The 57285-nt window shown below is 59.5% G+C and carries 52 protein-coding genes and 1 riboswitch (2 of these 53 running past the window's edge); of the genes, 35 read left to right on the forward strand and 17 right to left on the reverse strand.

Annotated elements, in window-relative coordinates:
• On the reverse strand, positions 1-90 hold the beginning of the coding sequence (gene apaG, locus H7H48_RS17915) for a Co2+/Mg2+ efflux protein ApaG (protein ID WP_229450426.1). The gene continues 303 nt to the left of window position 1, outside the view; 90 of the gene's 393 nt are visible here — the first part of the coding sequence; its start codon is at positions 88-90; its stop codon lies beyond the left edge, outside the window.
• Between the two features lie 191 nt (positions 91-281).
• On the opposite strand from apaG, the gene H7H48_RS17920 reads away from it, so the two are divergent.
• A complete protein-coding gene (locus tag H7H48_RS17920) occupies positions 282-887 on the forward strand; it encodes a CDP-alcohol phosphatidyltransferase family protein (RefSeq protein ID WP_229450427.1) in 606 nt (201 codons plus the stop codon).
• Positions 888-895: 8 nt separating this feature from the next.
• On the opposite strand, the gene H7H48_RS17925 is transcribed toward H7H48_RS17920, so the two are convergent.
• Entirely contained in the window at positions 896-2086 is a 1191-nt protein-coding gene (locus H7H48_RS17925) for an O-succinylhomoserine sulfhydrylase (protein ID WP_229450429.1), read from the reverse strand.
• 49 nt (positions 2087-2135) lie between these two features.
• Positions 2136-2213: riboswitch (SAM riboswitch) on the reverse strand.
• An 83-nt stretch (positions 2214-2296) separates the two neighbouring features.
• Between H7H48_RS17925 and H7H48_RS17930 the strand changes: the two genes are divergently transcribed.
• A complete protein-coding gene (locus H7H48_RS17930) occupies positions 2297-3388 on the forward strand; it encodes a 2'-deoxycytidine 5'-triphosphate deaminase (RefSeq protein WP_229450430.1) in 1092 nt (363 codons plus the stop codon).
• Positions 3389-3396: 8 nt separating this feature from the next.
• On the opposite strand, the gene H7H48_RS17935 is transcribed toward H7H48_RS17930, so the two are convergent.
• The 3 genes from H7H48_RS17935 to H7H48_RS17945 all read right to left on the reverse strand — a co-directional run bounded on the left by H7H48_RS17935 (position 3397) and on the right by H7H48_RS17945 (position 8455).
• A complete protein-coding gene (locus tag H7H48_RS17935; RefSeq protein ID WP_229450431.1) occupies positions 3397-4194 on the reverse strand; it encodes an ion transporter in 798 nt (265 codons plus the stop codon).
• 207 nt (positions 4195-4401) lie between these two features.
• Positions 4402-6282: a PhoX family phosphatase gene (locus tag H7H48_RS17940; RefSeq protein ID WP_229450433.1), complete on the reverse strand. Its 1881-nt coding sequence runs from the start codon at positions 6280-6282 to the stop codon at positions 4402-4404.
• Between the two features lie 193 nt (positions 6283-6475).
• Positions 6476-8455, reverse strand: a complete 1980-nt coding sequence (locus H7H48_RS17945) for a TonB-dependent receptor domain-containing protein (RefSeq protein WP_229450435.1) — start codon at positions 8453-8455, stop codon at positions 6476-6478.
• A 480-nt stretch (positions 8456-8935) separates the two neighbouring features.
• Between H7H48_RS17945 and H7H48_RS17950 the strand changes: the two genes are divergently transcribed.
• Positions 8936-9757 carry a helix-turn-helix transcriptional regulator gene (locus H7H48_RS17950; protein ID WP_370633424.1) on the forward strand — a complete coding sequence of 274 codons (822 nt, stop codon included), beginning with the start codon at positions 8936-8938 and terminating at the stop codon, positions 9755-9757.
• Here the strand turns inward: H7H48_RS17950 and H7H48_RS17955 are convergent.
• Entirely contained in the window at positions 9684-10586 is a 903-nt protein-coding gene (locus tag H7H48_RS17955) for a LysR family transcriptional regulator (protein WP_255664068.1), read from the reverse strand. The two genes, H7H48_RS17950 and H7H48_RS17955, sit on opposite strands and share 74 nt — an antisense overlap.
• A gap of 110 nt (positions 10587-10696) precedes the next feature.
• On the opposite strand from H7H48_RS17955, the gene H7H48_RS17960 reads away from it, so the two are divergent.
• From H7H48_RS17960 to H7H48_RS17990, 7 genes are all read left to right on the forward strand, one after another.
• Positions 10697-12007, forward strand: a complete 1311-nt coding sequence (locus H7H48_RS17960) for an FAD-binding oxidoreductase (RefSeq protein ID WP_229450438.1) — start codon at positions 10697-10699, stop codon at positions 12005-12007.
• A complete protein-coding gene (locus tag H7H48_RS17965) occupies positions 12004-13170 on the forward strand; it encodes an FAD-binding oxidoreductase (RefSeq protein WP_229450439.1) in 1167 nt (388 codons plus the stop codon). The genes H7H48_RS17960 and H7H48_RS17965 overlap by 4 nt, the downstream gene beginning before the upstream one ends.
• A 26-nt stretch (positions 13171-13196) precedes the next feature.
• The gene (locus H7H48_RS17970) at positions 13197-13910 is read left to right on the forward strand and encodes an SDR family NAD(P)-dependent oxidoreductase (RefSeq protein ID WP_229450440.1); all 714 of its coding nucleotides are present in this window, start codon (positions 13197-13199) and stop codon (positions 13908-13910) included.
• A 42-nt stretch (positions 13911-13952) separates the two neighbouring features.
• Complete coding sequence (locus tag H7H48_RS17975; RefSeq protein WP_229450441.1) at positions 13953-15494, forward strand: ABC transporter substrate-binding protein; 1542 nt, start codon at positions 13953-13955, stop codon at positions 15492-15494.
• Between the two features lie 106 nt (positions 15495-15600).
• Positions 15601-16542 (forward strand): ABC transporter permease, encoded by a 942-nt coding sequence (locus tag H7H48_RS17980; RefSeq protein ID WP_229450442.1) that lies wholly within the window; start codon positions 15601-15603, stop codon positions 16540-16542.
• The gene (locus H7H48_RS17985; protein ID WP_229450443.1) at positions 16539-17441 is read left to right on the forward strand and encodes an ABC transporter permease; all 903 of its coding nucleotides are present in this window, start codon (positions 16539-16541) and stop codon (positions 17439-17441) included. The genes H7H48_RS17980 and H7H48_RS17985 overlap by 4 nt, the downstream gene beginning before the upstream one ends.
• On the forward strand, positions 17438-19234 hold the full coding sequence (locus H7H48_RS17990) for an ABC transporter ATP-binding protein (RefSeq protein WP_229450444.1): 1797 nt from the start codon (positions 17438-17440) through the stop codon (positions 19232-19234). Before H7H48_RS17985 ends, H7H48_RS17990 begins: the two co-directional genes overlap by 4 nt.
• A gap of 48 nt (positions 19235-19282) precedes the next feature.
• On the opposite strand, the gene H7H48_RS17995 is transcribed toward H7H48_RS17990, so the two are convergent.
• From H7H48_RS17995 to H7H48_RS18020, 6 genes are read right to left on the reverse strand one after another with little or no spacing between them, the layout of a single operon-like run.
• The gene (locus H7H48_RS17995; protein ID WP_229450446.1) at positions 19283-20611 is read right to left on the reverse strand and encodes an aspartate aminotransferase family protein; all 1329 of its coding nucleotides are present in this window, start codon (positions 20609-20611) and stop codon (positions 19283-19285) included.
• A 13-nt stretch (positions 20612-20624) separates the two neighbouring features.
• Positions 20625-21500 carry a MurR/RpiR family transcriptional regulator gene (locus H7H48_RS18000; RefSeq protein ID WP_229450447.1) on the reverse strand — a complete coding sequence of 292 codons (876 nt, stop codon included), beginning with the start codon at positions 21498-21500 and terminating at the stop codon, positions 20625-20627.
• 13 nt (positions 21501-21513) lie between these two features.
• On the reverse strand, positions 21514-22818 hold the full coding sequence (locus H7H48_RS18005) for a TRAP transporter large permease (protein WP_229450448.1): 1305 nt from the start codon (positions 22816-22818) through the stop codon (positions 21514-21516).
• Positions 22819-22828: 10 nt separating this feature from the next.
• Positions 22829-23344 (reverse strand): TRAP transporter small permease subunit, encoded by a 516-nt coding sequence (locus H7H48_RS18010; protein WP_229450449.1) that lies wholly within the window; start codon positions 23342-23344, stop codon positions 22829-22831.
• 60 nt (positions 23345-23404) lie between these two features.
• The gene (locus tag H7H48_RS18015; RefSeq protein WP_229450451.1) at positions 23405-24520 is read right to left on the reverse strand and encodes a C4-dicarboxylate TRAP transporter substrate-binding protein; all 1116 of its coding nucleotides are present in this window, start codon (positions 24518-24520) and stop codon (positions 23405-23407) included.
• On the reverse strand, positions 24517-26004 hold the full coding sequence (locus H7H48_RS18020; protein ID WP_229450453.1) for a M81 family metallopeptidase: 1488 nt from the start codon (positions 26002-26004) through the stop codon (positions 24517-24519). Before H7H48_RS18020 ends, H7H48_RS18015 begins: the two co-directional genes overlap by 4 nt.
• 272 nt (positions 26005-26276) lie before the next feature.
• Between H7H48_RS18020 and H7H48_RS18025 the strand changes: the two genes are divergently transcribed.
• A complete protein-coding gene (locus tag H7H48_RS18025) occupies positions 26277-28913 on the forward strand; it encodes an ATP-binding protein (protein WP_229450455.1) in 2637 nt (878 codons plus the stop codon).
• Positions 28910-30109 carry a sensor histidine kinase gene (locus H7H48_RS18030; protein ID WP_229450456.1) on the forward strand — a complete coding sequence of 400 codons (1200 nt, stop codon included), beginning with the start codon at positions 28910-28912 and terminating at the stop codon, positions 30107-30109. Before H7H48_RS18025 ends, H7H48_RS18030 begins: the two co-directional genes overlap by 4 nt.
• On the opposite strand, the gene H7H48_RS18035 is transcribed toward H7H48_RS18030, so the two are convergent.
• Positions 30094-30831 (reverse strand): response regulator, encoded by a 738-nt coding sequence (locus H7H48_RS18035; RefSeq protein WP_229450457.1) that lies wholly within the window; start codon positions 30829-30831, stop codon positions 30094-30096. The genes H7H48_RS18030 and H7H48_RS18035 overlap by 16 nt on opposite strands.
• A 379-nt stretch (positions 30832-31210) precedes the next feature.
• On the opposite strand from H7H48_RS18035, the gene fmdA reads away from it, so the two are divergent.
• The 9 genes from fmdA to H7H48_RS18080 all read left to right on the forward strand — a co-directional run bounded on the left by fmdA (position 31211) and on the right by H7H48_RS18080 (position 39436).
• Positions 31211-32437 carry a formamidase gene (gene fmdA / locus H7H48_RS18040; protein ID WP_229450458.1) on the forward strand — a complete coding sequence of 409 codons (1227 nt, stop codon included), beginning with the start codon at positions 31211-31213 and terminating at the stop codon, positions 32435-32437.
• Positions 32438-32522: 85 nt separating this feature from the next.
• A complete protein-coding gene (locus H7H48_RS18045) occupies positions 32523-33035 on the forward strand; it encodes an AmiS/UreI family transporter (protein WP_229450459.1) in 513 nt (170 codons plus the stop codon).
• A 61-nt stretch (positions 33036-33096) separates the two neighbouring features.
• Complete coding sequence (locus H7H48_RS18050; protein ID WP_229450461.1) at positions 33097-33402, forward strand: FmdB family zinc ribbon protein; 306 nt, start codon at positions 33097-33099, stop codon at positions 33400-33402.
• An 805-nt stretch (positions 33403-34207) separates the two neighbouring features.
• Complete coding sequence (locus H7H48_RS18055; RefSeq protein ID WP_229450462.1) at positions 34208-34951, forward strand: ABC transporter ATP-binding protein; 744 nt, start codon at positions 34208-34210, stop codon at positions 34949-34951.
• Positions 34948-35718, forward strand: coding sequence for an ABC transporter permease (locus tag H7H48_RS18060; RefSeq protein ID WP_229450463.1), 771 nt, complete (start codon positions 34948-34950; stop codon positions 35716-35718). The genes H7H48_RS18055 and H7H48_RS18060 overlap by 4 nt, the downstream gene beginning before the upstream one ends.
• Positions 35708-36496 (forward strand): nucleoside phosphorylase, encoded by a 789-nt coding sequence (locus H7H48_RS18065; protein WP_229450464.1) that lies wholly within the window; start codon positions 35708-35710, stop codon positions 36494-36496. Before H7H48_RS18060 ends, H7H48_RS18065 begins: the two co-directional genes overlap by 11 nt.
• 9 nt (positions 36497-36505) lie before the next feature.
• Positions 36506-37495, forward strand: coding sequence for an ABC transporter substrate-binding protein (locus H7H48_RS18070; RefSeq protein ID WP_229450465.1), 990 nt, complete (start codon positions 36506-36508; stop codon positions 37493-37495).
• A 3-nt stretch (positions 37496-37498) separates the two neighbouring features.
• A complete protein-coding gene (locus H7H48_RS18075) occupies positions 37499-38242 on the forward strand; it encodes an ABC transporter permease (RefSeq protein ID WP_229450466.1) in 744 nt (247 codons plus the stop codon).
• A gap of 3 nt (positions 38243-38245) precedes the next feature.
• Positions 38246-39436 (forward strand): phosphopentomutase, encoded by a 1191-nt coding sequence (locus tag H7H48_RS18080; protein WP_229450467.1) that lies wholly within the window; start codon positions 38246-38248, stop codon positions 39434-39436.
• Between the two features lie 126 nt (positions 39437-39562).
• Here H7H48_RS18080 and H7H48_RS18085 read toward each other — a convergent pair whose 3' ends face one another.
• Positions 39563-40753 (reverse strand): MORN repeat-containing protein, encoded by a 1191-nt coding sequence (locus tag H7H48_RS18085; protein ID WP_229450469.1) that lies wholly within the window; start codon positions 40751-40753, stop codon positions 39563-39565.
• 228 nt (positions 40754-40981) lie between these two features.
• On the reverse strand, positions 40982-42001 hold the full coding sequence (locus H7H48_RS18090; RefSeq protein ID WP_229450471.1) for a GlxA family transcriptional regulator: 1020 nt from the start codon (positions 41999-42001) through the stop codon (positions 40982-40984).
• A 199-nt stretch (positions 42002-42200) separates the two neighbouring features.
• On the opposite strand from H7H48_RS18090, the gene H7H48_RS18095 reads away from it, so the two are divergent.
• Genes H7H48_RS18095 through H7H48_RS18110 form a run of 4 tightly spaced genes read left to right on the forward strand, consistent with a single transcriptional unit; the run spans position 42201 to position 46047 of the window.
• Complete coding sequence (locus tag H7H48_RS18095; RefSeq protein WP_229450473.1) at positions 42201-43184, forward strand: TRAP transporter substrate-binding protein; 984 nt, start codon at positions 42201-42203, stop codon at positions 43182-43184.
• A 17-nt stretch (positions 43185-43201) separates the two neighbouring features.
• Positions 43202-43702, forward strand: coding sequence for a TRAP transporter small permease (locus H7H48_RS18100; RefSeq protein WP_229450474.1), 501 nt, complete (start codon positions 43202-43204; stop codon positions 43700-43702).
• An 8-nt stretch (positions 43703-43710) separates the two neighbouring features.
• Complete coding sequence (locus H7H48_RS18105; RefSeq protein WP_229450475.1) at positions 43711-44991, forward strand: TRAP transporter large permease; 1281 nt, start codon at positions 43711-43713, stop codon at positions 44989-44991.
• Positions 44992-45033: 42 nt separating this feature from the next.
• Positions 45034-46047, forward strand: coding sequence for a proline racemase family protein (locus H7H48_RS18110; protein ID WP_229450476.1), 1014 nt, complete (start codon positions 45034-45036; stop codon positions 46045-46047).
• 281 nt (positions 46048-46328) lie between these two features.
• Here the strand turns inward: H7H48_RS18110 and H7H48_RS18115 are convergent, their stop codons facing one another.
• Complete coding sequence (locus H7H48_RS18115) at positions 46329-47159, reverse strand: YARHG domain-containing protein (protein ID WP_229450477.1); 831 nt, start codon at positions 47157-47159, stop codon at positions 46329-46331.
• A 227-nt stretch (positions 47160-47386) separates the two neighbouring features.
• Here H7H48_RS18115 and H7H48_RS18120 point away from each other — a divergent pair, with 227 nt between their 5' ends.
• Both H7H48_RS18120 and H7H48_RS18125 read left to right on the forward strand, forming a co-directional pair.
• A complete protein-coding gene (locus tag H7H48_RS18120) occupies positions 47387-47743 on the forward strand; it encodes a hypothetical protein (RefSeq protein WP_229450478.1) in 357 nt (118 codons plus the stop codon).
• 15 nt (positions 47744-47758) lie between these two features.
• Positions 47759-48241 (forward strand): DUF6636 domain-containing protein, encoded by a 483-nt coding sequence (locus H7H48_RS18125; RefSeq protein ID WP_229450479.1) that lies wholly within the window; start codon positions 47759-47761, stop codon positions 48239-48241.
• Here the strand turns inward: H7H48_RS18125 and H7H48_RS18130 are convergent.
• A complete protein-coding gene (locus H7H48_RS18130; RefSeq protein ID WP_229450480.1) occupies positions 48221-48421 on the reverse strand; it encodes a hypothetical protein in 201 nt (66 codons plus the stop codon). The two genes, H7H48_RS18125 and H7H48_RS18130, sit on opposite strands and share 21 nt — an antisense overlap.
• Before the next feature lie 99 nt (positions 48422-48520).
• Between H7H48_RS18130 and H7H48_RS18135 the strand changes: the two genes are divergently transcribed.
• The 8 genes from H7H48_RS18135 to H7H48_RS18170 form a co-directional block, all read left to right on the forward strand.
• The gene (locus H7H48_RS18135) at positions 48521-49657 is read left to right on the forward strand and encodes a hypothetical protein (protein ID WP_229450482.1); all 1137 of its coding nucleotides are present in this window, start codon (positions 48521-48523) and stop codon (positions 49655-49657) included.
• Between the two features lie 601 nt (positions 49658-50258).
• Positions 50259-50897, forward strand: a complete 639-nt coding sequence (locus H7H48_RS18140; RefSeq protein ID WP_229450483.1) for a GntR family transcriptional regulator — start codon at positions 50259-50261, stop codon at positions 50895-50897.
• Positions 50898-50900: 3 nt separating this feature from the next.
• Entirely contained in the window at positions 50901-51842 is a 942-nt protein-coding gene (locus H7H48_RS18145) for a dihydrodipicolinate synthase family protein (protein ID WP_229450484.1), read from the forward strand.
• Between the two features lie 5 nt (positions 51843-51847).
• Positions 51848-52591: a type 1 glutamine amidotransferase gene (locus H7H48_RS18150; RefSeq protein WP_229450486.1), complete on the forward strand. Its 744-nt coding sequence runs from the start codon at positions 51848-51850 to the stop codon at positions 52589-52591.
• A 19-nt stretch (positions 52592-52610) separates the two neighbouring features.
• Entirely contained in the window at positions 52611-53645 is a 1035-nt protein-coding gene (locus H7H48_RS18155) for an ABC transporter substrate-binding protein (RefSeq protein ID WP_229450487.1), read from the forward strand.
• Positions 53646-53713: 68 nt separating this feature from the next.
• Complete coding sequence (locus H7H48_RS18160; RefSeq protein WP_229450488.1) at positions 53714-54844, forward strand: Xaa-Pro peptidase family protein; 1131 nt, start codon at positions 53714-53716, stop codon at positions 54842-54844.
• A 32-nt stretch (positions 54845-54876) separates the two neighbouring features.
• Positions 54877-56544, forward strand: coding sequence for an ABC transporter permease subunit (locus H7H48_RS18165; protein ID WP_229450489.1), 1668 nt, complete (start codon positions 54877-54879; stop codon positions 56542-56544).
• Positions 56544-57285 carry the 5' portion of an ABC transporter ATP-binding protein gene (locus H7H48_RS18170; protein WP_229450490.1) on the forward strand. 281 nt of this gene lie beyond the right edge of the window, so the window shows 742 of its 1023 coding nt (coding positions 1-742); it begins with the start codon at positions 56544-56546; its stop codon lies off the right edge, out of view. Before H7H48_RS18165 ends, H7H48_RS18170 begins: the two co-directional genes overlap by 1 nt.

Genomic DNA, 57285 nt, shown 5'->3' on the forward strand with positions numbered 1-57285 from the left:
TACAAAATGGCCGCTTTCCGGGTCTGACTGTGCGGGCAGGTAGCTGGGTTCAGCGCTCACTTCGATCGATTGGGTAACAGCTCTGTACATGGCTCAAACTCGCATTGCACGCACTCGAGGCAGGAAGGATGGGGCCTTCCCGTGAAAGATCAAGAGCATAGCAGAGATGTCACGGGGGATCATGCACGGGGTGCGATGATCTTTCATGACGCCATTGTGAGCGGCACGAGAGGTCGAATGGCGATAAGCATGGGGCATTGAGGACAACGCGCTGGTGAAACATGCTTGACGGTTGGGCGCATCGAAAGATCGACCCGGGGTTATCGGCCATTGCCGCTCAACTCGCGGCAGCGGGGGTGCGCGCCAATGCTGTCACCTATGCGGGGCTTGCCCTGGGGTTGGCCGCCGCCGCTCTCATTGCATATCAGGCTTTCTGGGCGGGCCTCGCCCTCATTTTGGCCAGCCGCTTATGTGACGGGCTGGATGGAGCCATTGCCAGAATTCACGGCAAGACCGATTTCGGCGGCTATCTCGACATCGTTCTGGATTTTGCCTTTTACGGAGCCGTGCCGCTCGGCTTCATCATCGTCGATCCCGGTGCAAACGCGATTGCCGGCGCTGTCCTTCTACTGGCGTTCTACGTGAACGGGGCGAGCTTCCTGGCCTACGCGATCATGGCCGAAAAGCGCGGGCTCAAGAGCGATGCACGGGGGGAGAAATCGCTGTTCTTCACCACGGGGCTTGCCGAAGCGAGCGAGACACTTGCCGTATTCGTGGCCATGTGTCTCTTACCGTCCTGGTTTCCGGTACTCGCCTTTGGCTTCGCCGCGCTGACCGCCTATACCACCGTTTCACGCATTGTTCTGGCGGGCAGGCGGTTCAGCTAGACTCCTGGCTAGATCGCATCGAGTGCCTGTTCAACGTCGGCGAGAAGGTCATCGCAATCCTCCAGACCGACCGACAGGCGCAGCGTGCCGTCGCCGATGCCCAGCTCGGCGCGTGCCTCGTCAGACAGATTCTTGTGCGTCGTCGTGGCAGGATGGGTAATCAGGCTCTTGGCGTCACCCAGATTGTTTGAAATCTGGAAGATTTTCAAAGCATTCTCAAAAGCGAATGCGTCCTTCTTGCCGCCTTTCAGTTCAGCGCAGATCAGGGTCGAACCGCCCTTCATCTGCCGGGCGATGATATCGGCCTGGGGGTGATCCTCGCGCCCCGGATAGATGACACGGGCGACCTTGGGGTGGTCGGCGAGCAGATCGGCGATGCGGCCGGCGCTTTCGGTTTGCTGGCGCACGCGCAGCGGCAGTGTCTCCAGCCCCTTGAGCAGCGTCCATGCGTTGAAGGGCGAAAGGCTGGGCCCGGTGTGGCGGAAGAAGTCCTGGAGTTGCTCGTCCACCCATTCCTTGTCCGACAACACAACACCGCCCAGACATCGGCCCTGACCGTCAATGTGCTTGGTGGCGGAATAGACGACCACGTGCGCGCCCAGTTCAAGAGGCTTCTGCAGGAGAGGAGTGGCGAACACGTTGTCGACAACGAGACGCCCGCCGATCTCATTCGCAAGGGCGGCGACACCGGCAATGTCCGCCACTTCCAATGTCGGATTGGTGGGGCTTTCAAGAAAGAAAAGCTTGGTGTTGGGGCGTATGGCCGCTTTCCAGTTTTCAAGCTTCGCGCCGTCGACAAGCGTTGTCTCGATCCCGTAGCGGGGCATCAGCGTTTCGACGACCCAGCGGCAGGATCCGAAAAGCGCGCGGCCGGCCACCACATGATCGCCTGCCTTGAGCGAGCAAAGCAGCGCGGCGGTGACAGCCGCCATGCCGGAAGACATGGCGCGCGCCTCTTCGGCGCCCTCCAGTGCACACATGCGGCGCTCGAACATGTCAACGGTCGGGTTGGCATAGCGGGAATAGACGAAGCCCGGTTCCTCACCCTTGAAGCGGGCTTCCGCCGCTTCTGCGCTGTCATAGATGAAGCCCTGCGTCAGATAGAGCGCTTCGGAGGTTTCGCCAAAATGCGAGCGTGTGACCCCGCCATGAACCAGCGCTGTCTGTGGTTTCCAGTCGTTCTCGGAATTCTCTGTCATCGCTTCTACACCCAACAAAAAACCGGCCGCGAAAAGCCGCATGCCGGTCCGGTGATCGAGCACGGCCTTTTAGCGACTTCTTTAACGTGGCTGCAAGCCGACCGGCCAAATCACCACGGGATAAAGCTCCATTACGCCCTCAAGCGCCTTGCGTCAACGACAAGCGGCGCTAAACCTCGTTCAAACAAAGCCTGTGCAAGGAGAGGGGCGTTGGCAAAAGCGGGAATTCTGCCGGACAAGGATATCGCGGCACTGTTCGACAATGGGGCGCTTGCCTCGGCCCGCCCGCTGGATCACGATCAAATTCAGCCGGCCAGCCTCGATCTGCGACTTGGCACCGTCGCCTATCGCGTGCGCGCCAGCTTCCTGCCGGGACCGAACCACCGCGTTTCGGAAAAGCTCGAGAAACTCAAGCTGCATGAGATCGCGCTCGGTGAGGGCGCGGTTCTGGAGACGGGCTGCGTCTATATTGTCCCACTGCTGGAGGGGCTCGATCTGCCAGACGGCATTTCCGCCTCGGCCAACCCCAAAAGTTCGACCGGACGCCTCGACATCTTTACCCGCGTGATGACCGATCACGGGCAGGAGTTCGACAAGATCCCCGCCGGCTATTCCGGTCCGCTTTATATGGAGGTGAGCCCGCGCACTTTTCCGATCGTGGTGCGCACCGGCTCGCGCCTCTCCCAGATCCGCTTCCGTACCGGCAAGGCGCTGCTCGATGAAAGCGCGCTGGCGGAGCTGCATGCGCGCGAGACGCTTGTTGCTTCGGAAGATCCCAACATCACCGGTGGTGGTATCGCGCTTTCGGTCGATCTGAGCGGTGGCGGCACCGGGCTGATAGGCTACCGTGCAAAACACCACACGGCGCTGATCGATGTGGACAAGCGCGATCAACACGACATCGCGGACTTCTGGGAGCCTTTGACCGGCGACGGTGCGGGCGGCCTGATCCTCGATCCCGACGAGTTCTACATTCTCGTGTCACAGGAAGCGGTGCATGTGCCGCCGCACCATGCCGCCGAGATGACGCCCTTCGATCCATTGGTGGGCGAGTTCCGAGTGCACTATGCGGGCTTCTTCGATCCCGGCTTCGGTCATTCCTCTGCCGGCGGCACCGGCAGCCGCGCGGTTCTGGAAGTGCGCAGCCATGAGGTCCCGTTCATTCTCGAGCATGGCCAGATCGTGGGCCGCCTCGTCTACGAGCGGATGCTTTCACGCCCTGATGCACTCTATGGCGCAGATCTGAAATCCAATTATCAGGGCCAGTCGCTGAAGCTTTCCAAACACTTCCGCATGGGCTGACGCAAAAATTAGCGCTTCTCTCGCGCCTTTTCCGCGGCCATTGCCTGCACTTCTTTGCGCAGGGCTCGAATCTCGTTGAGGATGATCTCCTGCTCGGCCTGCAGGGCGGTGCGCTCAGCCGATGCCTCTTCATCATGCTCGGCCTGCATCGCCGAGACGATGATACCGATAAACAGGTTCAACACCGTGAAGGTGGTCGAGACGATGAAGGGAATAAAGAAAAGCCAGGCGAGCGGATAGACCTCCATCACCGGACGGACGATGCCCATCGACCAGCTTTCCAGTGTCATGATCTGGAACAGCGAGTAGGCAGAAAGGCCTATCGTGCCGAACCAGTCCGGAAAGGAGGCGCCGAACAGCTTCGTGGCCATGACGGCGAAAACATAATACACCAGCCCTAGAAGCAGCATGATGGAACCCATGCCAGGCAGGGCCGAGATCAGTCCCCCGACCACACGCCGCAATGACGGCACCATGCTGACAAGCCGCAGAACACGCAGGATGCGCAGCGCGCGCAACACCGAGAGCCCGGCGGTCGCCGGAACAAGCGCAATGCCCACCACCACGAGGTCGAAGATACGCCACGGGTCGCGGAAGAAGTTCTGCCGGTAGACGACGAAGCGCGCGAGAAGCTCGGCGACGAAAACACCCAATATGGCCTGGTCCAGTGTTTTCAACAGTGGGCCAAATGCAGCCATGGCCCGTTCAGAAGTCTCAAGACCCAGCGTGATCGCATTGACGACGATAAGGGCAGTGATGACCGCTTCGAAACGGCGGGATTCGATCAGGCTTTTGAGCGCTTGCACGTTTGGGAGTCCGGTTGGTGTTTGGCAGAATTGAGCGGCACACAGGTGGGATGGAATCGGCGAAACGTCAAGCCGTTCGCGACAGTTCGGCCACAAAGTGCCTGCGATGGAGCACCGGCAAAGCGAGCGCAGCGCACTCGTTTCCCTGAACGAAAAGAGGCAGGAAGTGCGTCTTCCTGCCTCGTTCATCAATTGCAGCGTTTCGAGCTAGCCGATGACTTCACCGTCTTCCCGCCAGACGGAGATCACTGCCGAGCGTGGCTTTCCATTGCCGTCTGGCCAGCTGCCGCCGGGATGCTGGATGCCGACGAACGCAACCTTGCGGTCCGGCGACCAGGTAAGGCCGGTCACTTCTGCGCCGTTCGGAGCTGTGAGGAAGCGCGCGATTTCACCGGTTTCGGGATTGCCGACCAGCATCTGGTTGTTTCCTTGTCCTTCGAATTCACCTTCATTGCTGTCATCACCATCGGTCTGGATCCACAGCAACCCGTCCGAAGAGAACGCCATGCCATCGGGCGAATTGAACATGTTGCCTTCGTTCACATTGTCCGATCCGGCATAGACATTGTTATACGCCTTCGGATTGCCGGCCATGACGTAAAGATCCCAGGTAAACCTGTCAGCGCCATGGTCTTCCCCTTCCGGCCGCCAGCGAACGATCTGGCCGAAATTGTTGGTCTCGCGTGGGTTGGGCCCGCCCACCGGCTGTTCATCGCCGCCGGCATTGGCTTTCACACCGCGATTCTTGTTGTTGGTCAGGGCGCAATAGGCCTCGACCCGCAACGGATTGGCGGCAACCCATTCCGGACGATCCATCGTGGTGGCCCCGACCTTGGAGCCGGCGATACGGGAAAAGACAAGAATCTCCTCAATGGACATTCCAGTGCTTTCGGGTGTCAGTGGCAGCCATTCGCCGGTCATGTCATCGTTGAATTTGGCGACATAGAGTGTGCCGTCCGAAAGCAACCCGTCTGTGGGCTGGCCTTCGGCCCAGGTGCCGTTCGACACGTAGCGATAGATGAACTCGCCGCGCTCATCGTCGCCCATATAGACCACGACGCGCCCGTCGGCAGCCTGCACCATCTCGGCGTTTTCGTGCTTGAAGCGTCCGAGCGCAGTGTGCTTGACGGGCGTCGATTCCGGATCGAGCGGGTTGATCTCCGTCACCCAGCCGTGGCGGTTCGGCTCATTGGGTTCCTTGGACAGGTCGAAGCGTTCGTCGAACTTCTCATAGGCGTAGCGGCCTTCACCGCCGATGCCGTAGCGCACTTCGCCCTCCGTGGCCTCGCGTTCTGCCGTCGTGCCGAAATAGCCGTTGAAGTTTTCTTCGCAGGTCAGATAGGTGCCCCAGAGCGTCTTGCCGGAGCCGCAATTGTTCATGGTGCCTTTCGGCGAGCGGCCTTCCGGATCGGCATTGGTCTTGACCAGATCGGAGCCTGCTGCCGGGCCGTCCATGGTCATCGGCGTCTCATGGGTGATGCGGCGGTTATAGGGGCTGTCGAGCACCACGGCGTAGCCCTCGCCCCTGTCGGCGATTTCCAGCACTGTCACGCCCTGCATGTTCTTGAGGAGTTTCACCTCGTCGGCATTGCGAGGCATGCCTTCCGCTTCTGCGGGGAGATTGATTTCCGGGTTCACATATTCGGAATTGATGGCAAGGATCGTCTTGTCACCATCGACAAAGGTCTCCATGCCATCGGTGTTCTCACCGAACACCTTGTCCGACATTTCGACAGGAACTCCGGCCGCTGGCGAGTAGGCGCCTTCCGCATCCGTGAAGAGCGGGTCGCCCCAGCGAACGAGTGTTTTCCAGCGATATCCATTGGGAACGTGTATTTCGTGATCGGTCGCGATCCCGATCGGCTCGAATTTGAAAGCCGCGCCTTCAGCCTTTGCGGTTGAGGTGGAAGAAAGAACGCCGGACCCCATAACGGCGGCCGCAGAACCGAAGGCGAGAACACCACCCAGAAAACCGCGACGCGAGATGGCACGCTCCACCACGGCGTCAAAACCATTGTCCTCAGGGCGCGGATCGCGCATCTCGTCGAATTCGTCCCATGACAGGCGAACGATATCCTGCTTTTTCATCACGGCAGTCCTCTGGCTGTTTGGCTGGATTGAGCCGCCGATGGCGGCATCTGCCGTTATCCGTAGCGAATGCATGCGACAGGATTTTTACAGGGCTGTGTCCGGATGGTCGACCTGAAGGCCGAAAAGGGAAGGGCCAACCATTGCGCTGGCCGGCCCCGGTTTCAAGGTTTCTGTTCTGCTCTCGGTGAGGTCAGAACTTTACGGCGGTGTGGAATGTGAAGGTGCGACCTGGCGCATACACGGGTTCGATCCCGCCACGGTTCGAGCTTGCGGCAAAGCCGGTGCGCTCGAAATAGGTTTCGTCGAACAGATTTTCGACGCCGACGCGAATGGTCATGTTTTCATAGGACGGCGGCGTCCATTCGGCATAGGTGTTGACCACCGTATAGGCGGGCTGATCGTAAAACCCTTCAGCCGTGGCATAGGCATCGGAGATCTTCCCCGCCCAGGCCAAGGATGCGCCCAGCTTCAGATTGTAGTCCGGAATGACATGGTCGATATAAAGCGTGGCCATATCGCCAATCGGCATGAAGGTACTGCTGTTGGGAAGGGCGGTATTGTCTCCGGTCGTCACCTTCGCCTTTGTGAACGTTGCGCCGATCTTCGTGTTTTCCCAGCGATATCCGGCATTCAGCGTCACACCACGCGAGCGTGACTCATCGGGAGAATTGTGCAGCGTGCCGCCCGTTCCCCACTCATAGACGGGCAGGCCGTCAATGCGTGTGTCGAAGAAGGTCACGCCGGCGTTCCAGTTCTCGCCTCCGAAATTCGCCCCCACTTTGAGGTTCTGCGCCGTGCCGGCGCTGAAGCCGGGGGCTGTGGTGAAACTGTCGTCGCGGGCGTGCACATAGCCATAATCGCCGATCACATAGCCCAGCCAGGTGCGCGAGGCACCGGCAAACACCTCGAAATGGTCGTTGAACTTATAGGAGACCGTCGCGTTCACGCTGGCACCGCTGTCGGAGAACTTTGTGTCGTTCCAGTCGGTGAAGCGATGGCCGTCATAGCGCACGCCGGTCGACAGGTTGAAGCCGTTGTCGAATTCGAAGCGGCCCTGCGCGAAGGCGCCGAGCTGAAAGGTCGAGAAGTCGCGGTATCGGCGGTCATTGTTGCCGTAATTGTCGGTGAAATAGCCATGCCGGCCGAAATCGACACCCGCCGTGATGTTGCCGCTGTCGAAAGTGAAACGGTTCTGGACCTTGCCGCCGAACAGGTCTTCATCCAGCGCCATATTGCCATTGGTGCGGTCCTGATAGTTCGGCCGCCAATAGTTGTTCTCGCTGTAATAGACCATCACCTCCGGATCCCACATGTCGGTGGGTGCCGTTGTGGTGTATTTCAGGTTCACGGCATCCCGCGCCACTTCGAGCGGATGCACCGTGTCGCCGGCCAGCCCCATGTTCATCTTGATCAGGCGATCAGCCTTGTCGCGGCTGCGCTCATAGCCCAGCTCGAGGCGATGACCTTCTGCTTCATAGCCGAGTTTGGTGAGAATGTTGCGGGCCGCGGGCTCGGTGCCGAGGATTTCCAGCCCGTCGCCGTTCTCGTAGTTCTTGCCCGTTGCGCCGTGCGTCATCACGAACCAGTCGAACCCTTCGTGTCGGCCATAACCGGCGGCACTGCCCGAGAAGCCCCGGCCGTTGGTGCCATAGGAAAGTCCGAGCCTTGCACCGAGGTTCTTTCCCTCTTCAAGGAGATCGAGTGCACCGACGGTCTCGTAGCGGATCGCACCGGCTGCCGCGCCAAAGCCGGAATCGGCGGCGGCGGCACCGGCTTCCACCTCCACCTGCTTCAGGAATACGGGGTCGATGACGTTTGAACCGGTATGGTGCCAGCTTGTTGCGGTCTGCGGCACGCCATCCACGCTGACGGCAAGGTGCGACTGTTCCATGCCCAGAACGTGGATACGCTTGGAAGGGCCGCCGCCGCCCGAGACGCTGATCGAGGATTCACGCGAAAAAAGCTCCGAGGTATTGCTGGGTTGGAGGGTCTCCAGGTCTTCCCTCGTTACAACCGTGCCGCCCGTCGCTTCGATGTTTTCCTTGCCGTCGCTGATGACGGTGATCGTGTCGAGGACAGTGGTTGTCTGGTTGCCGTCCTGTGCCTGCAATGCGGAAGCCATCGCAAGCAGCGAGACACCGGTAAGCGGCAGTATCCGCGTAAACGTCATTTTTGTTTCCCTGTTGATCCCCGGCCGGAAAGCGCTGGGCTCCGGCTTGGCAGCCAATGGTCTGATGCAGCAAAGGGTCGATAAGAGACGAAGCGTCGGTATCGTGCCTGCGCAAGCAGACACACCGTTTCGCGATCCCACCGGAATGAGCCCCTTGCTCGCGAACTTCTCAAGCATCGTGCTGGTGCCGGTCGCTTGTTTCAGGCCTCAGCCTTGCTTCTCGCACCCGTACAGCTTAATCTTGAGAAGATTGGTCATATATATGTCTGACCTCAAAAACGTGTCGAGCCGAAAGAGTTTGTCAGGAACTGCAATCTCTTAGGCTCAAACGGCATTGTGCCGGTCGCGATGTCGGTCGCGCCGTGCCGGTGTCAGGGTCTTTGAATGCAGTACACATCACAGGAACTTTTTGTTGGTGCCCTGGAGGGGGTGCCCAACTGCACCTCCGATACGCGTGAGCTGAACATCTGGCCGAAATTCATGTTGATGGTGCTGTTGCAGGGCGCCCAGCACTTCGTGATCGATGGCCGACATTTTGAGATCGACGCGGGCACGGAGGCGGAGCGCTCGCCGACAGTGTTCATGCTCAATATCGCAAAGGACAGCCGGTTACGCTTCTTCAATGACAGCGAGACACCGCTGCGCAAGGTGATGATTTCTGCACCGCTGCCCTGGCTTCAGCGTCTGTTTGAGGTGCAGGATGAAGCGCAACAATCGGTCCTTCGGACCTTCTTTTCTCAGCATCTTGCCCATTTTGCCTTTGAGCCGGGGCAACACATCGTCCAGTCAGCCCAGAAGATCATGCAGCCGCCGCCAGCCCTGCAGGGCGAGTTGTGCTCCCTCTATCTGAGAGCTCAGGGGCTTGATCTGATGTGGCAGTCCCTGTTGACGATGCTCGCGGAAAAGCATGAGCTTCTTCCTGCGCCGACGCTCATCAGCCTGCGGTATTGTGAGCGTGCCCGCGATTTCATAGCCGGCAATCTGGATCGGGAACTCACCATAGGCCGCATCGCGCGTGAGGTCGGCTGCAGCACCTCCACGCTGCAACGGCATTTCAAGATGCACTTCGGCATGACAGTCTTCGACTTCATTCGGCAGAAACGCCTGGAAGCTGCTCGCGCGGCCCTTGCGCAGGATGGAATCCCGATCGCGCATGCAGCGTATTTGGCCGGTTACAACAACATTTCGAGTTTCACGACGGCTTTTCGCAAGGCATATGGCATGACCCCTAGTCAGGTTCGTGCCGGTGTGCCTCGGCCAGACGCTCAAAGATCTCCACCAGCGCTTCACACTCCGGGCTGAGCTTTTCTCCGATCGGCTTGATAACCGAGTATTCAAAGCGCTCTTCAGTGTTGAGAGGACGGACGATACCCCCGGCGCGCTCATGTTCCTCGGCGGTGAATGGATCGACGATCCCCACGCCCAGGCCGCGCCGCACCAGAGCGGCAATGACGATGGAAAGATAGCTGCGCATCTTCATCACCGGCGGCTTGCGCATTCTTGCAAAGCGTCGGTCGAAACTGCGGCCGGTCATGGTGGAATCGACAAAGCCCACGAAATCCAGGCCCGACAAATCCTCTATTTCCACCTCCGCCTTCTCGCCCAGGAAATGTCCGGCTGGAGCGATGAAGCGGTAGGGCAATGCGCCGGTTCGCACCACATCGATCTCCGACTTGTGCTGGGTCGGAATACCGAAGCCGATCTGGCATTGCCGCAGCGCGACTTGTCGCACCACAGGCAGCGTGGTCATCGAGAAAAACTCCGCTCGGAACTCGGGCCGTAACTGGTGGAGTTCAGCAACGGCCTGTGGCAACGCTGCCTGGGCGAACGCCGGTGCTGCAGCGATGCTCAGCGTGGCACGTTGCCCGCGCTTGATCTGTTGGGCCGCCCGCTCGATATGCTTCAATCCGGTGAAGCTGCGCTCAACCTCCATCCAGAATTCATGCGCGGCCGGTGTCGCAACAATCCGACCGCCGTGGCGGGTAAAGAGCCGCAGATCGAGCCGTTCCTCCAGTTCCCTTATCAGGCGGCTGACGGCTGGTTGTGAGATCAGAAGTTCTTCTGCAGCCCCGGAAACACTACCGGTGCGCATCACTTCGCGAAAGGCTTCCAGAGATCGTGGGCTGAGCATTTGGCTATAAGTTTTTCTGATAGAGATGGAATAAATCCTTATTTGCCTTATAGCCGCTTCAGCCGTTCACTGACAGGATAATTCCATCCGGCCATGTGAGGGGCATGAAGGTGAACGGTACCAGCTCCCAGGGGAGGATTGATCCGTCCCCCGTTCCAAATCAAACCGAGATTGTGGTTATCGGTGGCGGTATTGTTGGTGTCACGGCGGCTATTCATCTGGCCGAGCGGGGCATTCCGGTCGTCCTGTGCGAGAAGGGGCGCATAGCCGGCGAGCAGTCCTCGCGAAACTGGGGCTGGATCCGCAAGACGGGACGCGATCTACGTGAACTGCCGTTGATGATCGAGAGCGCGCGTCTTTGGGCGCGGATCGTCCCGCAGCTCGACACGGACATCGGCTATGGCGTGCGCGGCACCACCTATCTCGCGGAAAATGACGCCGAGTTCGAACCCCATGAGGCGTGGTACGAGGCAGCAAAGCCCTTTCAGCTCGACACGGTTCTTTTGTCTTCAGCCGAGACGGATCGGTTTCTCGGCCGTGGTGACCGCCGCTTCCGGGGTGCCATCCACACGCCCTCGGATGCAACAGCTGAACCTGCGCTTGCTGTGCCGGCAATGGCTCGATATGCAAAGAAATGCGGTGTTACCGTCCTTGAAAACTGCGCGGTTCGGATGGTGGAAAGAGCCAATGGCGCGGTTGTCGGTGTTGTCACCGAACATGGTGAAATAGCGTGTAAGTCGGTCATCCTGGCCGGCGGCGTGTGGTCGCGCACATTCCTTGAAAATCTCGGGCTGAATCTGCCGCAGCTTGCCGTCAAGTCATCTGTATTGCGAACAGGCCCCGCGCCGGAGATCGTGTCCGGCGGTCTGGGTGCTGCGCGTGCTTCCGTGCGGAGGCGGCTGGATGGCGGTTACACGATTGCGCGCAGCGGTGCCGCCGAGTTTCAGCTCATTCCGGCAGCGTTCCGTCATTTTGGCGCATTTCTGCCCGTGTTGCGGGATCGCTGGCGCATCATGACAATCAAGGCCGGGCGGGATTTCTTTGGCCCGCTCGGAACGGCCCGTTGGCGGGCCGATGAGGAAACCCCTTTCGAGCGCGTCCGGGTCTTTGATCCGAAGCCGGACCCACGGCTCATCAACAGCGTGATGAATGCGGCGAGAGAGTTGCATCCGCAATTGGCTGATGCCCACCCGGTCGAGACTTGGGGCGGGATGATCGACGTTATGCCAGACGAAATTCCTGTTCTGGATTCACCGCCGGGATGGCAGGGGCTCCTGATCGCAACAGGACTATCCGGCCACGGTTTCGGCATCGGCCCGGGCGCGGGCCTGCTTGCCGCGCAGATGACGACAGGCGAAACGCCGGTGGTGGACCCGAAACCGTTCAGCCTTTCCAGGTTCTCTAGGAGAGCGGTGGCATGAGCGCAGCCGATGTCCTCGTCATCGGGGCAGGTATAACGGGCGCGGTCGCGGCCCTTGAGCTTGCGGAGATGGGCGCGCGGGTGGAAGTGGTCGACCGTTACGGCCCTGCGGCCATGGCATCGGGCTGGACGCTGGCCGGTGTACGGCAGTCCGGTCGACATCCAGCCGAGCTCCCGCTGGCCCGGGCTGCTGTGGCGCGTTGGCAGGAACTGGATCACAGGCTGGAAGCTAAGACGCATTACCGCCAGGAGGGAAATCTGCGCCTGGCGCGCAGCGACGCCGAAGTGGAGACAATAAAAGCGCTGGTTGCCGATCAGAAGGCGGCCGGGCTCGACATAAGTTTTCTGGCCGACAACAGCGCGGTCCGCGCCATGGTGCCGGCCCTTTCGGCGTCTGTGCGGGCTGCTTCCTGGTGCCCGACGGATGGCCACGCAGATCCGGTTGCCACGGTGAACGCCTATCTGCGGCTGGCGGAGCGAAAGGGCGTGAAAATTTCGACGGGGGAGGTCGTCCAGCGTCTGGTGGTGAACGGAGCGAAAGTCAGCGGTGCCGTTACCCGGAACAGGGAGATATCGGCTGGGGCGGTTCTTGCGGCTCCAGGCATCCTGGTCAATAGGCTTCTGGAACCGCTTGGCCACGCCATCCCGTTGCAGCATCCGCTTGTCACGGTCCTGCGCAGCGCGCCCTGCCCACCGGTGGTTGCGCCCGTGCTCGGTGTCGCCAACGCAAATATGGCGGTGCGACAGGAGGCCGGGGGCCATCTAAGGGTGACGAGCGGCGCGGAAATCTGGACGGGCAAACTTGATGAGAAGGATGGCAAGCCTGTGGCGCGAACCTCCATGGGAAAGATCCAGGAGACGATCTCCCGCGTTTCCCACGTGTTGCCGGTCTTTGCCGATGCCGAGATCGAAAGCGTTTGGGGTGGGGTGCTTGATCTCACTCCGGACGCTCTGCCGGTCATCGATGCCGTGCCTGGCGTCGACAATCTGGTGGTGGCGGCAGGGTTTTCCGGTCATGGTTTCGGTATCGGGCCGATAAGCGGCCTGCTCGCAGCCCAGCTTCTCCTGAACCGGCCGCCGGAGTTGGATATCAGTGCCTTTGGATTTGGCCGTTTTTCGAACCTTTCTCCAAAGGATCACGCTGCACTGACATTGCATGGTTGAGAGGGAAATGATGAGGGGAGACAGAAGTGCTTGATCCAGCAGGCCGTGTGGTGATGGTTTCCGGTGCCAGCAGGGGGATTGGCAGGGCGCTGGTGGAAACACTGCACGCAAAGGGATACGCGGTGAGTGCCGGCGCGCGGGATGCGGCGTCGCTGGAAGCCGCTTTCACCCACCTTGCCGGAGACCGGCTGCTCTGCGCCCGGTATGAAGCCGGCGACCGGCAGACACATGCGGACTGGCTGGCGGCGACACTGGAAAAATTCGGCCGCCTCGATGCTCTGGTCAACAACGCAGGCACCTCCAACACATTTTCCATCGAAATCGGCGAGGAAGCGGACCTTGATGCGCTCTGGACAATCAATGTGAAGGGCCCTCTTTTCCTCACCCGTGCCTGCCTTCCGCATCTCAAGGCGTCTGGAAGCGGACGCATCGTCAATGTGGTCTCGCTTTCGGGAAAGCGGGTCCGCAACGAAAACATCGCCTACAATATGACGAAGCATGCCATGATGGCGCTGACACACGGCACGCGCCGCATCGGCTGGGAGCATGGCGTGCGCGCAACCGCGCTTTGCCCGAGCTTCGTTGCAACCGATCTCACCGCGGGCGTCACGAAGGTGGCGCGCGAGGAGATGATAGAGCCCGGCGACCTTGCCGAGCTTGCTGCTACGGCGATCGCCCTGCCGAACACGGCAGCGATGGCTGAAATGCTGGTGAATTGCCGGCTCGAAGACACGCTTTAGGGAGCACGTCACGACAGATCGAAACTCGAAGAGGTGGAACCAATGAAAAGAACAATCGGAACGACATTGATAAGCCTGCTGATGGCAGGCAGCGCGCTTGCCGCGGGCGAGACCTTGAACATCGGCATGGGAAGCGCCGATGCGGGCAAGCTTGATCCGCATGTGGCAACATCCACACCCGACAAGGGCCTTTTGCACTGGATGTTCAACGGCCTTGTGCGGATCAAGCCTGGTGAGGCAAGCCCCGCCAATATTGAACCCGACATCGCGGAAAGCTGGACGGCGTCGGAGGACGGACTTACCTGGACCTTCAAGCTGCGCGAGGATGTCGAATGCCACGGCGATTACGGCCCGCTTGACGCTGAAGATGTGGTCTATTCGCTCAATCGCTCGGCAAATGCGGATGTCTCGGCCTTCGCCAAGGACTACACGGCGTTCGACAGTGTCGAGGCAACGGGTGACTATGAAGTCACGATCAAACTCAAGAACCCGGTTCCAAGCCTCCTTGGCATGCTCGTGCCCTATCATGGTGGCAACATCGTCTGCAAGGACGCGGTCGAGGCACTGGGTGCGGATTTCGAACGCACGCCCATCGGCACCGGGCCCTTCATGTTCGATGAATACCAGCCGCAGCAATATGTGAAGCTTGTGGCCAATCCCGAATATTTCCGCGGCGAACCCAAGATCAAGGAAATCTACTACCGCTACATCCCCTCGGATGCTTCGCGTGACCTGGCGTTCCAGTCGGGTGAGATCGATATGATCTACGGCAAGCAGGATCAGACCTGGGTCGAGCGCATTTCGAAGATTCCCGGCACGAAAGTGGCGGTGATGAAGCCTGGCGAAATGTCCGTCATCCATCTCAACATGACGATGCCGCCGCTTGACGATGTTCGTGTCCGCCGCGCCGTGGCCCATGCGGTCAACCGTGATGCGATGGTTCAGTTCAAGGGGCCGGACGTGACGCTCGCGGCAGTATCGCCTGTTCCGGAAGGTTATCTCGGCTTCACCGACGATGTGCCGACCTACGAATATTCCATCGAGAAGGCCAAGGCGCTTCTTGCCGAGGCGGGCCACCCCGATGGCGTGACCATCAAGGCGATCCACACCACCCTCCCGGGGATGATCACCACGATGGAAGCCATTCAGGCTCTTCTGCGTGAGGCGGACATCAATCTTGAGATCGAGACCGTCGAGCACGCGACCTTCCACGAGCAGATCCGCAAGGATTTGAGCCAGGTGACCCACTATTCGGCAGCGCGCTTCCCTGTTGCCGACACCTATCTGACTCAGTTCTTCCACTCCGATTCCATCGTCGGCACACCGACGGCGGTGACCAATTTCTCCCATTGCGCGGTGGCAGATGACGAGATCACCGGTGCCCGTGTGGCGACGGATCCGGAGAAGCAGCTTGAACTGTGGGCGGAAGCACAGCGCAAGATCATGGATGAGGTCTGCGCCATTCCGATTGTGCAGAGCCTCCAGCTCTGGGCGTGGAAAGACACGCTTGATCTCGGCGTGGAAGTCAACGGTTCGCTCAATCTGAGCCCGCCGGTGACCGAAGCAGCCCACTTCACCGAATAGGGAACGGTATCGCGCCGATCCCGATGATCCGGCCCGCCCCTTGCCTGTTTCCACATGGCAGGGGGCGGAGCATCGCCGGTTTGGCTTCGGCGCACCGAAAGGTGCCATGACAGCATTCGTCCTCAAACGGCTTGGCTTCGCGGTCATCACGCTCTTTGCCGTTCTGACCATCGTGTTTTTCATCGTCCGCATTCTTCCGGGCGATCCGGCGATGGCGATCCTTGGTGACCAGGCCAGCCAGGAAGCGCTGGTTGCTCTGCGAGCCCGGCTCGGCCTCGATCAGCCGCTCTATGTGCAATATGTCCAGTTTCTGGGAGGCGTGATCGTCGGAGACTGGGGCGTCTCCATGGTCTCGGGTCGCCCGGTCATTCAAGAGATTTTGAAGGTCCTGCCTGCGACCCTTGAGCTGACGATCGTATCGCTCATCCTGGGCGCCGTGGTCGGTGTTCCGCTTGGTGTGTGGTCCGCAGTTCGGCGCAACAAGCTTCCCGATTACATCACCCGTATGGCATCGCTGCTCGGGCTTTCCTTTCCGGCATTCGTCTCTGCGGTTCTCCTGCTTCTGGTTTTCGCCATCCAGCTCAGGTGGTTCCCGGTGATCAGTTCGGGGCAGGGCACGACATTGGGCGAGCGCCTGCGCGATCTCGCGCTGCCTGCAATCAATCTCGGCCTCATCATGGCCGCCTACATCACCCGCGTGGCGCGCTCAGCCATGCTGGAGGTGCTCAATCAGGACTATGTGCGAACGGCCTATGCCAAGGGGCTGGCCTTTGCCACCATCATCTGGCGCCACTGCCTACGCAACGCGATGATCCCGGTCGTCACGGTGGTCGGTCTTTATCTCGGGATTTTGATTGGCAATTCGGTTCTGACAGAAATCGTCTTCAATCGCCCGGGACTCGGAAAGCTCATCATCGGTGCACTCAACCAGCGTGATTACACCATGCTACAGGGCATGATGGTGATCTACACGCTTATCGTCGTTCTCGTGAACCTGTTGACCGACCTGACCTATGGTCTGATCGACCCGAGGATCAAGTACTCATGACACAGGCTACAACAACCTCTCTTTCGCGCGTTGCCTATCTGCGCAGCGCGCTCGCCGCCACCGGCAGTGGCCTCCTGAAGGCTTTCAATGCCAACAAGACGTCCTGGGTCGGCCTCGGTGTTTTCCTGATCGTCGCCGCCTTGGCCATCCTGGCGCCCTGGATTGCGCCCTATGATCCGCTTGATCAGAACATCCTGTTTCGGCTCAAGCCGCCATCGGCCGAGCACTGGTTCGGCACGGATTATTATGGCCGCGATACGCTCTCCCGCATTCTGTGGGGCGCGCGCATTTCGCTTGCCATCGGTCTGCTTGCCATCGGGTCGGCCATGCTTCTTGGAACATTGATCGGCATGATCGCAGGCTATTATGGCGGGCGCACCGATATCATCATCATGCAGATCATGGATGTGCTGCTGGCCTTCCCCTCGTTGATCCTCGGCCTCATTGTCGTTGCCATGCTTGGGCCTTCCATCGCCAATCTGGTGATCGCGATCGCGCTGACGGCCATCCCGCCCTTTGCCCGCATCGCACGTGCTCCCACCATCGCCGTAAAGAACCGCGAGTTTATCGAAGCCGGTCGTGCGCTGGGTTACTCCGACACACGCCTGATGTTCGGCCATATCCTGCCCAACATCGCGCCGGAGATCCTCGTCATGGGTTCGCTCTGGCTCGCCACGGCCATTCGCGTGGAGGCTTCGCTTGCCTTCATCGGCCTTGGTGTGGCCCCGCCGACCGCCACCTGGGGCGGCATGATCCGGGAGGGCTTCGAGAACATTCTCGATAGTTTCTGGCTGGCCCTCTTTCCATCCATCGCCATCCTCATCGTCGTTTTCGCACTCAATCTGCTCGGTGATGGATTGCGCGACGCCATTGATCCAAGACTGCGGGGTGAAGAATGAGCACGCCCATCCTATCCATCAACGGGCTCACCACTTCCTTTCGCGTGGAGGGAAAATGGCTGCCGGTGGTGCGCAATGTCAGCTTCGATATCGGTCGCGGCGAGACGGTCGCCGTGGTCGGCGAATCCGGTTCCGGAAAGTCGGTTACCGCACTCTCCATCATGCGGCTCATCCAGCAGGGCATGGGGCGCATAGAGGGTTCGATCAAGCTTGATGGCCGTGAGCTGTTGACCCTTGACGAGGAAGCCATGCGCGATGTGCGCGGTGGCGAGATCGGCATGATTTTCCAGGAGCCCATGACGAGCCTGAACCCGGTTCTCACCGTCGGCTTCCAGGTGGCGGAAGCACTGCGCCGCCACCGCGGCATGGATGCGGCCGCGGCCGAAGCCGAGGTCCAACGCCTCTTCGAGCTTGTGCGCATACCGGATGGCAAGCGCCGCGCGAGCGAGCACCCGCACAGTTTTTCCGGCGGTATGCGCCAGCGTGTGATGATCGCCATGGCGCTTGCCTGCCAGCCCAAGCTTCTGATTGCCGACGAGCCGACAACGGCGCTCGACGTGACCATTCAGGCCCAAATTCTCGAGCTCATCCGCGAGCTTCAAAAAGACATCGGCATGTCGGTGATGTTCATCACCCACGATATGGGCGTGGTTGCCGAAATCGCCGATCGCGTCGTGGTGATGTTGAAAGGCGACAAGGTTGAGGAGGCGCCGGCAGCAGAGCTCTTCAACGCCCCGAAAGAGGGCTACACCAGAATGCTTTTGGGCGCAGTGCCCAAACTTGGCACGCTGGCCAACACGCAGACACCGCGTCGGTTCCCGGCAATGGATCTCTCCGGCCCAGGTCCCGAGCCGAAAGGTGAACCGGACAATCGCGGCAAGCCTATTCTGCAAGTCGAGGGGCTGACGACACGTTTCGCGGTACGGGGAGGCCTGTTTGGTGGAGTGAAGGGCCAGGTCCATGCGGTGGAGGATGTGTCGTTCTCGGTCCGCGCTGGCGAGACGCTCGCGCTGGTCGGGGAATCCGGCTGCGGAAAATCCACAACCGGCCGATCTATCCTGCGGCTTGTCGAACCGGTCGCCGGCAGCGTTTCGTTTGAAGGCGAAAACCTGATGGATGCCGACCCGGCGAGCCTGCGTGCAGCGCGCCGACGCATGCAGATGATCTTTCAGGACCCCTATGGTTCGCTCAATCCCCGTCAGACGGTGGGATCCGCTATCGCCGAGCCGATCCGGGTGCACGGTCTCGGCAATCCCATGGAGGCGCAGGACAAGGTCGCCCGCCTCCTCGAATTGGTTGGGCTCACCCCGGAACATGCGCTGCGTTTCCCGCACGAGTTCTCAGGTGGTCAGCGCCAGCGCGTCTGCATTGCCCGAGGTCTCGCCCTTGAGCCCAGTCTCATTGTTGCCGATGAATCGGTTTCGGCGCTCGATGCTTCGATCAAGGCGCAGGTGGTCAATCTCATGCTTGATCTGCAGCGCGAGCTAGGCTTGGCCTATCTGTTCATCAGCCATGATATCGCGGTCGTCGAAAGGGTCAGCCATCGCATTGCCGTGATGCTCCTCGGCGAGATCGTCGAGATCGGGCCACGCGACGCGGTCCTGTCCAATCCACGTCACCCCTACACCCGCAAACTCATCGATGCGGTGCCGGTCCCCGATCCGGCGACGCGCGGTCGCCGGCGCGGTCTTATCGCCGAAGAGTTGAAGAGCCCGGTGCGTCCGCTTGGCTGGGAGAGGCCCGCGCGCCGAATGCTGGAGGTAGGACCCGATCACTTTGTCATGGAGCATTAGTCCGCGATCGCCATGCGGGGCGTTCAGCCACTCGGGGTCATTCCAATACTACTGTCCTCCGAGCGCGGCGTCGACGGCGTGGCCCAGTTTCTCGACGATCAGATCAATGGTTTCCCCGTCGACATTGTAAGGTGGTGCCAGAAGAATGTGATCGCCTGAGGTCCCGTCGATCGTGCCGCTCCCCGGGTAGATCAGGAGCCCCGTCTCCAGGGCGCTTTTCTTGATCGCAGCGCCGATTTTCCGGCCGGGCGAGAAAGGCACCTTGGTATCGCGATGCTCGACCAGTTCGATGGCCTGAAGCAGGCCGCGCCCCCGAACATCCCCGACATGCGGGTGATTGCCGAACCGGGCGAGCAATCGGTCGCGCAACTGAGCGCCGCGTACAGTCACATTGTCGAGCATAGCATCATCACGAATGATCTGCTGAACGGCAAGCGCGGCAGCACAGGCCAGCGGATGGGCTGAATAGGTGTGCCCATGCACGAAACTGCCGCTGCCTTTGGTAATGGTCTCGTAGACGTTGCCCGAGCACATGACGGCAGCAATGGGCTGGTATCCGCCGCCAAGACCCTTGGCGAGTGTCAGGATGTCGGGCACCACATTTTCCTGCTCGCAGGCGAGAAAGCTGCCGGTTCTGCCGGAGCCGCACATCACCTCATCCAGAATGAGAAGCACCCCGTAGCGATCACAGATTTCCCGGATTTTCTGAAAGTAGCCCTTTTCGGCGGCAACCGCGCCTGCGGTCGCTCCCACGACCGTTTCGGCCAGAAAGGCGATGACATTTTCAGGGCCGAGTTCCCTTATCTTGTCTTCAAGGAGGTTGGCGGCACGGTTTGCATAGTCATCCGCGCTTTCACCAGCATGGGCATATCGGTAGGCGAAGCAGGGCTCGATCTTGGGTTCTTCGAGCAGGAACGGGGCATAGGGTTTTCGCCGTGGCGGATTGCCCCCGACCGAGAGCGCGCCCAGCGTGTTGCCGTGGTAGCTCTGGTGCCGGGAGATCACCAGTCTGCGCGAGGGCTCGCCGCGCTCGACATGATACTGCCGCGCCATCTTGATCGCCGCTTCGATCGCTTCGGAGCCGCTGCCGACGAGATAGACCTTGTCGAGGGGAAGCGGCGTCGCGGCGCACAGATGGTCGGCGAGTGCCTCGGCCGCACTGGAGGTGAAGAAGCTGGTATGCGCATAGCTGATCTGCGCCATCTGCTGCTGAATGGCTTCAAGAACACGCACATCGCCATGCCCGATACAGGACACGGCAGCGCCACCGCAGGCATCGATATAGCGCTTGCCGGTTTCGTCGGTGATGTAGGCGCCGCTCCCCCCGATAGCGACCGGAAGCGGGTTGCCAGGGGAGCGGTGAAAAACATGGGTCATTCGGAGGTCTCTGTTATCGTGCGCGCCGATGCGCGTGGTAGGAGCCGGAGGCATAAAGCTGTTCTTCGATGGTGCCGATGCGTTCCATCGCTGTGTCCTGAAGCTCTGTCAGCATGGCAGCGGCAAGCCCTTCGACAACGCCGACAGCCGAAATCACGGAGGGAAAAAAGGACGGGCTCTCGGCTGAGAAGAGCAGGCTGGTCGATGCATGGGGTTGCAATGGTGTGGCGCGGCTGTCGCTCAGTGAAACCAGTTTCGCGCCGGAAGAACGAATGCCTTCAGCCACCATATCGATCTCGCGCGCATAGGGCTGGAAATTGATGGACAGAACCGCATCGCGCTCCGTCAGCATGGCAAGGTCGGCCACCAGCGAAGAGCCCTCGCTGCCGAGAAGCTCCACATTGGGGCGCAGCATCTTGCACAGATAGGTGAAGGTCAGCCCCGGCCCCCGGCAACTCATGAAGGCGGCGACGTATAGCCGCTCGGCATGGGCGAGTGTTTTGGCGGCAGAAGCGATATCTGCAGTCGAATTGCTCTCCAGCGCGTAGGCAAGGCTTGCCTCCTGCGCCTTGAAGGTCTCGGCCAGAAGGCCGCTGCCCTTGTCCTGCTTCACCGCTTCCACGGCCTTGTCGGCATAGCGCGCGGGCCCGGTCCTGAAACTTTCGGCATAAACGGCACGCAATTGCGACCAGTCGGCGAAATCCAGCGTGCGCGCCAGGCGCACGAGTGTGGCCGGTGCAACGCCGGCACGGTTGGCGATTTCGCGCATGGAGAGCAGCACGACGTCGTCCGGGTGATCGATCAGGTAGCGGGCTCCATCGGCAAGCCGGCGGGGCAGCGTTTCAATCTGCGAGATCATGCGCTGTGTCAGCGCTTCAAGGTCTGTCATCTCTGCCATCCTTTTACCCGCTTATCAGGCTGGGCAACCACAGGACGGTTGCCGGAAATGCGATGAGTATGGCGACGGTCACCACATCGGCAAGCAGGAACCATCCCACGCCGCGGAAGACATCGCTGATGGACACTTTATCGGCGACGACATTCTTGATGACGAAGACATTGAGACCCACTGGCGGTGTGATGAGCCCGATTTCCAGATATTTGGTGATCATGACACCGGCATAGATCAGGCTGATGTCCGCGGTCTCGAAGATCGGCAGGAGAACCGGCAGGGTGAGCAGCATCACCCCGATGGGATCGAGGAACATGCCGAGCACCAGATAGATCAGCGACACCGCGATGATGATCAGAAGCGGCGACATGTCCTCTCCGATAAGCCCCTGCACATAGTCGGGGAAGCCCGCAAAGGCGAAAAGCCGGGTCAGAAGCGCTGCGGCCACCGCTATGAGGAAGATTGCGGAGGTGGAGCGGATCGTCTCGAACGCAGCCGCCTTCAGCGCTTCCCAACTCAGTGTGCGCTTGGCAAAGCCGATGGCGATGGAGGCAAGGGCACCGATGGCGCCAGCTTCGGTTGCGGAGAAAAGCCCGGCAAAGATGCCGCCGAACACGGTGATGACGAGTAGGAAGAGCGGCCATGTCTCGCCCAGAGCAAGAAACCGCTCGCGCCAGTCGACGCTCGTCTCACGCGGCGCAAGCGCCGGGTTGTGCTTGACGCGAAGCAGGATCATCAGGCCGTACATGAGCGCGGTCAGAAGGCCCGGAATCACGGCCCCGATGAAAAGCTCGCTGACGGGGACCTCGGCAAAAACGGCATAGAGAAGCAGAATGGTGCTCGGCGGAATGAGCGAGCCCATCGTGCCGGCGGCGGCAATCGTGCCTACGGCAAGCTTGGCGTCGTAGCCACGGTCGAGCATGGCCGGCACGGCAATCTTGCCCATCGCGGCTGCACAGGCGACGGACGAGCCGGTGACGGAGGAAAAGAGCGCGGCCCCACCCACCGAGGAAATGGCGAGCCCGCCGGGCAGAAAATTCAACCAGGCGCGGGCGACGCGGAAAAGCCCGTCTGTCAGTCCGGCGGAAAAGCACACATAGCCCATGAACAGAAACATGGGGATGGCGCTCAGGCTCCAATGGGCGGCGAAGGCATGGGGAACCGAGCGCATGACGCCCCAAGTCGCGCGTTCTCCCACAAGGAGATACATGCCGACGATTGCGACGAGGCCCAGCGCTGCAGCAACGGGAACGCGCAGCGCAAGGAGGATCATGAGCGCACCGAGCGCCCAGTAGACAAGGGTGATGCTATCCACGGTAAGGCCCTTACTGGTCGCTGTTTTGTGTCTGGGATGAAGCGGCGCGCGAAATCGCGCCAGCAGCTCGGACAAGGCAGAGAAGTGCCGTCAGGAAACCCGCCACCGGCAGGAAAAAGCGCGGCGGCCATGTGATGACGGGGATCATGCCGACAATGAACTCGCCCTGACGATAGGCGCGCAGGGCCTGTTCAAACCCCGCATAGGCGATCAGTGCCAGAAACGCGCCGAAGCAGATCAGCGCAAAGGCATCGAGCACCGCCTGTGCCCTTGGTCCCAGCCCCTGATAGAAAAGATCGACGGCAATGTTCTCGTTGCGCCATTCGACATTGAGCAACGGAAGAAAGATGAGAGCCGGCATCCACCAGTCCGACACGATCTCCAGTGTGGAGGGCATCGGCTTGCCAAAGAGGTAGCGGCCGCCGACATCCAGACAGATCTGGAACATCATGACGACGAGACACAGGCTGGCCAGAAACGCCAGCAGGCGGCCGATCCGGCCCAGAAAGAGATCGATGGTTTGCATGGTGGATCCCGGCTGATCAAAAGCGTGGGCGGCACCCGCAAGGGCACCGCCGTAACAGGCTCAAAGGCCGTATTCGGTTTCAGAAAGCTTGTCGAAGATCTCTGTCTTCATGCGCTCTGCGAGGGCTTCGTCGGAAAGGCCGGATGCGGTGATCTCTTCCCACTTGGCCAAAGCCGCCTGATAGCTCTCGATCAGCGATTGCGCGTCGTCGACGCCATAGACGTCCTTCGCTTTTGTCACAATCGCGGAAACGTCCTGGCTGTTGAAGTTGGCGATTTCGGCTTCAAGCGCTTCCGGCTTGTCCAGAACCTTCATGCCGTGATCGGCCGCTTCGGCTTTCGCCTCTTCATTCTGCGCGACATAGGCATTGGTCGTCGCAACGATGGCCTCTGCCATCTTGTCGAGCATGACGCGACGGTTCTCGGGGGTGAGCTCCGCCCAGCTGTCCTTGTTGAAGGCGAGCAGCGGTCCGGAATTGTAGACGCCGAAGCTGCCGAGCGTGATCGTGTCGGCAACATCCCAGAGCGAGTGTGTTTTCAGCGAAGCGGCGGGCTGCATGGCAACATCGATGACACCCTTGTCGAGCGCTTCATACATCTCCGAGCTGGAGGTGTGGACGACCGTCGCGCCGGCCTCACCGATCCAGCGATCCCACGCGCCACCGGGCGAACGAACACGCTTGCCGGCGATGTCCGCCGTCTTGCCGATCTCGCTCTTGCTGATCAGCGCATAGGGTGCGGTGGCGTAGCTGCCGGTATAGACCACGTTCTGCTTTGAAAATTCTGCGATGCAGGGCGCGCAGTTCAACAGAGTGAACTCGGTGACCGCCGCCGCGACGGCAAGGGAGTTGCCGCTCAACATGGCAAGCTCTGCCACAAGCTGGCTGGTGGGCAGCTGTGCCGGGTTGTAGGTGAGCGCGAGAACGGAGGCGTCGGCCACCCCATCGCCCAGACCGGTCAGGGTTTCCTTGCCGCCCAGAAGTGCGCCGCCTGAGACGAGGTTGAAGGTCACTTCGCCATTGGATGCTTCGGCCACCGCCGGGAAATATGTTTCATAGCCAGCGAAAATCGTCGGGTGCGAAGGAGCGACCCAGGAGCTGACGGTGAGTTCGATCGCAGCGGCGCTGGCCGTGCTGGCGGCCAGAGCGAGAATGGCGGCGGTGATGGTTTTCTTCATGTTACCCTCTGTTCTTTCAGGTTGAAGCGCTCCCGAGGCACATTTCGGAAGGGCAGTTTTGAAACGTCAGCCATGGCTGGCCCCAGCGTGTCGCAGGACTGGATGACGTCGAACCGGTTGCCGAATGCAGCCCGGAAATGGTTTTTCGCTTTGGCGAGCAGCACGGGCACCTGGTCGATCTCAATGCCGTGCAGACGGAAATAGGCACTGTCATTGGGAGACTGGCAGCCCGTGGTCACGATGACCCGAAGGTTTCCGACGCGCAGCAGAGCTGTCGGACCGAGATCCACCTTCATGCCCCGCTCCATGGCGTCCTCATTCTGGAAACGGCCATTGGTGATGCGCAGGACTTCAGCCCGGCAGGCGACCGGCACTCCGAAACGGACGTCGAGCCTTGCGCCGAGGCTGATGTCGAGCTCTGCACCAATGCCCGCACGATGGGTTTCCGCCACGATCTCCGGCGCGGCGAAAAAGGCGAACACGCTGCCATCCGGCAATTCCGTATTCATCGCGGCGCGGAAGAGACCCGGCGTGTCGCCAATGCCTCCGGAAAGGGGATTGTCGGCAGGTTCCAGGATCGCGACGCGATTCCCATCGGCCCACGGACGGCCTGACAGCACCGCTTCGGCCGAGGGAAGGTCAGGCTGAAAGCGAGCCTGCGTGCCTCGCATATAGCCGGCAACATGATCCGCCAGAGCCTGCCCCTGATATTTGTCCTCGCAGGTCACCAGAACGCCGGCATTGGCCTGCGGAACGTCAGCGTATGCGAAACTGGCAAAGGGGTAGGCGACCGGAAAGAGAGACTTGCCGCCGATCTTGATGCCCGCCGCCCGCGCTTCGTTTTCGATGTCCAGCATGGGACCTGGCGCATCTGTGCGCATGTTGAAGCTCGGCAGGATCCTGTCGATCGTCTTCAAGAGCACGTGGCTCTTCACCCCGTCCCTGATGATATGCGCAAGCATGTCCAGCGCATCGCGCGCGGCCTCAGCCATGTCAATGTGAGGATAGGTCCGGTAAACGGTAGCGGCATTGAGCATGTCGGCAAGCTTCGGCGCGATGCAGGCATGCATGTCGAAGGAAGCGGCAATCGGCAAGTCCGGGAAGCGGCGGCGAAGACCCCCAACAAGCGTCGTTTCGGGATCCGGATCAACCGTGCCGATACAGGCACCGTGAAGCGACAGGTACAGACCGTCGATGCCTTCCAGTGCCGGGTCTTCGGCGATCTCGGCCGTCAGCTGGTCGAGAAGTTCCTGATCCACGGGGCCTGCCGGAGCGGCCGAAGCGCAGCGCGAGAAAACCAGCTCCACATCGTCGCGCAGCTCCGCCCAGGCAATTGCTCCGCCAGGTTCCGTTGCCGTGCCGCGATAATGCGCGATGCAGCTCTCTCCGCGGAACCATTCCCGTGCCTCAAAATGCTCCAGTCGTGTCTGGCAGACCGAAAAGGAGTTTGCTTCGTGCCAAAGGCGGGCGATGCCGATACGCATACATTATCCGACGAAATATAAAACAAATGTTCCGCATCTTAAAAAATAATTGTTTTGTTTTGTCAACAGCGCTCACACACTTGGCCGACCCGTAGAAGCTGTGCGGTCGGCGGTCCTGGTCGAGCGGCAGACGGGGCATGAAAAGAACGCGCACTGGTTTCGACGCCGGCTTTGTGTGATCATCACTGAAGGGGAGAATGGGAGAGCAAAAACAAGATGCGAAAAGCACAAACCCTGCCTGAAGGGCAGTGTTCGGGGCGGAGTGCGGATTAGTGGAAACACCGCAATCGCCTGCCTTACGGTCCTATCATTCATGGATCGCCAATGAGACGCTGGAGGATTACTCTCTGCGCTACGCCGCGCGGTCCTTCCGGCGCTGGTCTCCGTTCGTCATCGCCAACACTGCGCTGGGCGGCATCTCGTTTCTGGCGCTGGAGGCCATCGGCGGAGCGATCACACTGAGCTACGGCTTCGCCAATGCGTTTCCCGCCGTTCTCATCACCTGCCTGTTTGTCTTCGTCACGAACCTGCCCATCGCCTATTATTCGAGCCGTTACAACATCGATATGGATCTGCTCACCCGCGGGGCGGGATTCGGCTATATCGGCTCCACTATCACGTCGCTGATCTATGCGACCTTCACCTTCATCTTTTTCGCGCTCGAGGGCGCGATCATGGCGCAGGCGCTGAAGCTCTTTGCGGATGTGCCGCTGGTGCTGGGCTACATTATCTCGTCGCTCGTCATCATTCCCATCACCTTCATGGGCGTGACGATGATCAGCAAGTTGCAGATGGTCACCCAGCCCATCTGGATCGCCATGCTGCTTGCGCCCTTCATCTACATCGCGGTCGGCCATCCCGAAACGCTCGATCAGTGGATGGCGTTTGCCGGCAGCGAAACGCCGGATGGCGGCTTCGATGTGCTCGCCTTCGGCTCGGCCATCGGTGTCCTGTGCGCGCTTTCGATACAGATCGGCGAGCAGGTGGACTATCTGCGCTTCCTGCCCGACAAGACGCGCGAAAACCGTTGGCGCTGGTGGGCGGCGGTCATCTCCGCCGGTCCCGGCTGGATCGTGGTCGGCGGTTTCAAGATTCTCTGCGGCAGCCTTCTGGCCGTGCTCGCGGTCTCTGCCGGCCTGTCGCCATCGACGGCGCTCGAGCCGATCCACATGTATATCAAGGCCTATGAATATGTGAGTGACGACCCCCGCACCGTGCTGGCGCTGGCGGCGATCTTTGTCCTCATCTCTCAGGTCAAGATCAACGTGACAAACGCTTATGCCGGCTCGCTCGCCTGGTCCAATTTCTTCTCGCGCGTCACACATTATCACCCTGGCCGCGTGGTCTGGCTGATCTTCAACATCCTGATCTCTCTGCTTTTGATGCTGCTCGGCATCTTCCAGACACTGGAGCTGGTGCTGGCGGTCTATTCGGTCATCGCCGCCGCGTGGATCGGCTCCATCTTTGCCGATCTCGCCATCTTGAAGCCGATGGGCATCAGCCCGCCTTTCACCGAGTTCAAGCGCGCCTATCTCTACGATTTCAATCCGGTGGGTTGCGGGTCGATGGCGTTTGCTTCCCTCTTCGCGCTCATCTGTTTCATGGGTGGATTTGGCGATCTGGCCGAAGCCTACGCCGCTCCCATCGCCTTCTTCACCGCGCTTTCAGGCGCCGTTCTGATAGGCGTGGTCACACGCGGCCGCTATTATCTCGCCCGCCCGCGTGCTCCGCTCGCCGAGCCCGAAAAACCGGTGGTGCGGTGCGAAATCTGCGAGCTGGAGTACGAGCGACCGGACATGGTGCATTGCACCTTTTATCAGCGCCCGATCTGCTCGCTTTGCTGCAGTCTCGATTCCCATTGCCACGATGTCTGTAAATCGTCGGGCACGGTTCTGGAGACCTCGCGTTCACGGTATTTCGGACGCGCCCTTCGCAGCAAGATCGCGCCGCGGATGACACAACGGCTGCTCAAGGTGAGCGGCGTCCTTTTCTCGCTCGCCGTGATGACAGCTGCGGTATTCCTTCTCACCTACCGGCTGATAGAGCCCACCGCGCTTCAGCCCCATGTGGAAAGCGGTGCGCTTTTGCTGCGGGTGTTCCTGGCGCTTCTTCCGCTGCTTGCCATTGGCGCATGGTGGATCGTTCTTTCGCATGAAAGCCGGGAACTGGCCGAGCGCGATCTGGTCACCTCGCTTGAAAAGCTTCGCCAGGCGCAGCAGGAACTCGCCTCAAACGAGCGTCTGGCGGCAATCGGTCAGATCACCGCCACGGTCAGCCATGAGCTGCGCAATCCGCTGGGCACAATGGTCACCTCCACCGACATTCTGCGGCGCTCACTCAAGAACGCGGATGAACCCGTCACCGGCGAATTGCAGCGCTTGCAGCGCAATGCCTGGCGCTGTGTGCGCATCATCGAGGATCTTCTGGATTTCTCGCGCAAGCATGCGCCCGTCATGTCGCCCGTGGCCATCGACCGTTGGGTCAAGCAGCAGTTGAGCGAAGAGGATCACGAGATCGCGCATCTCATCACGCTCAAGCTCGATGCCGGTTGCGATGTGCTTGCCGATGCCGAGCGCCTGCGCCAGGCCTTCTCCAATGTTCTGCAGAATGCAGCGCAGGCCTGCGAGGAGCGCGGGAAGCAGAGCGGTCAGATCATCATTTCCACACAACGCCTGCATGACCGGGTCTACCTGTCGGTCTCCGATAATGGCGGCGGCATGTCTCAGGATGTGGCAGAGCGCGTGTTCGAGCCACTCTTCAGCACCAAGGCGTTTGGCGTTGGGCTTGGCATGCCACTCGTCAAGCGTATCGTGGAGCAGCATGGCGGCGACGTGCTCATTGAGAGTCAGAAGGGTGTCGGCACCACCGTGTCGCTCGTTCTGCCATGCGCGGGAGAGCATGCACCATGAGCGATCGCGAGATCGACCTTCCCGCAGAGGTCATCGGAGAACACCCGCTGCGTGAGACCACGCCGGCGGAAGAACACGGTGTTCTCATCGTCGACGATGACGAGGATTTTGCCGCAAGCCTTTCCGGCCTTTTGAAGATCGAGGGGTTCAGGGTCGCAGTCGCGCACGACCCTGAGGGCGCGCTTGCCGTTCTTGAGGAGGCGCGGATCGCGGTGGCCCTGGTCGATGTGCGGCTGGGCACGGGCAATGGTGTCGATCTCGTGCGCCAGATTCGTCAACGTGATCCTGACCTTGTTTGCGTAATGGTCACCGCCTATGCGTCCATTGATACGGCCGTGGAGGCGTTGCAGGCCGGCGCATATGATTACCTTTGCAAGCCGTTTCACAGCGAAGACCTGCTGGCAACGCTCGCCCGCTGCTTTGAACGCATCCGACTTCTGGAAGAAAAGCGGCTCGCTGCCGAGCGGCTGGGGCAAAAACAGCGCATGGAGGCCATGGGTCAGCTCACCAGCGGCATAGCGCACGACTTCAACAACATTCTCGCCGTGCTTCTGAGCAATCTGCGCTGGCTGGAGCAGCGGCTGGGCGATCAGCCGGAACTGGCAGAGATCGTGGCGGATGCGCTGGACGCCACGCAATCGGGATCAGAGCTGACCGATCGGCTTCTCCAGTTCGGGCGTCAGAACGCGAAGGATGTTGCAGTGGTGCAGCTTGGCGAGGCCTTGCCCCCGTTGATGCGTATGCTTGCGCGCACGCTTGGAGAGACGATCACGATCTCGCTTGAGGTAGCCGATGGATTGAACAGCGTACTCATTCCCGCCGGTCAGCTGGAGCCCAGCCTGCTCAACCTCGCGCTGAATGCGCGCGATGCGATGCCGGGCGGCGGAAGCCTGTATTTTGAAGCGTCGAACGTAATCGTCCGTCCGGAGGACGCGCGGGTTGCTTCTGGGCTTTTGCCGGGCCGCTATGTGCTGCTGTCGGTGCGCGACACAGGCCATGGCATGCCGGTGGCGGTGCGCCGCCGCGCGCTCCAGCCCATGTTCACCACCAAGCCGCCAGGGCAGGGCAGTGGTCTCGGCTTGTCGATGGTGGATGGTTTCGTGCGCCAGGCCGGTGGGCGTCTCGGCATTCTCAGCACGCCGGGCAAAGGGACCAGCGTCAATTTATATTTGCCGGCGCACTATTCCTCGGACTGAGGCGCGAACATGTAACCGACCCCGCGAATGGTCTTGATGAATTGCGTGTCACGGGCATTGTCGCGCAATTTCCGCCGGATCTTGCCAATCATCACATCGATGCTGCGATCGTAAGGGTTCCAGTTGCGATTGGCGACGATATCGAGGATCTGCTCACGGGAAAGCACACGTCCTCGCCGCTCTACAAGTGCGGCCAGAAGCTGGAATTCCTGGCTCGTCAGCCGCACCGTGTCACCTCTCGGAGAGGCGAGATGATGGCGCGAGGGGTCAAGTTGCCAGCCGGCAAAGCACATGATTGGAGAACGGCTTTTCTCCTGGGGTTCCGGCACGCTGATGCGTCTCGCAAATCGGCGCATGACAGTGCGGATGCGGGCCAGCAGTTCACGTGGCTCAAACGGTTTGGTCACGTAGTCGTCCGCGCCCAGTTCAAGGCAGACCACCTTGTCGATCGTGCTGTTTTTGCCGGAAAGCATGATCAGCGGCAGGTCGTGCTGGGCGCGCAGTGAGCGCGCCAGCGAAACACCGTCTTCGCCTGCAGGAAAGGTAAGATCGAGAATAACCAGATCGAAATCCTCGTCCGCCATGGCCCGCCGCATGGCGCGGCCGTCCTCGGCGCTTGTGACGGCATAGCCTTCGCTAGCGAGGAAGCGCTGAAGAAAGCGACGAAGACGCTGATCATCATCGACCACAAGAACGCGATGCTTTTCGTCCGAGATCCCCATGGCTTATACGATAGTCGCAAACGGTTGCGCAGGTCGAGATGGGAACGAACGCCGATCGGTCATAAAAATTGAGCCATGGTCTTCCTGCTCGCGAAAAGCCCTCATCCGCCGTGAGGGTCATCTGGGCTGAAGCTTCAAGCAACCTGCTGAAAATAATTCCTTATTTCGAACTGTAGAGCGTCAGGCAGCTTCTGCGCGGCCTTCGAGAACGGTTACAAAAAATTACAAATCGGGCGTCCTCCAGAGCCAATCGGGTTACAGTCCGAACCTAATCTTCTCCGGCACGGTTTCGTCCGGCTGCATCTTGTTGCCGGGCGCAAAAATGACGGGGGGCTCAAAATGGAAACCTCCGACTGGCCGTTCAAGAGGAGGAGACCCAATGCCTAAAACAGTGTTTTCTGTCGATCTCAACAAGGCACCAGAGGATCAGGCGATCAAGACGCACAATCGCTGGCATCCCGACATTCCGATGGTTGAGACTTTCAAACGCGGTGAAGTGTTCCGTGTCGAGTGCTACGACTGGACCGGTGGTCAGATCGGCAACAATGACAGCGCCAACGACGTGCGTGATGTTGATTTGACCCGCGTTCACTATCTGAGCGGTCCGTTCGGTTTCGAGGGAGCAGAGCCAGGAGATCTGCTTGTTGTCGACATTCTCGATATCGGCGCTTTGCCAAACTCCGAATGGGGCTTCAACGGCCTGTTCGCCAAGGAGAATGGCGGCGGCTTCCTGACGGAGCATTATCCGAACGCAACCAAGTCATGCTGGGATTTCCAGGGGATCTACACGACCTCGCGCCACATTCCGGGCGTGCGGTATCCGGGCATCATTCACCCGGGGCTGATCGGCTGTCTGCCCGATCATGCGCTTCTTGCCGAAGCGAACCGCCGTGAGGAGGAGCTCGTTTCTACCGATCCGAACCGCGTCCCGCCGCTGGCCGCACTGCCTTATTCCGACACGGCGCTCATGGGCCAGATGTCGGGTGATGCAGCGCGCAAGGCGGCTGCCGAAGCGTGGCGCACCGTGCCGCCGCGCGAACATGGCGGCAATTGCGACATCAAGAACCTGTCGCGTGGCTCCAAGGTTTATTTCCCTGTCTACGTGAAGGGTGGCGGTCTCTCCATGGGCGACATCCACTTCTCGCAGGGCGATGGCGAAATCACCTTCTGCGGCGCCATCGAAATGGCCGGCTGGATCGATCTGAGCGTCGATGTCATCAAGGGCGGCATGGCCAAATACGGCGTCACCAACCCGATCTTCAAGCCGAGCCCGATCGATCCGCATTTCGACGATTATCTGATCTTCGAGGGCATCTCGGTCGATGAGCACACGGGCGAACAGTATTATCTGGACGCGCATGTGGCCTATCGCCGGGCCTGCCTCAACGCGATCGAGTATCTGAAGAAGTTCGGTTACACGGGCGAGCAGGCCTACAGCATCCTCGGCACAGCGCCGGTGGAGGGGCGAATAGCCGGCATCGTGGACATACCGAACGTGTGCGCAACGCTGGCCATTCCGACAGCGATTTTCGATTTCGATATCAATCCGAACTCGACCGGGCCGACCAAACAGGTCTCCGGCGTGGACGTCGCGCGAACCACTTGAGGCTTGCCACAGGATATTCAATGAAACGAACGGGACAGCCGGGGTGGGACCCGGCTGAACCCGCCTTTCGGGAGGAAGAGCTGCCATGCTGCTCGGTTTTGCCTTGCTATACGTCGGCGCCGTCCTGTTTCTCAACGGGCTGTGGCTGATGGGAAAGATCGACGACAAGGAGATTGTCGTCATCAATGTCGTGTCCGGCTTCGTCACGCTTTGTGTTGCACTGGCGTCGGCGTTCGGGACTGCGGCGGATGCTGCGTCGGTCAAGTCGGCGGCGCTGACACTGCTGTTCACCACCACCTATCTCTGGGTCGCCTACAACCGTGTGGTTGCGGTGGATGGCCGCGGGCTCGGCTGGTTCAGCCTGTTCGTGGCAATCACCGTCGTGCCTATCGCGATTGAAGGGCTGGCCGGCGCGCAGAGCTTCACCGACACCTGGCTCGGGCTCAACTGGGCCATCTGGGCGGTGCTCTGGTTCATGTATTTCCTGCTGCTTGCCTTGAAGCGTCCGATCCTGCAGGCCACCGCGGTCGTCACGCTCCTCACCGGCATAGTCACCGGCTGGCTGCCGGGCTTCCTGCTGCTTCAGGGAATGCTCTGAATTTTTCGTGCGGCGGCATCTGGTCGCCGCACCATGCGAGACAGAATTTTCGGAGACCAAAATGCCGCTTTACAATTACGTTTGCGAAGATTGCGGACCTTTCGACGAGTGGACCTCCATGGCGGAGGCGGGCAATGCATGCGCCTGCCCAAGCTGCCAGACACCGAGCAATCGCGATGTGGCCGCACCGAGCCTCAGCCTCATGAACGGCACACTCCGGCGCGCGCTTGCCCGCTCGGAAAAAAGCGGCAGCGAGCCGCGTGTGGTCAAGAAGGAGCATCTGGCCGGGTGCGGCTGCGCGCTCTGCAAGGTCGGCAAGAAAGGCCCACCCTCGCCACGCAAGAAATGGATGATCGGCCATTGCTGAGGCCGGGATCGGCCTGAAGGCCTGCCACAACCAGCCCCAATTGTTCTCAAAAGGCCAAAACTGCCGTGATGAGAGCGGTTGGGGCTAAGTGATTTATGCAGCCGCTCTCCAGTGGCTTCGAGAACATCACTTTTGCCAACGATCGGCTATTGTCGTGCAGCACCCGCTGCGCTCGGTCTTGTTCGGGCAACCGGACCGCATCCCCTCCATCGCGCCTCGTTGAAGAAATCTGGGTATCCCTCCCGAGAGGCACACACCCGGTTTGATTTGACCTGTCATTCCGGCGAGGGGCTCCGGAGGACGCCTTCGCACCCCCGTCCTTCCCCTGTGCACAAAGGCTATAGTGCGGCGCTGGCTGTGAAGCGCCGCAGCTTCACCCTTTCGGACATTCGCGAATTTCGCAAAGACGTCTGGCCGCTGGCCTGCGCCTGTCCCTTGCAGGGATACTATGCAGTCGGGTGTATCAATAATTAGAATTTCCGGGTGCTGTCATTCAGGGGCTTCTTCTTCTTATAAGCTCTTGTGGCGCTCGAGAGCTGGAAGGCAGAAAACCAACGCTTCCCGTGGGAATTTCTCAGCAAGATTGATGGTAAATAAGTATATGAAGTAATTAGGGAATTATCACGTGAGGAGATTTGGATTTATGACCGTGAACTCTCGACAAAGACGCAGCAGCGCGTTCTGAGAAAAGTTCGCTGACTCATTAATGGCGCTGGACATGTCGTCTAAATTTTGAGAACTTATCCCGCAAGGGCGCATTTTTCAGACGCCTTAATCGATTAAATCGCCTTTGGAAGGTCTCAGATTGATAACCACTTCTGGTCTGACGAAGAGCTTCGATCTTGAAGGTGGAAGCATCCTCGCCCTGGCCCCGCTTGATCATCGGATTGAAAAGGGTTCGTTCGTTTCGATTGTCGGGCCCTCTGGCTGTGGCAAGTCGACGTTTCTTCGATTGATCGCGGGCCTCGAAGACGCTTCCGGCGGCACGGTCAAGCTCGACACCGGCTCTGCAAAGCGCCCCGTTGGGTTCGTGTTTCAGGATGCGGTGCTCCTTCCCTGGAAGACCGTCCGCGACAATATCCGCTTTCCGCTCGACACCGCCGGTGTGCGCCGCGACGAGGGCAACCGGATCGTTGGTGAGCTGATTGATCTCGTTGGGCTCACGGGTTTCGAAGATGCGTTGCCCAAGCAGCTTTCCGGCGGCATGCGCCAGCGTGCTGCCATTGCTCGGGCCCTGTCCGACGATCCGCCCATCCTTCTGATGGATGAGCCGTTCTCGGCGGTGGACCTTCTCACCCGTGAAACGCTGAACGATGAATTGCTGCGAATCTGGCAGCGCACGGGCAAAACCATCCTTCTGGTCACCCACAGTGTGGAAGAGGCAGCGTATCTCGGCAGCGAGGTCATGGTCATGTCGCCACGTCCGGGCCGCTTGAAGAAAACCTATACGGTGGACCTGCCGCATCCGCGCGGCGAGGCCACCAAGCTTGATCCCGCTTATCACCAACTGGTCGCCGAACTGCGCCAGGACATGCGGGAAACGGAATGATGCTCGCCCGCTTTCGACCCGTTTTCGAATATGGTTTGGCGCTGTTGTTGCTGACCATCGCCTGGTGGTATGCCAGCGGGCCGATGGGCATCCCCAAATATCTTCTTCCGTCGCCGCAAAGCACAGTCTCCACCCTGTGGGATTCGCTGGTGAGCGGCCAGTTGTGGCCCCACCTCTGGTTCACCCTCCGCAACATTTTCCTGGGTTTGGCTATCGGTGGCGTGGCCGGCGTTGCCGGCGCCTATCTGCTCTACAAGATGCCCCGGCTTTCCACCTATCTGGATGGCCCGCTGGTTGTCTTCCAGACCGCGCCGAAGATCGCGCTCGCGCCTCTCTTCGTCGTCTGGTTCGGTCTCGGTCTCACGGCAAAGATCGTGCTCATCGTCTCGCTCGTCTTCTTCCCGGTCCTCATGGGCGCGCTTGCGGGCTTCCGCAGCATCGACAGCCGTATGCATGACCTCGCCAAGCTCCTGAAGCTCAGCCCGCTTTCGCTGTTCTGGCGTATCGATCTGATGGCAGCGCTTCCGGGGATTTTCGTCGGTCTCAAGATCGGGGCGGTGCAGGCGCTTGTCGGCGCGATCCTTGCCGAGTGGATCTCCGGCAGTGACGGGCTCGGTTATCTGATGACCTTCGCCTCCGCCACCTACAAGACCTCGCTGCTTTTCGGCGCCGTGCTTCTGACCTCGCTTCTGGGCATCGCTCTGCATGGGCTTCTCGGCGCGATCGAAAGCCGTCTCCTTTCATGGAAGGTGCAGGATGGCCGATAGCGCAAAACCCACCGCGCGCCTGCCGTTTTCCGGCGGACGTCCACCCCATCTCCCTTGCGGGCCGGGTGATGTGGCCGAGGATGTTCTGGTGCCGGGCGATCCCGACCGTGTCGCGCTGCTGCGCAACATGCTCACCGATGTGCAGGATTTCGGCCGCAAGCGCGAGTTTGCGCTCGTGACGGGCACATTTGAAGGCCGGCGGCTCACCATCTGTTCCAGTGGCATTGGCGGTCCGTCGACCGAGATCGCCCTGGTCGAGCTGGCCATGCTGGGCGCAAAGCGTGTGATCCGCATCGGCGGGTGCTCCGCACTGGTGCCGGAAATCCCTACCGGCGACTACATCGTGCCGCACATGGCGACCGGCATGACCGGCGTTGCAGCCCTATATGCCGAGCATGGTCACACGCCTGTGGCCGATCCCGCACTTGCATCCGCGCTTGAAGCAAGCGCCGCAGCGCTGGGGCTTGGTGCACACCGGGGCATGATCGCCTCGACAGACAGTTACTATCTCGGGCAGGACCGACCGCTCACGCTGGATGCGGTCGAAAGCCCGGACGCTGGATATCTGGACCGTTTCCTTGCCGAGGGGGCCATCGGGGTGGAAATGGAATCGCAGGTGATCCTGGCCGTTGGCCGGGCTCTTGGCCTCAGGGCGGCCTGCCTCTTGGGTGTGCACGGCAATCGCGCCACCGACAATTGGCTCGTCGATTATGAAAACACGCAGCGAAACCTGCTCCGCATTGCGGGCCGGGCTCTGGCACTTGATGCGTCCCAATAGGAGATAAAAATGAAATTCATGCTGAAAACCGGCGTTGCCGCGCTCGCGCTCATCGCTTCGGGCGTCGCGGCACTTGCTGCCGATAAGGTCGTCATGCAGATCGACGGCGCCGCCGTTCCATTCTACTCGCCGCTTTATGCTGGCGTCGAAAACGGCTTCTTCGCTGATCAGGACATTGAAGTCGAGTTCATCTATGCCGGCGCGTCCGACATCTTGACCAACATTGCCGCCGGCAATGTGGATTTTGGCTTCCCGAATGGTGATGCCGTCGTGGCGGCAGCCGCCAATGGCCTGCCGGTGAAGGTGGTCCACACCACCTATCAGCGTGGCATTGGCGCGTTGCTGGCCAAGAAAGAGACCGGCATCGAGACCTATGCGGACCTGAAGGGCAAGACGGTTGCCGTCACCTCGCTTGGTTCGCCCAATTATCTCCAGCTTCAGGTGGGTTTGCAGAATGCCGGCCTCACGCTCGACGACATCAAGCTTGAAGTCGTCTCCACCGGTGCAATCGTTCAGGCGCTGCAGAGCGACCAGGTCGATGCCATCGTGTTCTCCGAGCTGCGCAAATACAATCTGGAAGGTGCGGGCGTCGATGTCACGATGTTCCTGTCCAACGACTTCCTGCCCTCCTTCGGCAATGTCGTTGTCACCTCCAGCCGCCTGCTTGAGGAAAACCCGGATCTCGTGAAGCGCTTCACCAATGCAGTCACCGCCTCCTATGAATGGGTGATCGACGGTCATGTCGACGATGCTCTCGAGATCTCCTTCGAGAAGTACACACCGACCTGGGCCGATCAGAAGGAGCTTCTTTCGACGGCGTTCAAGAACAGCTTCGTCGCTTCCGTCTGGCAGAGCGATCTGACCAAGGAAAAGGGTCTTGGTGCTGCCGATCTCGACGCCTGGCAGGCCAATGCCGACATTCTGGCGAAATACGAGGTCATCGAGGAAGCGCCCAAGGCTGCCGACTTCGTGGTCGACCCGTCCTCGATCGGCGAATAAGCCATGCTGAAGCGCGGGATCGCGGGTCTGGTTCTCATCGTCGCCCTTTGGGGCGGCGGTGTGTTCCTGTTCAATGTGCCAGATTATCTGTTGCCAAGCCCGGCCGCCGTCATGGCGCGGATGGCGTTTCTCTATGAAAACGCCAATCTTCTGGGCCATGTCTACGTGACGGTGATGGAGATTTTCTGGGGCTTTCTGCTTGGTTTCCTTGCAGGCATTCTGGCCGCATTGCTGTTTGCCCGCTTTCCCGTTTCCGAGCGGATGTCCACGCCGCTCATCCTGCTTCTTCAGACCGCGCCCAAGATCGCCATCGCGCCACTGCTTCTGTTGTGGCTCGGTCTTGGGCCGGCACCAAAAATCGTGCTGGTTGCCATTGTCACCTTCTTCCCGGTTATGACGGGCATGCTGTCGGGCCTGCGTTTCGTCAATAAGTCCTATCTGGATCTGGCACGCGTGCTGAAGCTGTCGCCGCTGCAGCGCTTCCTGCATATCGAGCTGCCCTCCGCACTTCCGACCCTCTTTGCCGGCGCGACAGTGGCGACCACGCTTGCCATGACGGCAGCCGTGATTGGCGAACTGATGGGCGCAAATGAGGGCGTGGGCTATCTCCTTTCCTCTGGACAGGAGAATGCCGACACGGCCACAGTGATCGGAATGGTGCTCCTCCTCTCGCTCATGGGCTGGAGCTTTTATGAACTGTTCGAAGCGCTGCGCCGTCGCATGGAGGCGCGCTTCGCGGAAGGGTGAGGGATGTCTGTGAACGGTCGTGTCTTCCTGTGCGTTCTGGATTCGGTGGGCATAGGCGGCGCACCGGATGCCGAGCGGTTCGGTGATGCCGGTGCCAACACGGTTCTTCACATCGCCGAAGCCTGTGCTGCGGGCAGGGCGGAGGAGGGGCGTTCCGGCCCGCTTCATCTTCCCAATCTTTCCGCCCTTGGTCTTGGTGCGGCACTCGAGCTTGCCTGCGGCCAGTCCGCGCCGGGGCTAACCGAGCCTGAGACCGGAGTATCCTGGGCGGCCCTTCAGGAAGAAAGTGCCGGCAAGGACACCCAGACCGGCCATTGGGAGCTGGCAGGCCTGCCGCTTTCCAAAGACTGGCATTATTTTCCCCATGAGGTTCCGGCCTTTCCGGAAGAGGCGATGGCGCGCCTGCGTGAGGCGGGCGGGCTGGAGCGCACGCTCTTCAATGCGCACGGCTCGGGTTCGGACGTGCTGGAGCGTTTTGGCGCGGAGCACATGGAGACCGGCGCGCCGATCGTCTATACGTCGGCAGACAGCGTGGTGCAGATTGCCGCGCATGAGGAGACATTTGGTCTCGAACAGCTCTTGCAACTCTGTGAGGCAGCCGCCGAAATCTTCCATCCCATGAATGTCGGGCGCATCATTGCCCGGCCTTTCGTCGGGGACGCGGAAAGCGGCTTTACCCGCACCGCCAACCGGCGCGATCTTGCCATCGCACCGCCCGGAGAAACAGTCTGCGACCGCCTTGTGGCCGCTGGTCGAACCGTGCACGGCGTGGGAAAGATTGGAGACATCTTCGCCGGCAAAGGCATTTCGCGTGTCCTGAAAGGCCCCAACGACGATACCCTTTTCGACCGTCTGCTTGAGACTGTCGAAACTGTTGCCGAAGGCGATCTCGTCTTTGCCAACTTCGTCGAATTCGACAGTCTTTACGGCCATCGCCGCGACGTGGCCGGTTACGCACGGGCGCTGGAGTGGTTTGATCGCCGCCTCGCCGAGCTTCTGCCGAAGCTGCGCCCCGGCGATCTTCTGATGCTGACGGCCGATCACGGCAACGATCCGACCTGGACTGGCACGGATCACACGCGCGAGCGCGTTCCCTTGCTGCTCGCTGGCAACGCGTTGCCCTGGGCTGGAAGCGGTGGCGTCTTGCCGTTCAAGAGGGTGGCGTCAATGGTGGAAGACCATCTGCTGGGCTGATAAACCTGCCTGGCGCCAGACGCGGTTTTCATCCTTCATCTCTCACAAGAGCTAGGCGCGCCTGCCGTCAGTCGTCACGCCGCGCAAGCGAGGCAGCGGCTGGCCAAAACCCGCTTGAATGGCGCGCTACTGCCGCCTCATGTTCCCGGAAGAGCATCTCACGGGCAGGTCCCGCTTGTTTTTCACGCTCATGACCGACCATCCCTTCCAGTCGCCGGAGCGCACCAGCCTTTCGGCAACGCGCCTTGCCTTTTTCTTGGCTGCAAGCTCGCCCAGAAAGAGCGTGTCGCCTCCTATGCTTGAATTCCTGTCCTCGACGCTTTTCAGCCGAGCATAAAACCGGTCGAAAGATCCTGTCTTGATCCTGTACTCATCCACTGTCACGCCCGAACCGATGAGGTGGCAGCGCCGGCCGCCCCTGCCTCTCAGTCTGAACAGCAGATACTGGTCGACGCGGCGGCGTGTTGCGACGTTCGACTGGGCGCGATCGGGATAAAGTTCACCAGGGTCGATACTGTCTTCCGACCCCCAGGTGACAAGATAGAGGCTTTTTCGGCTTCCATCCTCTTTCCCGTATTTCTCGCGCGTTCTGTATTTCCGTTCCTCGACCTTTGCTTCAGCGCGGGCGCGCGCCTCCGGCGTCAGTCGACCGAAATTTCTGTCCTCAGCCTGCTTGGAGGAAAGAACCACACGTCCGTCCGACCAGTTTGCTTTCTCGGGCCGGCCTCCTTTCGCAGTGAAAGTGCCTTCCCCCTCCCCAAGCGATCCATGAAACCTCCCTGAATAGACGTCGCCCTCCTTCGTCTCATAGGTTCCAACGCCCTGGATCTTGCCATCGCGGAATTCGCCGACATAAACCCCGCCGGATTTGGTTACCAGCCGGCCTTTGCCTTCCCGCTGGCCGTGGACCCACGAGCCTGTGTAGTGACCACCATCTTTCCAGTAATAGGTGCCTTGCCCGTGTCGGCGGCCATCCAGCACTTCACCGGTGTAGCGGTCGCCATTCTTGTAGGCATAGTCCTTCACCTTGGCGTAGCCTTTGGTCACTGGTCTCTTTCCGGAGAGCAGTTCTGCCTTGGACGGGAGCTTCAGTTCCCCGCGCAACACCTTTTGAACATTGCTGAAGCTTGGCTTGTGACCAGCCAGACGGAGGCGCTCCTCAATTTCCAGCATCTGCTGGAAGGAGTCTTTCTTGGCGCCGTCATCGGCGCTCTCGGCCAAAGCCGGCGGCTGAGTGCAAACGAGAAGAGCACCGAGAAAGAGCCAGGGGAGTGCAGCAGACTTCGAAATTCTCAACAATGACAGGTGTAACGCCAAAATATCATCCAATAAATTTAACCAGCTCACTAGATTCAAGATGACTTATGTCTGTCAAGCAATTGGTCGTCGGGAAAGAGATTTTCTTGGCAGTGTTGACCGAACTCTGTTTCAATTCTCCCTTCCCCGTTATCGAAATCGCTAGCGGTCTTCCGGCCCGAATTTCGGCGCGGTTGCGCTTTCAGTGACCGCGTCTGTGTCCCGCTGAGGCCGCTTGGATAAGGACTTTCAGTGCGCGCGCGCAGCTTTCGTGATGTCCGCGGATGGGGCTGTGTGATTTCCGCTCTCGGGTTGCATGGCCGTTCGATAGCCCTGGGGCGTTGTGCTGTAGAGCGCCCGAAAGGCACGGCTGAAATGCGCCGCGTCGGCAAACCCTGTGTCGACGGCTATTTGCGCAATCTTGTCCGTAGTATGAGTCAGCAGCCAGGCTCCATAGCGCAGGCGCATGTCACGGAAGTAGCGTGAAGGGGTCTGGTTGAGCTCTGCGATGAACCGCCGATCCAGCTGCCGTGGACTGATACCGGCCTGCCTGGCGAGTTCGGGAACCTGCGGTGGCTCGTTCAATGACTGTTCCATCAAATGCACCACGCGGCGCACCGCGCTGTCTCGCACATTCTGCATTTCTCCGTAGAAATGTGCCTGGGGATGCGTGGATGGCCGTACGCCCTGAAGCATCATGTGGCGGATGCTCTGCTGTGCCTTTTCGTGGCCGCAGTGTTGCGTGATGAGATGCAATGCAAGGTCGCACGCACCAGCCGAGCCCGCGCAGCTGATCCGGTCGCCGGCATGAACAAAAATGCGGTCGGGGACAGCGCGGATATGCGGAAACTGCTCCTTGAATGCCTCGAATACATTCCAGTGGACGCACGCGACATAGCCCTCCATGAGACCGGCCCGCGCGATGTTGAACGTGCCCGTACAAAGGCCGATGAGTGGTGTCCCGGCGTCTGCCGCGCGATGAAGGTAGTCATCGAGCCACCGGGGCTGCTGCCTTTCCAGATAGCCATTCCCTCCGCACACGGCGATGTAATCAAACAGTCCGGGGTCGGCCAACTCACTGGTGGGGGTAATCTTCAGGCCGCAGCTTGCGGTGACGTCCTTGCCGCCCATGATTTCCCAGCCGCAGGCGATCTGCCGACTGCGCCCGCCTTTGTCCGCAGAAAGACGCATCGCTTCGATGAAACCCGAGAATGCGTTGAGCGTGAAGGATTCAAGCAACACGAAGCCGACACGCAATTGCTGTCCCATGTCCGCAGGCATTCCCGTCCTTGGCCTCGTATGCCGCTGCGTTTCGCCGGCGCGGCGTGAAATGCCGGGAAGCATATCGCTTTGACCAAAAAATTCAATAATCCGTCTAGAATCTTCTCGCCGAGGCCGTCTTCTACGCCGTAATCTCGAAAAGGTAGATCGCTCCGATAGAGTGCGAGACAACAAGAGGGAACAGGATATGTTCAAAAAAGCTGCGATGCTTGCGATGGCCGCCGGTCTGGCGCTGTCTGGTTTTTCTGCAATGGCTCAGCAGATTGAGCTGAAGGCAAACGTCCCTGGCAATGAAGAAGGCATCGCCTTCCGCTCGGTCCAGCATTTCGCTGATCTGGTCAAGGAAAAGACCGGCGGTGAAGTGGCCGTCAAGGTCTTTCACTCCAGCGCGCTGGGTGATCAGCCGAGCTCCCTGGAAGCGCTTCAGGTCGGCATTCTCGACATGGCGACCATCGAAACGCCAATCACCGGGGTTGACCCCGTGCTGGGCGCAACAGCATTGCCTTACATCTTCACGGATCGGGATCACATCGCCCGTGCGCTCGGCGGCGAAGCCGGCGACTGGATCCGCGAGCGACTCGCGGCAAAGGGGTTGCGCGTCATCGGTTATCTTGAAGGCGGTTTCCGCCAGATCACCAACAATGTTCGGCCGATCGTCACGCCCGCAGACCTGAAGGGTGTGAAGATGCGCACGCCAGACAGCAAACTGCGCATCGACATTTTCAACCACTACGGCGCCAACGCCTCTCCGCTTCCGTTCCAGGAACTGTACTCTGCCTTGCAGACCGGTGTGTTTGATGGTCAGGAGAACCCGGTCATCTGGGCCAAAAGCACCAAGTTCTATGAGGTGCAGAAATACCTCTCTCTGACCAATCACCTCTACACAGTGACCTATCTCCTGATGAGTGAGAAAGCCTTCCAGAAATTGCCGGAGAACGTTCAGGCGATTTTTGCAGAAGCGGGCGAGGAGGCTGTGAGAAAGTCCGTTGAATTGGGCATCGAGGCCGATCGCGATATTGTCGCCTTCCTCGAGGAAAAGGGCATGGAGGTGAATGCAGCCGATATCGCGGCCTTCACAGCCGCCTCGGAGGAAATCTGGTCGAACTGGGTCGCGGAAAGGGGTGACGACGCCCAGAAACTGGTCGACCTGATCCGCGCTTCGGCACAGTAAAAGACAGGAGCGCGGACGTGATCAATCGAATTCTGGAAGCGATCTGCGCCGCGCTACTCCTGGCCACGGTCGTCATCGGTTTTATGGCGGTGATCTACCGCTACGTCTTCGACAACGCCTTGTCCTGGAGTTTCGAGGCGCTGCTTGGTCTTCTGACCTACATCACCTTCATCGGCGCCTATCTTGCGCTGCGGAAGAATGCGCATCTGCGCGTGGACCTGCTCGCAAGCGCACTTCCGCGGCCAGGACGGCTCATCCTGTTCCTTTGCAATCAGGCGCTCATAGGTTTGATCGGGCTGCTGATGCTGCGTCAGGGCTGGCGGCAGACTGTGCTGTTCCAGGATCAGACCACCCAGGTGCTCGAGATATCCAATGCATATCTCTATGCCGCCATCCCCGTATGCGGCCTCTTGATCTGCATTGATGCCATCACCCGCATTTTCATCGGTCTACGCCGGTTTTCTACAGGCCAGGAGCCGTTTGACGACGCTCCGATGTCCGGCAAAAGCGAAATCTGAGACCCTCCATGGAACTGCTCTTCGTCCTTTGCATCCTGCTGGGCCTGATCGGAATCGGCCTGCCCATTGCCTTCGCACTTCTGGCGATCGCGATAGGCGTTCTGTTCGTTGGCGACGTTGATCTGGTCATCGTTGCGCAGCGTCTCTATCGGGGTGTCCAGAGTTTCCCGCTTCTGGCGGTGCCGCTCTTCATTCTGGCCGGTCAGATCATGAGCCGCAGTGGCATCTCTGCCCATCTGGTGGAGTTTGCCAAGACGCTGGTGGGCCAGATGCGTGGCGGCCTCGCGGCGGTGAACATCGTCACCAGCATGTTCTTCGCCGGAATGAGCGGAACTTCCATGTCCGACACGGCGGCCGTCGGGGGCATGCTGATCGATCCCATGATCAAGCGTGGTTACAGCCGTGCGTTCACTGCCGCTGTTACGGCATCCTCTTCCACCATCGGTATCATCATTCCACCCAGCGTTCCCATGGTCATCCTTGGAGCGTATCTGGGTATTTCCACTGGCGCATTGTTTGCCGCAGGCATTGTCTCAGGTCTTCTGCTTGGGCTCGCGCTCATTGCCGTCGCCTGGGGGATTTCGGTTCATCGAGGCTATCCGGTCGAAGAAAAATTCAATGTCCGCGTGATGCTGAAGGCGCTGCTGCGGGCGACCCCCGCATTGACAATGCCTGTCATCATTCTGGGGGGCATTCTGGGCGGTGTTTTCACGCCGACGGAAGCCTCAGCGGTGGCTGTGGTCTACGGAATACTGGTCGGCGTCGTCTATTATCGCACACTCACCATCCGTGTTCTCTACGAAACGTTCTGCGAGGCTGCTGTCCTCAGCGGAGCTGTCATGTTCGTCACTGCAACGGCTCATGTGATGGGGTATGCCTTCACCTTCGAGCAGCTCGCAGATGGCCTGCTTGGTCCCATCGCACGCATGGACATGTCCCCGGTGACCTTCCTGGTCGTGCTGAGTGTCGTGTTGATCATTGCCGGCACATTCCTGGACGGCATCGCCATGATCTTCATCGTGGTGCCGCTCTTCTTCCCGGCGGTTCAGCTTCTTGGCATCGACCCGGTGCATTTCGGCATGGTTGTCGTTTTGTGCTGGGGCATCGGCCAGCAGACACCGCCTGTCGGCGCGGCGCTTTTCATCACCAGCGTGATCGCCCGCGTCAACATTTTCAGCCTGACGCTCGCCAATCTTCCCTTCGTCGCCGTGATGCTGGTGGTGCTTGGATTGGTGATCCTCTTTCCCGAGCTGATCGTTCTCTGGGTCCCGCGCGCCCTCGGTCTCTGACCCCTTCTCAGTCTTAAGCATAGAAAAGGACTCATCGAAATGATGAACAAGAACAGATACATCGATGTGATCTACACGCACACCGATGGTGAGCCCACCTGCATCATCCATGGTGGCATCCCCTATCCACACGGTCTCGATATTGTGGGAAAGCGCCAGTTCATTCGCGACAATTACGATTACATCCGCACCGCGCTCCTGCGTGAGCCTCGTGGTCACAACGACATGGTTGGTGTGTTTGTAACGCCGCCTTCCAGCCCTGACGCGGATGCCGGCATGCTATGGGCCGATGGCGATGATTTCATGGAGATGTGCGGTCACGGAACCATCGCGCTTTCCATGGCGATGGTCTCGCACGGTTTGGTCCACAATGTTGCCGAGCCTGTCACCAGGATCCGTTTCGAGACACCGGCTGGCATGGTCGTTTCCGAGGTCGCGTCCGAAGACGGGCAGGTTCAATGGACGCGCTTTCAAAATGTTCCGGCCTTCGTCCTGGAGCAGGATGTGCCGATTGAGCTGCCGGGCTATGGCGCCCTGACCGCCGACATCGCGTTTGGCGGGAACTTCTTCGCCGTGGTGAAATGGCCTGATCAGGACCGCCCGATCGGGCCTGAAAATGGTCGGCTTCTCTCCGATATGGGCGTTCTGGTGAAAGAACAGATCAATGCAAAGATGGATGTGCGGCATCCGACCGAGAAGCATATTCAGGGGCTGAACTTCACCACGTTCTGGCAGGAACCGGATCACGCCGACAGCCTCTACCGCAATGTTCACGTGTTCAGCGATGGCAAACTCGACCGTTCTCCCGGCGGCACGGGTACCAGCATGATGATGGCGGTGTTCGAGGCACGCGGGAAAATCAAGATCGGCCAGACCATCAAGTCGGAGGGTCTGCTGGGCTGCGGTCGTTTTGAAGGGTGCCTCCTTGGCGAGACGATGCTTGGCACACAGCGTGCGGTCATTCCCACGGTGAAGGGCACCGCAAAGGTGATCGGCTATGCGAAGTGGTTGATTGATCAGACAGACCCGGTGGGCCTCGGTTTCGTGGTGCGCTAAGAGCGGGTCTCTCCGGTGGAGGTCCTTTGCTGCTCTGCTTCTTTCGCGGTAGCCATTCAGCACAGGCCTCACCATCGGGCATAAAACAGGGACGTTTCAATTCCTGCTTCACAGTGCCGCGAAGACCAGAGCACGACCTCAAAACTTTGATCGGATCGACAGGCAATCCCGGTTCGGAATGCGCATTGGAGCATTCGCAATCGGGATCGCCCTTGATCCGATCCCTTTTCTCAACCACACCCGCATCGCCTTCTCAGGCTTTCCATGTTTGTTGGGTCAGCTCACCTGCATGGGTTGAGCTTGCCGTTGCAGGTATATTGTCCACCTCTCACCTGGCATTCGTAGCCACGAATGATCGCTGCGTTGGTATACGCCAGATCGTTGGCAAGAGGGCTTCCTGACCGTTTTACATACCAGCCCGCTTGGTTCGCCTCTGATCTGGCCCAGCGATCAAAGTGCCGTTGCAGGCAAACGGATGATGGCTGCACGAATGGACGTCCGTACCGTGCAAAGATCTCATTTCTTGCAACGTAGAGCTCCCATCCGGACAACGCGTCAAGTTGAGCATGGCGAATGATTTGGCTGTCGGATTGAGGGAGAACGAAGCCGCTTTTGGAAAGGCGGAGCTGATCTGGCGGTATCTCCGACACATATTCCTGTCCGTGAGGGCCAAGACCGTACACAGAAATCACGCCTGCTACAAAGAGAGCAGCGACGATGGCCGCCGCAGCCGGTTTCTTCTGCAGGCTGAAATTCTTGAGATTGAGTGTGAAAGATCCGCGCTGGCTCGCACTCTCCTTGGCCCTGGGATGAGACAGGCTGTCATATAGAGGGCCCGCTTCCGCTTCTGAGAGTGCCAGGGCCTTCATGACGAGCAGAAGCCTTGGGTCTTCAGAGCTGCGTGGCCTGCTTCGCCCATTGCGCCAGTTGTTGATGGTTCGGGCATGGACGTTGACGCGACGCGCGCCGGGAGACTGGCAACCCATAGCGCGGCGAGCAAGTTGCTCATCGGACCTGATGCCCCTGTCCTGCATCAGGTCGGTCAGCTGCTTCGCAAATCCGGTCAAATAGTGAAACCCGCCCCATCCGAGATGCTTTTGTTTTTCTAGCATAAAACTGGGAAATTTCCAGAAATGGCCCTGAATTTCTCAGGAAGTTCGGCCTGGTTGTGGATTCGCATCTGCAAACATGCTTGGCTCATCCCGCAATTCGGGGCTTTTGAGAACAATTGTGGCGGGTGCGGCAGTGGCCAGCGTGGAAACGGAGCGCTGGGTGGAGAATGCCGCGGGGCCGCGCGAGCAGAACGAGAACTGGTTCGTTCAAGAAAGTGGGGCGGGATATGAAATGTTTGTGGCTACTGGTTTGCTCGGTGCTTTCTTCGGCTGCGCTCGCGGGGCCCGCGCCCTACACGTCTGCGAATGGCCACCAATACACCTATGCGAGCAACGACAACGGTGCGGTGCTGGAGTCAATCAATCCGGTATCCCGTTTCAAGGGCCAGGGCGCCGGTACGCGCGTCATCACGGGCACTGAAAAACTCTATCTCGGAAAGTCATGCGACGCATATTCCGAGGTTCTTGGCTCGGGAAGCTGGGGTTGGGCGAATGGCGGCTTCATCGTCGACTTTCCGGAAGCGGTGGTAAAATTTCCGCGCCAGGAGATAACAGTGCCTGGCGGTATGCACTGCCGGTTGTAGAGAGGGGATGAGGCGATGAAATCGAAATTGAAGCTCGGGCCTGAAAAGCTTTTGGGAATGCTTTGCGTGGTGCTCGGCCTTGAGCTGGTGACGGGTCCCGCACGCGCCGATGTCTGGACGTTCGAAACCCCATCGGAAAACATTCAGTGCACGGTCGGACAGGAAGTTGGGATCCAGTCCGACATCACCTGCACCATCATTGAGCGATCTGGGGCGCCTGCGCAGCCCCGCCCGGCTGATTGCGCCTCTGATTGGGGGCACACATTCTCCATGCGTGAGACAGGCCCTGCTCAGGTGATCTGCACAGAGACGAGCAGAAGCAAGGACGGATTTTCCAAAGCCGACTATGGAATAACAGGCGAGTTCGGAGGCTTCACCTGCCATTCATCGCGGCAGGGTCTCAAATGCACAAACCGCGATGGCGCGGGTTTCTTTCTCTCGAGGAAAGCGCAGAAGATCTTTTCTTCATCCGGCTCCTCAGAAAATTCCGGCAAGTGAAAACGCGGCATTTTCCGGTTCAAATTTGAGAACAACGACGGGATTTGCCTGGATAAGAATCGGTGCGGCGAAGCAAGTTTGAATATCAAGATCGTCGAAAAATGAGCGGATATCAGGGGTAAAAACATGCTGAGATTTATAATCGCTTTTTTGTTGTTCAATTTTCTTGTTGTCGGTCACTCATTCTCTGAAGAATCTTATGAAGAAGTAATATGGAATAAATTCGGATTTCGATTTTCGGAGGCGAAATGCATTGAAGGATATCCGCATCCTTGCAAGATGTTTTACATTTCGGAGGTCAAGGAGGATGGCAACGCGGCTCTTGCCGGTGTGACGCCAGGCGACGCACTTACTTTCATAACCAGTTCCCTATTCGATATGATGAGGCCGGAACATGTAGGCCTTGAAGAGTATCAGCGTGAATTTCTTCGCAAGGTTCGCCGGCATCTGGTGTTCAAGGCGCGGATTTATCAGCTGGAGGCATTGAACGCGGCGGCGAAAGCGCGGGGAAATTACGGCGTCCTGAACGAGGAAGAGAACTACAGGATCGGCTATTTCAACTATATCGAAGCGGAGCGGCACCTGGGGTTCAGTCTGGATGATCAGGGTGTCGTAACCTCGGTCGTTCCCGGAACACCCGCCGCGGCCGCTGGAATACAGGTCGGCGACCACATGATCTTCAAGGACACCTCGCCGGTCGAAAACCGTGAAGAAGCGCGCACGATGATGATCGAGCATCTGAACAGCGTGCTGCACAACAAAAGCAACAGCCAATATTTCCTTCGCGACGGCGAGACCATCAAACTGGAGATGCCTCATCTTGCACTCGGGGAGACGCTTTCGCCCGGCCTGGCTCCGCCCGAGCTTTCCGAAAGCGAGATGGCGGCGTTCAACGAGCTGCCGGATATCATTCAGCCGGTTCTGAAAGCGCTTTACGCGGACAAGTTCGAGTTGGCCGATTTTGAAAGACAGAGGTTCTACCGCATTTCCTATCGCGCTTCGATCATCTCCTTCATGGGAGAAAACGAAATCGCCTTCAAGCTAAAGGAAGCCCTGGACAAAAAGGCGGAAGAGGGCCGTTTTGCCCCTCTGCTCGCGCACTATGCACTTGTCAAAGCAAGATATTTCGATAACTGCGGCGCACCGGTCACAGGCATCGACTACACCGTGACGAGGAGCAGGACCTATACCAGCACGTTCGGCGTGGACTGGAGTCAGGTGCTCTCACAAGAGGCGGCGAGTATCGATGTGGATGCCCGGTTTGCACCTTACGTTCGTGAGGCAGAGTGGGCCTATCCGCGCGCTGGCTGGACCGGAAGCTTCCGCAATTTCATGGAAAAGGCCGGTGGCTGCGGTAGCCCCATCCTTCAGACGCTCGAAGATAACATGCTTCGATATCAGTCCCACGGTTCTTGATGTCAGCGATTTGGGGCGCAGTTGATTTCGGTCGAAACGGCTGCGCCCTGTCATACACGGGTCAAGATGCATGGTTCCATCCATGCATCCAGAGACCGCAGTGCTCCGGTCGCCGCTGATTTTCTCACTTCCGTTTACCCGCCGCGCGCGAGCGCATCTTGCTGCTGTCGACGGGGGATGCGTTGCTCTGGCCGGGGGAGTGGTGAAATTCTGAAGTTCAAGAAGTCAGCGTCGCTGGTGGTAGACCGCCTTCTGGGCTGAGGAGCGCCCGACCGGTCTATCGTCTAGGGGTTGAGTCTTGAGCGGTTCACCATTTCACGGAATCGCTGCTCCGGTCTATCTGTCGGCTTTTCGCGTTTTTGCGGACGTCAGGCAAGTTTGCCTCGCGGCGTAGCAAGAACGGCGTATCCCGATCTTCCTTCCAACACTGCTTTTCTAAAGCTGCGGTCCCGCCGGGGTGCGGCCAGTGGATAGTCGTGCGGGCCAATGCAGCACGGCGGAGGGCATCGGCCAGCCCACACTTAAATCATGCTAAATATTGACATGGACGACATTTGGTATACCAATGGCGTATCAAATATATTCTCAACAGGTCGCTTTGATGATGGACGCAGAAGTCAAGGGGCTTTCCCACGAAGCCTACGAGAAAATCGCAGCGATGATTCTTTCAGGAGAGCTAAAGGGAGGAGTGGTCCTGAATGACCGCCGCCTCTCGGAGTCCCTTGGAATTTCAAGAACCCCTGTGCGTGAGGCACTGGGGCGTCTGGAAGGTGAGGGCTATCTGGTGCGGTCGGGGCGGACGACGATCGTCAGCAAGATCGACCTGCAGGATATCCTTCAGATCATCTCCGCGAGAATTCTCATCGAAGGTGAAACGGCGCGACTTGCCGCCGAGAAAATCGACGAAGCGCACCTTGAGGCTATGCGTGCTGCGGTCGAGGCGCTTCTTACGAATGAACATGCGAGTTCGGATGAGCATTGGGGGGCGGACGATCTTGTCCATCTCGGGATCGCAGAGGCGGCGGGCAACATTTATCTGGCCCAGATCGTCGCCAATCTTCGCAAGCGGACCAGAATTTTCGGAATGAAGCGCATCCCTTCGCGGTTTGAGCCGGGGATCCGCGAGCATCTCGCGATCATCGACGCACTTCATCGGCGTGATGCTCACGCTGCCAGTCGTCTCATGGCAGAGCACATCGCCAGCGCGAGAGACGGCATCATCAATAGCTTTGTAGGGTAGGAAATGCAGAAGATTAATGGGCGCTCCGAAGGCGTTTTCGTCATCTCGGTCACGCCGTTTCAAGAGAGTGGCGCGCTGGATCTGGATGGCGTCGAGAGGCTGGTGGATTTCTATCGGTCGGCCGGTGCGTCGGGGCTCACCATCCTCGGTATGATGGGCGAGGCGCCCAAACTGTCTCAGGAAGAAAGCACTGCTTTCGCCAAACGGGTCATGAAGGCCTGCCCGGATATGCCTGTCGTGGTCGGTGTCTCCGCTCCTGGCTTCGCTGCAATGCGGGATCTCAGTGCAACTGTCATGGATGCAGGTGCTGCCGGTGTCATGATCGCGCCGCCATCGAGCCTTCGAACAGATGACCAGATCCTGAACTACTACCGACAGGCGGCGGAAGTGATCGGTGCCGAGACACCGTTTGTCGTTCAGGATTTCCCGCTCGTCACCAATGTCGTGATCTCGCCTTCGGTTCTCCTGCGTGTTTTTGCGGACAACGCAAACGCCGTGATGCTCAAGCACGAGGACTGGCCGGGTCTGTCGAAAATTTCAGCGCTGCGCGCTGCCGAAGCGGAAGGGGCGAAGCGCATCTCGATCCTGACCGGCAATGGCGGCCTCTTCCTGACTGAGGAAATGGAACGCGGCGCCGACGGCGCCATGACCGGTTTCGCCTATCCCGAAATGATGATTGGCGTCACCCGTCTGGCAAAGGCTGGCGAGCATGAGCGTGCCCGCGATCTCTTCGACGCTTACCTGCCGCTTGCACGCTATGAGCAGCAACCCGGTCTCGGTCTGGCGATCCGCAAGCATATCCTTTGCCAGCGTGGCGCAATCCGCAGCGCCCGACTCCGTCCGCCAGGACCGAAGCTTTCGCAGCAGGATCTGAGTGAAATCGAAACGCTGATTGCGCGCCAGACAAAGCGTCTGTCGATGCTCGAACTGACCGAAGGAAAGTAAAGCGAATGGCCCGGCTTCTCTATTTGCAAAACGGCACCAGCCAGCAGTCCGTCGCCAAGCTGGACGAACGCTTCGAAGGATACGGCCTGCAGGTCGATCGCTTCTGGGCCTACCAGGGCGAGTTTCCCGAAAATCTCGACGAGTACGATGGCATATTCCTGTCCGGCAGCCCGCACGGCGCTTATGAGGATATCCCGTTCATCGCGCGTGAACACGATCTGATCCGGTCTGCGGCGGAAAAGAAAATCCCCATGCTGGGCATCTGTTTCGGCAGCCAGATCCTGGCTTCTGCGCTGTGCGGCAAGGACCAGGTGTTCCGTCGGTCCTTCTGTGAAGTTGGCTACAAATGGCTGCCGACCTCCAAGGCCATCAAGACGGATGCGATCACCAATGAATGGGGTGACAGCGTCTACATGTATGTCTGGCACAATGACGAAGTTCGTCATGAGCATCCGGACATGACCATCCTTGCCAGTTCGGATCTGTGCCCAAATCAGGTCTGGCGCTTTCGCGACGAAGCGATCTGGGGAATCCAGGGCCATCCGGAAATCTCGCTTGAACAATCCCGCATCTGGTTTGAGGAAAATCGCGATCGCCTCATCAAGGATGGAGCCGATATCGGCGAGCTCAACCGCACGGCGGATGAAGCTGAAATCGCAAAAACATCTCTGAAAAAATTCGCCGATTTCGTTCTCGATGCCGCGAACGCGCAGAGGAGACCCGGGAGTGGCCTCCTGACAACTGCTTAAAACAAAAAGAGAGGAACACATGAAAACGATCAAGACAATGTTGCTGGCCGGCGCCTTTGCAGCCGGAGCGCTTGCCGCGCAGGCAGAGGAAATGGTTTTCGCAAGCTGGGGCGGAAGCTATCAGGAAGCCATCTCCAAGGCATGGCTACAACCGTTCTCCGAAGAGACCGGCATCGACATAATTGAAGATACGGAGCCGGAAGTCGCCCGCATCAAGGCCATGGTTGAAACAAATTCACTGGAGTGGGACGTGGTCACCGGAGGCGGTTCCACGCTCATGCGTGGGGTGGCGTATGACCTGTTCGAGCCCATCACGGAAGAGATGGTGGATCAGAGCCATGTCATCGAGGGCGCAAAAAATGAATATGGTGTCCCCTCCGAGATCTTCTCCACGGTAATCGGCTATTCGAAAGAAGCCTTCCCGGACGGTGGGCCACAGACTTTCGCCGATTTCTGGGATGTGGAGAAGTTCCCCGGAAAACGCGCCCTGCCTGACCGTGCTGCAACGGTTCTCGAAGCCGCGCTTCTGGCAGATGGCGTGGCCCCGACCGACATCTACAAGGTGCTGGACACGGAAGAAGGCTTCCAGCGGGCGCTCGACAAGGTTAGCTCGCTGCGTGAACACGTGGCTGTCTGGTGGTCAAGTGGTGCTCAGCCGGTTCAGGCTCTGGGGAGTGGCGAAGTGGTGATGGCGCTTGGCTGGAACGGGCGGTTCCAGGCCGGCATGGATGAAGGCCTCGACATCGAGATGTCCTGGGCAGAGTCGATCGCGCAGGTGGGATATTTCATGATCCCGCGCGGGGCGCCTAACCGCGAGCAGGCAATCAAGTTCCTCAACTACATGGTGCAGCCCGAAGCTCAGTCCCGCTTCAGCGAATATGTCGCTTACGGGCCGGTGACGGACAAGGCCTGGGAGTTCATCGATGATGAGCGCAAAGCGCGTCTTCCCTCCACGCCTGAGCGCTTGGAAAACGCCATCTTCATGGACATTGCGTGGTGGGCCGACAATGCGACGTCGGCGTCAGAAAAATACACGCAAATGCTGCAGAAGTAGCAGCTGCCTTCGGGGGGCTTATGCCCCCCGGTCTTTTCAATCTAAACGTATCCGAAGAAGGGCATCGCATGGCGATCGATTCCTATTGGTTCGCACGTGAGGAATACACGCAGCGTCTGGAACGGGTTCAGGCCGAACTTAAAAAGAGAAACCTCGATGGAATGCTGGCTTTCCTGCCGGAGACCGTCACATATCTGACCGGGTTCTTCACGCGCGGCTATGGTTCCTTTCAGTTCGCGATCATTCCGGCATCCGGCAATCCCACACTGATCTGCCGGGATGTCGAGGAATACTATCTCGACGCGACATGCATCTTTCCCGACCGCGTCATGTGGACCGATAGCGACGACAAGAACGCTCTATCTGTAGAAGCTGTTTCATCGCGTATCGGCACAGCCCCCCGATTGGGCATCGAAATGGCTGCCTGGCCGCTTTCGGTGAAGCGTTTCGAAGGCATCAAGGCGGGTCTGCCCGGTGCAGAATGGATCGATTGTTCCGACATCGTCAGCCGGATGAGACTGATCAAGTCGCCGGCGGAAGTCGCCTATCAGCGCAAGGCTGCCGAAGCGGCCGAGGCTGGCATGGCTGCCGCCATCGAAACCGCGAAGGAAGGCAATAGCGAACGCGAGATGGCTGCCGCTATCTGTGCGGCGATGGTGCGCGGCGGCAGCGATTTGCCGGGCCCGGGCGTGCTGTCCTCGGGCGAGCGCGCATTCCACCTTCATGGAGGTTACACTGACAGGGTGTTGTCGCGGGGCGATATCGTTCAGGTCGAAACCACACCCAACAGCCATCACTATCACGCGCGCTTCATGCGCCCCATTCGGGTCAGCGAAGCGAGCGACGAGGATCATCGCGTTGTTGAAACCCTGATTGAAATTCAGGACCGCGCATTGTCGGAAGTTCGTCCGGGCGTGGCCGCCACTGTGCCGGATGCGATTTATCGCGAAGGGGTCCTTGGTGCCGGCTTGCGTGAAACCTACACCAACAAGACCTTCTACTCGGTCGGGCTTCTCTTGCAGCCCAATGGCGGCGAGCCGCTTGAGGCAGAGCCAAAGGCCACATGGACCTTCCAGCCGGGGATGACCTTCCACACTTATGTGCTGGCAAGGGGCTTCGGAATGTCCGAGACGATCCACATCACCGAGGACGGATATGAGCGCCTCACCAACTTCCCCCGTCAGCTTTTTGTCAGCTGACGGGAGGCGATAGCGTGTCGGAGAAAGCGCCGATGAAAATCACGTCAAACAAGCGCCCGGTCTTCTGGGCCTGGATTGCGGTCGCACCCCTGTTGGTCTTCCTGGGGGTCCTGTTCTTCTTTCCGGTGCTTTCTCTGCTCGGTATCAGTTTTGGTGAGGACCAGCTGACTTTCGAGCACTATCTGCGGATCGGCGAGGTGCCCATTTATCGCAGGGTGCTGCTCAATACATTCGTGATCTCCGCGCTCGTCACGCTGCTTTGTGTGATCGTGAGCTATCCTGTGGCTTACCTTCTTGCAACGGTCAGCCCGAAGGTTCGCAAGATCCTGTTCATCGTGGTGCTGTTGCCGTTCTGGACGAGTGCACTGGTGCGCACGACGGCGTGGATCATCCTCCTGCAGCGCAAGGGGGTTCTGAACGACCTCCTGACGGGTGCCGGTCTGATCGATGAGCCCATCGCATTCGTCTACAATCTCTCAGGCGTGCTGATCGGCATGACACATGTGTTGATGCCCTTTGTTGTGCTGCCGCTTTTTGCCGCCTTCATCAACATCGACCGCACCCTGATCGAGGCCGCCGAGGGGCTCGGTGCGGGGCCTTACAGCATCGGGCGCCGGGTGATCATGCCGCTCACCGCACCGGGCGTCATCGCCGGTGCAACCATCGTGTTCCTGAATTCCATTGGGTACTACATCACCCCGGCTCTGATGGGTGGGCCTGGCCAAACCATGATCGCGATGCTCATCGCCGACAACATCAACCGCGATCTCAACTGGAGTCTGGCGGCTGCGCTCTCCGTAGTGCTCCTCTTGTGCACCGTTGCGATCTTTGTTGTGTTCCAGCGCGTGTTCGGGCTGGAACGTCTGCTAACGGGCAGTGCGTCTCGCGGTTCGACCGCAAAATTCTCCATTGGCAACAATGGGCGCACGGGCGGAGGGTGGCTCACCTTTGCGTGTGGTGTGGCCGTTCTCATCTTCCTGATTGCGCCCATCCTGATCGTGTTTCCAATGAGCCTTGGTTCCTCGCCCTTCCTAAGCTTCCCGCCAGAAAGCTACAGTTTGCGGTGGTTTCACAACCTCTTTGAAGAAGCCAAGTGGATGAGGGGTGTCTTCAATTCACTGCAGGCCGCCGCCGTGGCCGTCAGCTTCTCGGTCGTGCTGGGAACGCTCGCCGCGATCGGCACCATGCGTCTGGGCAGGCGCATGCGCCCCTGGCTGGAAACGGTCTTCATCCTGCCCATGGTCATTCCGGTGATCATCCTGTCGGTCGGCCTTTTCTACATGCTGGCGCCACTCGGTGTGATCGGAAATCCGGCAACGCTGGGGTTGGCACACAGTGTTCTGGCGGTGCCCTATGTATTCATCACCGTCCGCGCTTCGCTTGTTGGCTTCGATCGCAATCTGGAACTTGCGGCTCTCAATCTCGGCGCAAGCTGGCCGGTCATGTTTCGCCGCATCATGCTCCCGGCGATCATGCCGGGTGTGGCAGCCGGGGCGGTGTTCGCTTTCATTCAGTCGTTCGATGATGTCGTTCTTGCGCTGTTTCTCACCAACATTCGCTCTCGCACACTGCCGCGTGTGATGTTTGAGGGCATGGTCCATGAGATCGATCCGACCATCATCGCTGCCTCGGCCATGATCATCATGCTCACGCTGACATTGCTGGCCATCAACCTCATTCTTTCGCGGAGACAGTCCTAATGGAGAATTCGTCATCGGCGCGCTACGGCCTGCAGGGAAGACCTGTCACAATCACAGGCCTCAACAAAAGCTATGGAAATTTGAGGGTTCTGCACGATATTCATCTCGACATTGCAGCGGGCGAATTCTGCACACTTCTTGGTGCATCGGGTTCGGGCAAGACGACGATGCTCAAGGTGCTTGCCGGCTTCGAACCCTTCGATGAAGGGCGGCTTGAGGTCGGTGGCCGCGACATCAGCAACGTCCCGGTTTCCAAGCGCAATATCGGCATGGTGTTCCAGAACTATGCCCTCTTTCCACATATGAGCGTCCGCGAGAACGTTTCTTTCGGCCTCGACATGCGCAAGGTTCCCGGCGAAGAACGACGCAAGCGTGTCGACGAAGTACTTGAGCTCGTCAGTTTGCAGGATTTCGCCGACCGGCTTCCCGGTTCGCTGTCAGGCGGTCAACAGCAGCGTGTTGCTCTGGCGCGGGCTCTGGTCATTCGTCCCGACATTCTTCTCATGGATGAGCCGCTGGGCGCGCTCGACAAAAATCTCAGGCAGTCGATTCAGTTGCAGTTGAAGCAGTTGCATCGTGAACTCGGCGTTACGATCGTCTACGTTACTCATGATCAGGAAGAGGCACTGCACCTGTCCGACAACATCGTCATCATGGACGAGGGGCGGATCAAACAATCAGGCCCGGTGCGTGAGCTCTACTTCAAACCGAACAGCAGTTTTGTCGCGTGCTTTCTGGGCG

The organism is Nitratireductor sp. B36 (assembly GCF_020833685.1).
Taxonomy (GTDB): domain Bacteria; phylum Pseudomonadota; class Alphaproteobacteria; order Rhizobiales; family Rhizobiaceae; genus Nitratireductor.

Bases quoted from the DNA above. Each gene is read 5' to 3' on its own strand.
- H7H48_RS17965 (WP_229450439.1), top strand. From the start codon at position 12,004: ATGAGCGCAGCCGATGTCCTCGTCATCGGGGCAGGTATAACGGGCGCG.
- H7H48_RS18165 (WP_229450489.1), top strand. From the start codon at position 54,877: ATGAAAATCACGTCAAACAAGCGCCCGGTCTTCTGGGCCTGGATTGCG.
- H7H48_RS18075 (WP_229450466.1), top strand. From the start codon at position 37,499: ATGCTGAAGCGCGGGATCGCGGGTCTGGTTCTCATCGTCGCCCTTTGG.
- H7H48_RS18020 (WP_229450453.1), bottom strand. From the start codon at position 26,004: ATGCGTATCGGCATCGCCCGCCTTTGGCACGAAGCAAACTCCTTTTCG.
- H7H48_RS18140 (WP_229450483.1), top strand. From the start codon at position 50,259: ATGATGGACGCAGAAGTCAAGGGGCTTTCCCACGAAGCCTACGAGAAA.
- H7H48_RS18065 (WP_229450464.1), top strand. From the start codon at position 35,708: ATGGCCGATAGCGCAAAACCCACCGCGCGCCTGCCGTTTTCCGGCGGA.
- H7H48_RS17950 (WP_370633424.1), top strand. From the start codon at position 8,936: ATGTTGATGGTGCTGTTGCAGGGCGCCCAGCACTTCGTGATCGATGGC.
- H7H48_RS18110 (WP_229450476.1), top strand. From the start codon at position 45,034: ATGAACAAGAACAGATACATCGATGTGATCTACACGCACACCGATGGT.
- H7H48_RS17990 (WP_229450444.1), top strand. From the start codon at position 17,438: ATGAGCACGCCCATCCTATCCATCAACGGGCTCACCACTTCCTTTCGC.
- H7H48_RS18000 (WP_229450447.1), bottom strand. From the start codon at position 21,500: ATGACAGACCTTGAAGCGCTGACACAGCGCATGATCTCGCAGATTGAA.
- H7H48_RS18125 (WP_229450479.1), top strand. From the start codon at position 47,759: ATGAAATCGAAATTGAAGCTCGGGCCTGAAAAGCTTTTGGGAATGCTT.
- H7H48_RS17955 (WP_255664068.1), bottom strand. From the start codon at position 10,586: ATGCTCAGCCCACGATCTCTGGAAGCCTTTCGCGAAGTGATGCGCACC.
- H7H48_RS17985 (WP_229450443.1), top strand. From the start codon at position 16,539: ATGACACAGGCTACAACAACCTCTCTTTCGCGCGTTGCCTATCTGCGC.
- H7H48_RS18105 (WP_229450475.1), top strand. From the start codon at position 43,711: ATGGAACTGCTCTTCGTCCTTTGCATCCTGCTGGGCCTGATCGGAATC.
- H7H48_RS18150 (WP_229450486.1), top strand. From the start codon at position 51,848: ATGGCCCGGCTTCTCTATTTGCAAAACGGCACCAGCCAGCAGTCCGTC.
- H7H48_RS17945 (WP_229450435.1), bottom strand. From the start codon at position 8,455: ATGACGTTTACGCGGATACTGCCGCTTACCGGTGTCTCGCTGCTTGCG.
- fmdA (WP_229450458.1), top strand. From the start codon at position 31,211: ATGCCTAAAACAGTGTTTTCTGTCGATCTCAACAAGGCACCAGAGGAT.
- H7H48_RS17995 (WP_229450446.1), bottom strand. From the start codon at position 20,611: ATGACCCATGTTTTTCACCGCTCCCCTGGCAACCCGCTTCCGGTCGCT.
- H7H48_RS18120 (WP_229450478.1), top strand. From the start codon at position 47,387: ATGAAATGTTTGTGGCTACTGGTTTGCTCGGTGCTTTCTTCGGCTGCG.
- H7H48_RS18060 (WP_229450463.1), top strand. From the start codon at position 34,948: ATGATGCTCGCCCGCTTTCGACCCGTTTTCGAATATGGTTTGGCGCTG.
- H7H48_RS18070 (WP_229450465.1), top strand. From the start codon at position 36,506: ATGAAATTCATGCTGAAAACCGGCGTTGCCGCGCTCGCGCTCATCGCT.
- H7H48_RS18050 (WP_229450461.1), top strand. From the start codon at position 33,097: ATGCCGCTTTACAATTACGTTTGCGAAGATTGCGGACCTTTCGACGAG.
- H7H48_RS17975 (WP_229450441.1), top strand. From the start codon at position 13,953: ATGAAAAGAACAATCGGAACGACATTGATAAGCCTGCTGATGGCAGGC.
- H7H48_RS18090 (WP_229450471.1), bottom strand. From the start codon at position 42,001: ATGGGACAGCAATTGCGTGTCGGCTTCGTGTTGCTTGAATCCTTCACG.
- H7H48_RS18035 (WP_229450457.1), bottom strand. From the start codon at position 30,831: ATGGGGATCTCGGACGAAAAGCATCGCGTTCTTGTGGTCGATGATGAT.
- H7H48_RS17980 (WP_229450442.1), top strand. From the start codon at position 15,601: ATGACAGCATTCGTCCTCAAACGGCTTGGCTTCGCGGTCATCACGCTC.
- H7H48_RS17940 (WP_229450433.1), bottom strand. From the start codon at position 6,282: ATGAAAAAGCAGGATATCGTTCGCCTGTCATGGGACGAATTCGACGAG.
- H7H48_RS18030 (WP_229450456.1), top strand. From the start codon at position 28,910: ATGAGCGATCGCGAGATCGACCTTCCCGCAGAGGTCATCGGAGAACAC.
- H7H48_RS17925 (WP_229450429.1), bottom strand. From the start codon at position 2,086: ATGACAGAGAATTCCGAGAACGACTGGAAACCACAGACAGCGCTGGTT.
- H7H48_RS18080 (WP_229450467.1), top strand. From the start codon at position 38,246: ATGTCTGTGAACGGTCGTGTCTTCCTGTGCGTTCTGGATTCGGTGGGC.
- H7H48_RS18115 (WP_229450477.1), bottom strand. From the start codon at position 47,159: ATGCTAGAAAAACAAAAGCATCTCGGATGGGGCGGGTTTCACTATTTG.
- H7H48_RS18095 (WP_229450473.1), top strand. From the start codon at position 42,201: ATGTTCAAAAAAGCTGCGATGCTTGCGATGGCCGCCGGTCTGGCGCTG.
- H7H48_RS18045 (WP_229450459.1), top strand. From the start codon at position 32,523: ATGCTGCTCGGTTTTGCCTTGCTATACGTCGGCGCCGTCCTGTTTCTC.
- H7H48_RS18155 (WP_229450487.1), top strand. From the start codon at position 52,611: ATGAAAACGATCAAGACAATGTTGCTGGCCGGCGCCTTTGCAGCCGGA.
- H7H48_RS18010 (WP_229450449.1), bottom strand. From the start codon at position 23,344: ATGCAAACCATCGATCTCTTTCTGGGCCGGATCGGCCGCCTGCTGGCG.
- H7H48_RS18145 (WP_229450484.1), top strand. From the start codon at position 50,901: ATGCAGAAGATTAATGGGCGCTCCGAAGGCGTTTTCGTCATCTCGGTC.
- H7H48_RS18015 (WP_229450451.1), bottom strand. From the start codon at position 24,520: ATGAAGAAAACCATCACCGCCGCCATTCTCGCTCTGGCCGCCAGCACG.
- H7H48_RS18135 (WP_229450482.1), top strand. From the start codon at position 48,521: ATGTTTTACATTTCGGAGGTCAAGGAGGATGGCAACGCGGCTCTTGCC.
- H7H48_RS18160 (WP_229450488.1), top strand. From the start codon at position 53,714: ATGGCGATCGATTCCTATTGGTTCGCACGTGAGGAATACACGCAGCGT.
- H7H48_RS17920 (WP_229450427.1), top strand. From the start codon at position 282: ATGCTTGACGGTTGGGCGCATCGAAAGATCGACCCGGGGTTATCGGCC.